Genomic DNA, 47,102 nt, shown 5'->3' on the forward strand with positions numbered 1-47,102 from the left:
CATCAAAGCCATGGAAGAGCACAACATTCAGCCCATCGATTTGCTGTGCGTGAACCTCTATCCGTTTGAAGCGACTTTGGCGGGGGGAGCCGAATATGACGATTGCGTCGAAAACATCGACATCGGCGGCCCGGCGATGATCCGCGCGGCGGCGAAAAATCATGGCGACGTAACGGTGGTGGTCGAACCCGAAGATTACCAGTTGGTGATGGACGAAATGAAAGCGCATTCCGGCTCAACCACGCTGAAGACCCGCAAATTCCTGGCCCAGCGCGCCTATGCCCGCACCGCCGCCTACGATGCCGCCATTTCCACCTGGCTGGCCGACGAAACCGATCAAATCTGGCCCAAACGTTTAACCTTTGCCGGTGAAATCAAACAGACCATGCGTTACGGCGAAAACCCCCACCAGGCGGCGGCGTTTTACGTCAACGGCGATCCCCGTCCGGGCGTCGCCAGCGCCACCCAATTGCAGGGCAAGGAACTCAGCTACAACAACCTGAACGACACCGATGCGGCGTTTGAACTGGTGGCGGAATTTTCCGACACGGCTTGCGCCATCATCAAGCACGCCAACCCGTGCGGTGTGGCGGTGGGCAAAACCTTGCTGGAAGCCTACAACAACGCCTACATCTGTGACACCGAAAGCGCGTTCGGCGGCATCGTCGCCTTGAATCGCACCTTGGACGGCGCCACGGCGGAAGAAATCGTCAAAATCTTCACCGAAGTCATCATTGCACCCGATATCGACGAAGACGCGCTGAAAATCCTGGCGGGCAAAAAAAATCTCCGTGTACTCACCACCGGGGCCATGCCCGATCCCACACTGGGCGGGCGCACCGTCAAAATGTTGGCCGGCGGCTTGCTGGTACAGGGCCGCGACAACGCACTTATAGAAGAGTTGAAAGTCGTCACCGACAAAGCCCCCACCGACGCCCAGATGGCCGACATGAAATTCGCCTACACGGTCGGCAAGCACATCAAATCCAACGCCATTGTGTATTGCAAAGACGGCCGCACGGTGGGCATCGGCGCGGGCCAGATGAGCCGCGTCAATTCATGTCGCATCGCTGCGTTCCGTGCTGAACAAGCCGCCAAGGCCCAAGGCGCGGATCAAAGCTGGGCCATTGGCTCGGTGGTCGCGTCGGACGCCTTTTTCCCGTTCGCCGACGGCTTGTTGGAAGCGGTCGAAGCAGGCGCCGTGGCCGCCATCCAACCGGGCGGCTCCATGCGCGACAACGAAGTCATCGAAGCCGCCAACAAAGCGGGCATCAGTATGGTGTTTACGGGCATGCGTCACTTCCGTCACTGATTTTGCGTTTTTAAAATCCCGTTTTGAATTTCTGTCACCCCCGGACTTGATCCGGGGGTCCACATCTTTGCGCGACCATAATGGGGTCAGGTCCGCACCCCAGAACCCAAAACTCCGAACGGCGAACGCCCTTCAGCGAAATTCAAACAACAGATTAAAAACCGCCGGATTGAGCGCGGAAGGCGGCGGCGGAAACGGTTGGGAGCGGCGCAGAACCTCGGCCGCCATACGGTCAAGCACGGGCACACCGCTGGAAACGGCGACCTCCGTTCCCAGCAAGGCGCCATTGGCTGCGATGGAGAAGCGCATTTTCACCGCGCCTGGTTTACGCGCCGTCGCGGGTTTGTGATGAAGGATATGTTTCCACACCAATTCGGCGTAGCGTTTCAATTCTGCATCTCGTGCCGCAAGGCGCGCCTGTTCAGCCTGCTGAACGTCCAAAACGGTAACAGAGTCCGCTGGGGCTGGTGCTTGAGCGATCGGCACGGGGCGTGGTTTAGGCGGCACCTGTTCTGGTTTCGGTTTAGGATCAGGTACCGGATCAGGTTTGGGTTCGGGTTCAGGTTCGGGTGTCGGTAACGGTTCGACGATAGGTTTTGGTGGTTCAGGTAACGGTAACGGTTCGACTGCCGGTTTTAGAGGCTCAGGCTCAGGCTCAGGCTCAGGCTCAGGCTCGGGCTCAGGCAAAGGCGCTGCCTGGGCTAGAGAGACGATTTCCATGAACATCACCGTGTCTTCGTCTCGCCCGCCCGTTTCCGGGGGCGTACCGAGCAGATAGGCAAAAATCAACCCATGCAATGCGAGTGAGGTGGCCATAGCCAGCCACCTCACTCCATCTCGCTGCCTGCTAAAGTGCGCCTCCAACATGGCACGTGCACCCGATCTAGAACTTCACCGATGCGCCGATGACGTACGAGCGCCCTTCTCCGAACACGTTGTAGCCCCAATTTTTACCACTATCGGCCAGATCCGCGCCGCCCAATGGCAGGTGGTAGAGCTTATCGAATACGTTCTCCACCCCGGCGTTGAGCGAGATGTTGTTCCACTCATAGCCCGTGCGGATGTGCATCAAACCGTAGGCTGGCGTTTCGATTTCATTGCGGTTGTAAGCAACCTTGGTCTTGGCCGCAACACCTTCAAACTCGACGGCATTGCTCCAACCACCCAAGGTGTGCTCCAAAGCCAAACGTCCGTGCAGGGGCATAATGTTGTAAAGATCGGCGTTGGTATCGGTATTGACGCCCTCCACAAAACCCACGGACGCTTTGATGACACCACGACCGTAACTGGAATCGTCCCAGGCCTCCATATCACCCGCGACATCTAAGCCATACAGACGGGCATCGTGATTGGCCAACTGCAACTTGATGAACGTGTTGGTCGCCGTTTGACCCGTACGGCGGTCGGCGTCGATATAGTCTTTCACCAAGGTGAAGTGCGGAGTAATTTTCACCGCCCAAGCTTTGCGGGCGGGATCGTGCCAATCGGCGCTGAAGCTGAAGGTATGAGCGACTTCCGGCTTGAGGTTAATATCGCCGATGTAACCGTTACCATCACCGAACCAGTTGTTCATATTCATGGCCATTGCCCCGGTGGACCACGTGTAGCGTTCGTGCAGGTTGGGCGAACGGGTCTTGCGGGCTACTCCGGCCTCATACGTGCTGGACGTGTCAGCTTCATAACGCACAAGCGCGCTCCAGTCGAAGTTGGCATCGGTTTTTTTGCGGTTCAGCGCGTTGAAGTTGGCCACATCGGTGGCATAGGTCACACCTGTGTTATAGCCTTGCACGTCGCCCGTATTCATCCACACCATGTCATTGCGCACGCCCACCAACGTCGTCAATTGCGGGTTCCACTCGGCTTCCCATTCGGCGAAGGTGCCCAAGCGGTCGCGCTGACCATCTTCAATGTTCCAGAAATCGTTGGGCGACATCATCCCCGAACCGACTGAAGGCCACCAATCATCCAGACGGAAATGGTTGAATTCGTTGCCGATGCGCAATGTGTCGCGATCAGAAAGCGGGATTTCCCCATTGACCGAATAGCCCCACTCGAGCGACTCCGTATTCATGGGCATACCCGAACCCTTGAGGCTGTCGATGAAGTTCATTTCGTGCGTGGTGCTGCGCACATAGGTGCGTCCTTTCAAGGTGCCCCAGCCGAATTCTCCCTCGTAACGACCATTGGCGAAATCCGATACGTTGCCGGTCAAATCCATGCGCTGATTGGGAAAGCCTTCGTAAGGAATGGACTGTCTTCCGCCCTCAACGATGAGCAGATGGCCGTTCTTCTCTACGGCGGCGGTGAGAGCATGATTTTTAACCATATACTCACTGGTCAACACCGGTTCGCCTGTGCCGCCACGGTGGTAATCACCCGCATGCGTCCAGGACCCGTTATACCCGATGCTGAAGTTTTCCGTCGCCACGGCCACATCGCCAGAAGCTGACAAGCTGTGGCTACTGCTGCGGTATGACGTCGACAAGCGCCCCTGGGTGTGTAGACCCTCGCCCATCGCCGCAAAGATGGGTTTGGCCTTTTCCACATTGATGGAACCGGCGATGCTGTCGCCACCCGCACTGACAGGGGTAACGCCTGCGAACACTTCGACCTTCGCCACATCGTTGGGATCGGCGTAAGACAAGGTTGGATTCATATGATTGGGACACGCCGATGCAGCCGGTATGCCGTCGATGGTCGTCTTGATGCGATCATCGGCCAAACCTCGAATCACAGGCAAACTGGATACGCCACCCGCAGAATAAAGGCTTACGCCCGCCACGTCCTTAAGCAATTTGGCGGTATCGCTTGTAGAAAGCCGCTTGGGCGCGATGTCCACTTCTTTGAGGGTGGTTTTGCTCCCCTGGACACTGTCGTTGTTCTCATCCGTCGCTTCAACATCGACCGTAACGGATGGCAGATCGGTAGCCGACTGGGCGACAGCGGTTCTTGCGCTGACGCCCGACAACATGGACGCGGCCAGCAACACCGGAACGAGCGCCGTGGTGGAAGCGAGCGCCCTGCGCCCGCTACCGTTAAACGATAACAATTTCATGATCTTCTCCAAAACATAACATGCATGCGAAACGGCACGGGCCGCAGCCCGTTGCGCGTTTTAAAGCGTTAAACTGTGTTATGAGGAGAAAGCAGGAGGGGCGCGCGGGCCATGGGTAACCAGGCGCGCAAAAGCGGGAAGGTTTTCATCCGCAAGCGAAAAAAATGATACAAGAAAAACACTACGGCCCATCTGCACGGCCGGAAGTTGCGGCGCCAGAGCCACACCGGACAAGGTGCAGTGGTATACACACAGGTCATGTGCGTTGGTGCCGCCGACAGGGTTTCCGTTGGAAGTCGTCGAAGATTGGAAAACAGTTGAGCAGGTATCGGCAGCGGTGAATAAACCGTTAGAAGCAATAGCTGCCGCTTCCAAAGCCGACACGCCGGAAGAAGCCGGGACAAACGCAGGCGCCGCCATCGCCACACCGTGGCCGAGCGACAAGACCAACGTCAGCAGCCATATGGCCGCCCGTCTGCCCCAATCCTTACGGATTGCTCCCAACATCCTAAACCCTCCGAACCCCATAAAATTCAGGACAAGCAATACCAGAGTATTGCATATCGTCAACTTAAAATGACTACATTCACATTTCACACATCCAATATATGACGCGTGAGGACGCGTGCTGCTGAGTCGGCACCCTCCCCTCTGTAATCCAGATGGCTGACTTAGCGCTCGCACGATTGGTAGGCATATCAACTCCAATGTCATTAATTATATTACCAAATCGCGAATGACCGGGTCTGACCCGGTCATATCATGTGGGGATATGAATTGGGATTTCGGCCCACCTCTCTCCTCCGTCCCCCCGGGCGTGAGTCGAGGGTCCACGTTTTTGCACAACCACAATGGGACTGAATTCCTTACCCCAAAACAAACATCTTTTCGCGGCGGAACCATTTGGCAGCGAGAGCGAAAATCAGGCCCGCGCTGATCACAGTGGACAAGGTCGCGATCACGACGTGGAGCGGGTCGAGCGCTTGCCCCGCCACCAGTTGGTTGATCAACAGCATTTGCCCCAGCACCGGAATACCCGCCGTCAAATCGGTCGGATTGAGCGGTGAAAACACCATCACCATGCCGGGCAAGGCCGGGATCAACGGCAACAGGCCCAAATAAATCTGCGCTTCTTTCATGGATTTGGTGATCACCGCCAAGGCCATTTGCAGGGCCACCGCAAACGCCATCAGCGGTATGGCGATCAAAAACACCTGGGCGAACACCTCCCACCCCGGCGGAGCCGCCAAGCGATCGGATGAGGCCACCGCCATGCCCATAAAAACCCGAAAGGCGGCCAAGTTCACGACTGTTGTGACCGCCGTGAACGCCAGCGCCGCCAAGGCTTTCGCCAACAGCAAACCGCCCCGCTCCATGGGCGCCAACAACAACGGTTCCAACGAGCCGCGTTCGCGCTCGCCCACCGTGGTGTCGATGGCCAAATGCACGCCGCCCAAAAAAATCATAAAGATCACCAGCGGCGGCATCATGTTGTAGAAAAACACCGCAATGTTGGCGTCTTGGGCGACGTTGGTTTGGGTGATTTTGATGGGCGCACCATAACCTTCGGCTAGGCCCGCTTTTTTCGCCAATTCATCGGCAATTTTTTCATTGTAGGCATTGATCAACGCGCGCAAACGCGACGTCACACGCAGGTTATCCACCCGGCCCAGGTTGGTTATAAGTTCAACGGAAAAACGCTCTTGGCCCTTGGCCGACAGCGGCACGATCATCACCACTGGAAGACGGCCTTGACGGACCGCGTCTTCACGTTCCGCCGGGGTAGCAGGGGCGGTGCGAAAGCGCACGTTTTTGTCTTGCAGATAGGCCGCCAAGGCGGGTGCGTTTTCCAGACCGATGACCGGAATTTCGATGTGCTGTTGACGAAAATCCCCTTGCAGGGTTTTGCTCGCCAAAAACAGGCCGCCCGCCACCAACAACGGTCCCAGCATGGGATAGATCAGCGCCAACAGCAACGAACGACGATCACGGCTGTGGTCCCGCACCTCTTTGCCAAACACGATGCCCACGCGGGTGAACCAGGTTGAGGTCATGACCCAGAGGCTCCTGAGCTGTCCAACACCCGCACAAACACCTCTTCCAAATCATCGGCCCCCGTTTGGGCGCGCAATTCATCAGGCGTGCCGCTGGCCACCGCCCGGCCCGCTTGGACAATCACCAAATGATCGCAGAGCAGTGAGACCTCGCTCATGATATGGCTGGAAATCAGAATGCAGTGACCCAAAGCCTTCATATCGGCGATCAAATGGCGCACCGCGCGGGAACTCATCACATCCAGACCGTTGGTGGGTTCGTCTAAAATCAGATTGCGCGGGCGATGCACCAGGGCCCGGCCCAGCGCCACTTTGAGCTCTTGGCCCCGCGAAAAGCCCTTGGCCAGACGGTCGGCAAACTCCGTCATGCCCAAACGCTGGATCAAATCATCAATGTCGGCTTCCAGCGCCGCCCCTTCGCCGCCGTGCAAGCGGCCAAAATAGCGGATGTGTTCGCGCGCGGTCAGACGCGGATACAAACCCCGCACGTCGGGCAACACGCCCAATTGGCGCTGCGCCGCCATGCGCTCAGAGGCCGCGTCGATGCCGTCCACCCGGGCGCCGCCCGAATCTGGGGACAGCAATCCATAAACGATGCGAAAGGCGGTGGTCTTGCCCGCCCCGTTTGGCCCGATCAAGCCCGTCACCCGACCGTCAGCCGCACAAAAGCTCAGATCGTTTAAGGCCTGGACATCGCCGAACCGTTTGCTCAGGTTTTCAATCTCAATCATAAGCCAAAGCTTATGGCATTTTGAGTTTCGATGCACGGATTGTGGGAGCGCTTTTTATCGGCGCTCCCAGCGGATTAAGTGCGTACATCGGTCAGCGATTTCAGCGCCCGACTGGCCACCGCGATCATTGACAGATCGTTGATGTCACCGGACCACAGTTCTTTCAAAAGCTGTTCGGTGCGATCAATCACCCCTTGGTATTTGTCGGCCCACATTTTGATCGCTTTGTCGGGATCAGAAATGGTTTTGGCGATGTCGATGACTTGAGCGGTCAAGTTGTACTGATGGGCAAACACTTCTTCGATCAGCGCCGCCACCGCCAGTTTCTGCCAATGGCTTTCGCTGTGCAGCGCTTCACAAGCCCCACGCAAGCGACCCAGACGGAACCGGGAGCCGACCGCAAAATACAGCGCCGCCACGTCACACACCTTCAGGCCGCGCTGTTCGGCCAACATCACAATATCGGTGCCGGGCGCCAAATTGACCAAGCCCGCAACGCGCCGAGCCAAATCTTTAGGAACGCCTTCTTGTTCGTAAACTTGAGCCCGCACCGTTAAATCTTCCCGGTAATGAGCGGGCAGCGCCGAAGCCAAGCCTGACGACAATTGTGAAATGCCAGCCTGAAAGCGTTCCACGCTCGCCGCCAACGGAACATCGCCCACGTCATTGCGCAAGAACCACACGGTGGCCCGGTCCAACAGCCTGTTGATGTCCAGAAACATGCCGATTTGGGCATGGGCGGGAACCGAGGCCCCCAGCGCTTCAATCGGGGTCCACATGTCGCGCACCGCAAACACTTCGCGCGCGACGATGAAGGCGCGGGCGATCTCATCGGCCATCATGCCGGTTTTTTCCATCAATTGGGTGACGAACGAGCCCCCCACCCGATTGATCATGGAATTGGTCACCCCGGTGGCGACAATTTCCCGGCGCAGCCGATGCTGGCTGATTTCAGCCGCGTATTTGGTTTGCAAGGCGGTCGGAAAATAGCGCCGCAAATCGTTCACCAAAAATGGATCGTCGGGCAACGTGCTGTCCAAGATTTCATCAAACAGCCAGATTTTCGAATACGACATCAACACCGCGATTTCCGGACGGGTGAGACCCTTGCCGCCCACGGCGCGTTCGTTCAGGGTTTCGTCGTCGGGCAAAAATTCCACGGTCCGGTTCAGCCGATCGGCCTTTTCCAACATCCGCATCAAGCGAATTTGATGATCCACCAATTCAAGACTGCGCGCTTGCAAGATGGAAATGGCTTGGGTTTGGGCAAAGTTATCGCGCAACACCAACGCGCCCACTTCATTGGTCATACGGGCCAACAAGGCATTGCGGCCTTTTTGCGTGAGCTTCTTTTGGTGCACCAATGCGTCCACCAAGATCTTGATGTTGACCTCATGGTCCGAACAATCGACCCCCGCCGAATTGTCGATGGCGTCGGTGTTCAAGCGTCCACCCGACAGGGCGTATTCAACCCGTGCGCGTTGGGTAACACCCAAGTTGGCGCCTTCGCCAATCACCCGAGCGCGCACGTCACGGCCATCGATGCGCACCGCGTCGTTGGAGCGATCACCCGCGTCCACGTTGCTTTCCGAACTGGCCTTCACATAGGTGCCGATGCCGCCAAACCACAGCAAATCCACATCCAACTTCAAGATCAGGCGGATCAGATCGTTGGGCGCGATTTTGTCGACGCTGAGACCAAACATCGCTTTGATTTCTTTGCTCAGCGTAACCGATTTGGCGCGCCGCTCAAAAATACCGCCGCCTTTTGAAATCAGCTTGGCGTTGTAATCGCTCCACGATGAACGCGGCAAATCAAACAGGCGCTGGCGCTCAGACAAGGTCTTTTTGGCGTCGGGATCGGGATCGATAAAAATGTGCATATGGTTGAACGCCGCCACCAAGCGGATGTGCGGGCTCAGCAACATGCCATTGCCGAACACATCGCCCGACATGTCGCCCACGCCGACCACGGTAAAGTCTTGGCTTTGTGTATCCAGACCCATTTCGCGGCAATGACGCATGACCGATTCCCAGCCCCCACGCGCGGTGATGCCCATTTTTTTGTGGTCGTAACCGACGCTGCCACCGGAGGCAAACGCATCGCCCAGCCAAAATTCATATTCCGCAGAAACCGAATTTGCGATGTCGGAAAAGGTCGCCGTACCTTTGTCGGCGGCGACCACCAAGTAAGGATCGTCGGGATCGTGACGCGCCACACGTTTGGGCGGCACGATCTTGCCATGGGCGTCCAGGTTATCGGTCAAATCCAGCAAACCGCGAATGAAGGTTTTGTAGCATTCAATGCCTTCTGCCAAAATCGCATCGCGGTCACCGTCCAAGGGCGGGTTTTTCACCACAAAGCCACCTTTGGACCCGACCGGAACAATGACCGCGTTTTTCACCTGTTGGGCTTTCACCAGACCCAAAACTTCGGTGCGGAAATCTTCCCGGCGATCCGACCAGCGCAAGCCGCCGCGGGCAACGTTGCCAAAGCGCAAATGAATGCCTTCCACCCGTGAAGCATAAACGAAGATTTCGAACTTTGGCCGGGGCAGCGGCAATTCTTCGATGTCGCGACTGGACATCTTAAACGATAGCCAGGTTTTCAATTCGCCGTCGGCGGTGACTTGGAAAAAATTGGTGCGCAAGGTCACATCGACCAAGTTGATGTAGCGGCGCAAAATCCGGTCTTGGTCGGCGCTGCTGACGTCTTCCAGCATATCGAACAGCTTCACCCTGAGACGCGCGGCTTTGCGATTTGACTTCACCACTTCGTCCGGGTCGTCCAAGGGTTCAAAGCGGGCCACGAACATATCGATCAGGGCGCGGGTGATCTCGGCATTTTCCACCAAGGTACGGGCCATATAGTCTTCGGAGAAGGTTATACCGGTTTGGCGCAAATACTTGGTGTAGGCGCGCAACACCGTGACTTCACGCCAATCCAAACCCGCCGACAGAATCAACGCATTGAGCGAGTCGCTTTCCATGTTGCCGGACCAGATTTGATCAAAGGCCGCGTGAAACCGCGAACGCACACTTTCGGCGCTGCCCATCAGTTTGCCGCGTGGTTCCAAACCAAAGTCGTGCAAAACGATTTTGTAGGTGGCCCCGATCGGCTGGGCGCTGTAGGGAATTTCTTCCATCACCCGAAGGCCTAAGTTTTCCAGCATCGGCAAAATGTCCGACAGGGCCACCGGACCTCTGGGATTGTAGATTTTAAAGCGCAGTGGCGGACCGGACGGCGCATCCAACTGATACAAATGCAAACCCAAACGGCCAAACACATAGGTCAGCTCGATGCGTTTGATGTCATCGACCGTTTCTGCTGTGGTGAAGCTGCCTTCATAATTCCTGTTAAAGGCTTCTTGATAGGCCCCCAGCAGACGCATGCCTTCCATTTCACCGTACTGTTCGATCAACACCCCGCCCAAGCGGTCCGCCCACGAGCGGGTCAAATCGGTGATGTGCGCTTCCAGGGCTTTGATATCGAATTTGGGGATCTGCCCCGGTGTCGTTTTGACCACCAGATGCAAACGGGTCAAGGCGTCGTCGCCCAGGTGGGCGTAGTGCGCCGACACTTGGCCAGCAAAGGCCTCCTGCAAGACGTTTTGAATTTTGTGGCGCAGATCGGTGCTGTAGCGGTCGCGCGGCAGATAAATCAAACAGCTCATAAAGCGTTCAAAATCGTCGCGGCGAATAAACAACGAAACCTTTTGCCGGTCTTGCAAACGCAAGATGCCCAAAGCCGTTTCCAACAATTGATCGGTGGAGATTTGAAACAACTCATCGCGGGGAAACGTTTCTAAAATATTCAACATCGTTTTGCCGTTGTGACTGTTTAACGGCAAACCCGCCCGATCAAACGTGCCTTGAATTTTGCGCCGCAACAACGGAATGGCGCGCGGGCTTCGGTTGTAGGCTCCCGCCGTAAACAGGCCGACAAAGACCCGAAACCCCACCACCTTACCCTTGGAATCCAATCGTTTGATGCCAACGGAATCCATTTGAACGGGCCGGTGCACACGCGAGCGCATATCGGTTTTGGTCACCATCAGCAAATCGGGTTTGTTGATGAAGCCGCGCACTTCGGCGGGCACCTTCGCCATGTCGCGAAATTCCTGAAACACCACCCGCGATGTGTCCGTCAACACCCCCATGCTGGATTTTTTGGCAATGCTGACGGTCGCCTTGGCACCGACACCGTGAAAAACATATTCGCGGTAACCCAAAAAGGTGAAATTGTCATCGTGCAGCCAACGCAAAAAATCGCGCACTTCACTGACGTCTTCCAGCGCCATGCTGACGGTCAGGGTTTCCAATTCATTGATCAAATCCGCCAGGGTCGAGCGCATATTGCGCCAATCGCGCACCGCCACGCCCACGTCGGCCAGCACCGCCTGCACACCGGCTTTGATTTCGTCATGGCGAATGAGGGGTTGCTCGTCAATTTGCAGGTGGACCAAACTTTCCGCCAACACGCCCTTGTCCACCCCCAACATGCCGGGCTCCAAGACTTCGCTGAGGGTCCCGGCCGGGGTGCGCCGCATGCGCATGACAGGGTGAACCGAAAGATGCACGCCAAAGCCTAAGTTGTTCATTTCGGCGGTGATGCTGTCGATCAAAAACGGCATATCGGCGTTGACGATTTCCACCACCGTGTGACTGCTTTGCCAACCATCCGTTTCGACGGTCGGATTAAAAACATTGACGATAGGCTGGCCTGTTTTATGGCGCATTGCCGCGCCTAAGTGATGCAGAGCCATCCCCGCCAAGGCGATAGGTTCCAAGGCTTCTAAGTCATCAATGGCCAACTGACTGAAATATTGTCTGACGAAGTTTTCGGTCCGCACGCGATCCGCTTTTTTAACCTGTTTCAACGCCAGCCCGGCGACCACGTCGATGGTTTTTTTGCGCCGCATAAACTCTGCATCAAACGACATGCGAAGACCCTCCCGCATTCAACTTATTTAGCCCCACTTCAAAAATGAGGCCTTTCTGGGCCAATTACAAACCAATTGTGCAATATCGTTCTTTTTTACCAGTGTGTTAATCCGAATAGACTGTGTCACTTATTGACCTCGGCGAATGCCTGTGAGACCCTTATTCAGCACTGCGATGAGGTGCGCACTTTGAGGAAATTCGATGCATACAAAAGCAACCACCGAACCCTCTCACGAATCCACCGCCTTAGGCGGTGAGGCATTGTCTGAAGCCGCCATGTCGCAGACACCTGAACAAACCCCAACTGCATGGGCCGGACACCCCATTAATCTCCGGTTTTCCGTGCCTTTTTTTCACACCCGATTTTATTTGACCGTCGTTGCGGGGCGCGAGCGCCGCCCCGAAGACCGCCGTCGTCAAGAACGCACAGCTCATCCCGTGGTCACGGTTGGAAATGCTTTGTTCGCCATTGGCGTCAGCACTCTGATCACCTTGATGGGTCTCAGCGTGCTGATTGCCAGCAGCGCAATTATCGAATATTGAGATCTGAAAAAGGACAAAAAAAGTCGGGCCTAAGCCCGGATTTTTTAACGCCGTGTTGGAAGATGGAGCGGGCGATGAGATTCGAACTCACGACTTCAACCTTGGCAAGGTTGCGCTCTACCCCTGAGCTACGCCCGCATTCCGCCTTCCAAAAGGCGTGGCGGATAATACCCACCCGCACCGCCATTGCAAGCCCTCTTTTACACTTTTTTTTCAACCGCTTCATTTCCCGGAAATCTGCCCCCATACCTGCGCCCATCGAACCTTGAGCACCGCCATGAATCATGTCCCAACCACTTCAGATGAACTCCTGCGTTTCTTAGACCATCTGGGCATTGCCAACAGCACCGTTCACCACCCCCAAGTCATGACCGTGGAAGAAAACAAACGCTTGGGCATTGAGACCCCTGGACTGCACAGCAAAAACCTTTTTTTGAAAGATAAAAAAGGCGGTTTATGGCTGGTGGTGGCACATCAAGACTGCCCCATAGATTTGAAGAGTTTGCGCAAACGTTTGAGTCTGGGCAATTTGTCTTTCGCCAGTTCTGATTTGCTGTTTGAAGTTTTGGGTGTACAGCCCGGTTCCGTCACGCCTTTTGCTGTCTTCAACGATAAGGCCGGGCGGGTCACCTTGGTCTTGGACAAAACCTTGGCGGATGGGGCCTTAGTGAGTTTTCATCCCCTCATCAACACCCAAACCACCACCATCAGTGGGTCCGATCTGTTGGTATTTTTACACGCCGTCGCGCATGAGCCCATCATCATCGATTTCACAACCGCACCTGAAATCTGATATATCTCATCACGCAACCCTTGCGGCAGCCTTCTTTTCCCGCCATTTATGGGGCACGATTATCTCAACACCCAAAAGACACCCGAGTACACGTCCCCGATCACACGTCATTGAGAGCCCGGACCATGAGCAACCTTATTTTAGACCCGTCCTCCGCTGCTGCAACTTCACCGCAGCGCCCAGCACCTGCGGATCTCATCAAAGATTCCGATACCGATTCTTTTGTCCAGGACGTCATTGACGTTTCCATGCAAATGCCGGTGATCGTCGATTTTTGGGCGCCTTGGTGCGGACCGTGCAAAACCTTGGGGCCCATGCTGGAAAAGCTGGTCAAACGCGCCGGCGGCTTGGTCAGAATGGTCAAAGTCAATGTCGACGACAACAAGAGTCTGGCTGCACAATTGCGGGTTCAGTCGGTGCCCACCGTTTTTGCGTTCAAGGACGGTCGCCCTGTAGACGCGTTTGCCGGTGCGCTTTCCGAAACGCAGATTCAAGCTTTTCTCGACAAATTGATCGGCGACGCCAAACCGCCCATCGAGGCGGCCCTGGAACAGGCGCAAGAAGCACTCAAAATCGGCGACGGTCTGGCGGCTGAAAAAATTTACACCGCCATTTTGGGCGAAGACCCCACCCTCATTCCCGCCTTTGCCGGGGTGATCCGCGCCATCGCCGTGCAAGGCGACTTTGCCCGTGCGCGCGAAATGCTGAGCCGCCTGGATGCCCCAACCTTGGCCAATTCCCAAGTCATGCAAGCCATTTCCGCCCTGGAACTGGCTGAAGAAGCCGCCGCCACATCGGGCACCGATTTGACGGAACTGCAAAATAAGGTCGATCAACAGCCCAAAGATATGGAAGCGCGCTTTGCCTTGGCCCAGGCCTTGTTTGCCGCAGGCGACACCGAATCCGCGATCAGCAATTTGCTGGAGATTGTGCGCGTCAATCGCACCTGGAATGACGACGCGGGACGCAAGCAGTTGATTAAAATTTTCGACACATTGGGTCCCACCGACCCCATCACGATGGACGCGCGCAAGCGTCTTTCCGCCGTTTTGTTTTCTTGAACCAAACAAAGGCCGTCATGTCTCGAGCTCGCAACGCCTTTCATTTGCCCCAACGCCTGGCGGTTTTTCCCTTACCCGGAACCGTGTTGATGCCCTATGGTCATTTGCCGCTCAATATCTTTGAGCCACGCTACATCCACATGATCGACGACGCTTTGGGCAAGGGACGCATCATCGGCATGATCCAGCCGCGCCAGGGGGGAAGCGATTTGGTCGCCGATGACGCCTTGCTGTACGATGTCGGCACGGCGGGGCGGATCATCCAGTTTCACGATTCCGGTGATGGCCGATACTTGATCACCTTGGAAGGCCTAAGCCGTTTTCGTTTTCAAGCGGACATTGCGTCCGATCCGGCGCGGGGATACCGCTGGGTTGAAGCCGATTACAGTCTTTACGAAGACGATCTCAACGTCGTTGATGTCGCCGATGAGCCAGGTCGGGAAAGACTTTTGGAATTGATGAGCCGTTATTTTGGTAAAAACGATATCGATGCCGACTGGAACGCCGTTTCCCAAGCGCCCTATGAGGCTTTGGTGGCATCTTTGTCCATGAGCTGTCCGTTTGCCCCGCAGGAAAAACAAGCTCTGTTGGAATGCCCTACGTTTCAAGATCGCGCCCGTATGCTCATCTCCTTGTTTGAAATGAGCGGGGATACCAACGCCAGCCCCGCCTTGCGCCATTGATATTTTTCCGCGTTAATGAGAACCGTCATGACCGAAAAACAAAACAAAGTTGACCGCAAACTTTTGGAAATTCTGGTGTGTCCGGTGTGCAAAGGACCCCTGACGTATGATTCGGACGCACAGGAATTGATCAGCAAGCAGGCGGGCCTGGCGTACCCCATTCGCGATGGAATCCCCATCATGCTTGAAAGTGAAGCCCGGGAACTCTAAGTATATCAGCAAATACGAATATGAGCCTCAGCGCCTTACCCTAGGAAATGCACATGATTGAAGCAACACGGACCTTCGGCCAAACCCATATGCCCACCGAACTGCGTCTGAAAAAAGAAGACAAACGCCTGGAAATCGATTTTGAAGACGGCAAATCGTTCTCTATTCCCGCCGAACTGCTGCGCGTCGAAAGCCCCTCGGCCGAAGTTCAGGGCCACAGCCCGGAACAAAAGAAAGTGGTCGGCCAACGCCGCCACGTTAACATTATGAAGATCACCCCCGTGGGTAATTACGCTGTGGCATTGAAATTTGATGACCTGCACGACAGCGGTATTTTCACCTGGGACTTCCTCTACAACATGGGGGCCAACCAAGACACCATCTGGGCCAATTATCTCAAAGAATTGGAAGCCGCCGGCCTCAGCCGCGATCCGGCGTAGCGCCAATACCGGACTCACAACAAAAACCGTTGCACCCTTGCAGCGGTTTTTTTGGCTCTACTGTGTGCGTCTGATGTACGTCCGCGCCACACCACCCACTGTGCCTGGACCCCCCCGGAACGCCCCATTATTTTTATTGCGTCCTGGCAATGATGTGGGCATAACGGGCTCGCTAATTCTTGACTATCTTATTGAAATGAAATGCTTTTTCTAAATTTGTCAGAATAGTGCAATCGATATGGCATAGTATGTATTACACGTCTTTTTGCGCTAATTCACTGTAAAATAACGGTTTATGTCATAAATGGCCTACATGTGTAGGCTACAAGGTTTCACCGCGCATCAAGCGCGGCAGATCTCCGACCGTGCCCATGGCATGACGCATAAAGAAGCGTTTAAGGTCGGGAAATTGGTTCACCGTGGCCATGCCCAAATCCCGCGCCAACTTCAGCGGTTCGATATCATTGGAAAACAGTTTCACCAAGACATCGGTCACGCCGAGCATTAAATCGTTATCGAAACGTCGCCATTGCTGGTATTTTTCCAGCACGTTCATTGCGCCGATGTCTTGGCCCAGGCGCCGCGCCTCGACCAAAACTTCCGCCAGCGCCGCCACATCACGCAAACCCATGTTGAGACCTTGGCCGGCGATGGGATGCATGCCATGGGCACTGTCGGCGACCAACGCCAAACGCTCCGCGATGTAAGTTTCGGCATATTGCAGCGACAGAGGATAGGCAAAACGAGGGCCAACCACTTCGATCGCGCCCAAAAAGTCGCCAAAGCGCAGTTCCAGCTCTTCCAAAAAGTCTTCGTCGTTCAATTTCATCATGATCGGCCACAAATCGGCCCGTTCGGTCCACACAATGGATGACCGGCAGGCGGGTTTTTCAGCCGTGCCCGGCAGCGGCAAGATGGCGAAAGGACCCGACGGCAAAAAATGTTCCTGGGCGCAAAAATCGTGGGGACGCTCATGTTCGACCGTGCACACGATGCCCGCTTGTTTGTAATCCCACGAAGTCAACTTGATGCCTGCCCCTTCACGGGTGGGCGAACGCCGCCCGTCGCAGGCCACCACCAAGTCGGCGCGAATTTCACGGCCATCGTTCAGCGTCGCAAACACGCCGTTTTTGGCGCGATCCAAGACTTGAACGGTATTGGGGGCAAAATAGCTGAGATTTTTGGTTTTCGGCACCAACGTGTTCAGGCCTTTGCGGATAGAACGATTTTCCACCATGTATCCAAACGGCTCATTGCCGAGCTCCGTATGATCATAATGCAAAAACAGCGGTGAATTTCCGTCTGCCACCCGGATGTCTTTGATCGGCGCGGTTTCATCTTTGATTTCAGCCCAAAGCCCCACCCCGTCCAACACGCGCTGCGACGACAAGGCAATCGCCGACGCCCGGCCATCAAAACCCCGATCGGTCCAGCCCTGGGTGTCTTCGATATCTACCGTGGCGACACGAAAGCCATTTTGCGCCAACGCCAGCGACAGGGTTCCCCCCGCCAGGCCCCCGCCGATCACCAAGATATCGACTTTAAGGGGCTGGGAAGCGCCGTTTTTTGAAATTTTTGCTGCCGTCATAGAGTTGATGTCCCAACTGTGTCCGCCGCTGTTGCAGCGTATTTTACCGCCCTAGAATTCACACACAGCGTCCGTTTGTCCAGTCCTCATTCATCTTCGCTAATATTGTGCTTATATTCTATGCAAACGTAAGTTTGTGCCTATTTTATATGCATATATTCAAGGGCACCTTGTCGGCGACCGGCGGGCTTTCATGATCTAAGACATTGTTATTTCAGCTTTAAATTGCACCTAAGTCGAATCTGGCACGGCCCTTGTATAGGAGGAAGGGCTAGACGATTGGTTCTGGCGTAAACCCATCCGAGACGCATGTGCGTCGTAAACAGGGGATTTAGAGCGATGAAATTTATCATGGCCATCATCAAGCCCTTTAAGCTCGATGACGTGCGTGAGGCCCTTACGGGTCTTGGCGTCGAGGGTATGACCGTCACTGAGGTCAAGGGCTACGGCCGCCAAAAAGGCCAAACGGAAATTTACCGTGGTGCCGAATACGAAATTCACTTCCTTCCCAAAGTCAAAGTCGAAGTCGCCGTTTCTGACGAACAGGCGGAACGGACTGTCGAAGCCATCAGCGCTGCGGCTGGCACCGGGAAGATCGGCGACGGCAAGGTCTTTGTCGTCGATTTGGAAAAAGCCATGCGAATCCGCACGGGCGAAACCGACGATCAAGCTCTGTAAGGAGATCGCAACATGAAAAGCAAACTGTTTACGCTTTCCGGCCTGTTGGCTGCGTTTGCCGCGATGATGATGGTGTCGCTCCCTGCGCACGCCGAAGTCTCCGCTGAAACAACCTATATCTTCAACACCTTGTCGTTCTTGATGCATGGCTTCTTGGTCATGTGGATGGCGGCTGGTTTCGCCATGCTTGAAGGCGGCCTGGTGCGCACCAAAAACACCTCCATGCAGATGCTCAAAAACATCGCCATCTACTCGACGGCAGGCATCATGTACTGGGCGGTTGGCTATAACCTGATGTATGACGGTGTCGATGGCGGCTTCATGGGTACGTTCTCCGTGTGGAGCGCCTCTGATCCCAGCATCACCGAAGCCGGTTTCGTCGCAGGCGATTCCACTTACTCGGCGGCATCGGATTGGTTCTTCCAGATGGTGTTCGTGGCAACCGCAGCTTCGATCGTGTCCGGCACCTTGGCTGAACGCATCAAACTGTGGCCGTTTATGATCTTCACGGTCGTTTTGACGGCTGTCATCTACCCGATCCAGGGTTCCTGGCAGTGGGGCGGCGGCTGGCTCAGCGAAATGGGCTTCTCCGACTTCGCGGGTTCCACGTTGGTTCACTCCGCTGGCGGCTGGGCGGCTTTGACGGGCGCCATCATCCTCGGCCCGCGCATCGGCAAATACACCAAAGAAGGCGGCGTTCGCCCGATCCCTGGTGCCAACCTGCCGCTCGCGACCCTGGGTACGTTTGTTCTGTGGTTGGGCTGGTTCGGCTTCAACGGCGGTTCACAACTCGCCATGGGTTCGGCTGCTGACGTTCGCGACATCTCCACCATCTATGTCAACACCAACTTGGCCGCTGCCGCCGGTGTTGTGGTCACGATGATCATGACCCAGCTGATCTACAAGAAGGTTGACTTGACCATGGCACTCAACGGTGCTTTGGCCGGTCTGGTGGCCATCACCGCCGAACCTTTGGCTCCGTCTCCGATGATCGCGGTCATCGTCGGCGCTGTTGGCGGTGTATTGGTGGTCTTCGCGGTCCCGTTCTTCGACAAGCTGAAGATCGATGACGTGGTTGGCGCTCTGTCCGTTCACTTGGTGTGCGGCATCTGGGGCACGATGGCTGTTCCCATCTCCAACTCAGGCACCAGCTTCATGACCCAGTTCGTTGGCGTTGCCTCCATCGGTGCCTTCGTTTTGATCACATCTGCCATCTTCTGGTTGGTGCTCAAGTTCACCATGGGCATCCGTGTCAGCCAGGAAGAAGAAATGATGGGCTTGGACAAAGCCGAACTCGGCATGGAAGCCTATCCGGAATTCGGTCGCGGATCACAGAACGTATGATCCTCGGTCGACAACAGGTTTGGACGGGGTGCCCATAGCATCTGATTCCCCAACAGCCCCGTTCAAATAGAGGGTCGGAGACGAATAAGTCTCCGACCCTCTTCTTTTTTGCTTATTATTTAATCAATTGCCCTTTCCCTGCTCAACCCCACTCCGCTTACACTTGCCTTATTTTTATGCAGTCCCAAGCTTCCTTTTGTAAAATCAAACCGTTGTCGGGTTTGCACCAAACAGGCACGATCCTTGCTTTGGGTTCTGCGGCCCAATTGGGGGGCCTTCGGATGCTGTGAAACAATTGTTGGGGATATATCGCCATGCAAGTCGGTATGGACGTCTTTTTTGTGCTGATGGGTTCGGCTATGGTTTTGGCCATGCACGCCGGGTTCGCATTTTTGGAAGTCGGCACGGTACGCAAAAAAAACCAAGTGAACGCCTTGGTCAAAATCATCACTGATTTCGCCATGTCGACCATGGCGTATTTTTTTATTGGCTACTCGGTCGCTTACGGGGTGAATTTTTTCTCGTCCGCGGCGGTGCTCACCGGGGCCACAGATGGCGACGGCGTCAGCTTTGCCAAAAACGGCTACGATTTGGTCAAATTCTTCTTTTTGCTGACCTTTGCCGCCGCCATTCCGGCGATCATTTCCGGCGGCATTGCCGAACGTGCGCGGTTTCGTCCGCAACTGCTTGCCACGGCGATCTTGGTGGCATTTGTCTATCCCAGTTTCGAAGGCATGGTGTGGGGGACGCGTCTTGGTTTTCAGGACTTTGTCACAAGCATCGCCGGAGCCCCCTTTCATGATTTTGCCGGTTCCATCGTTGTCCATGCCGTGGGCGGCTGGTTGGCGTTGGGTGCGGTCGTCATGTTGGGCGCGCGCATGGGGCGCTACCGCAAAGATGGTCACGTGGTGGGCATTCCGCCGTCCAACATTCCTTTTTTGGCCTTAGGGTCGTGGATTTTGGTGGTCGGCTGGTTCGGCTTTAACGTTATGAGCGCGCAATCGGTCGAAGGCATCACCGGTTTGGTGGCGATCAATTCGCTGATGGCCATGGCCGGGGGCATTCTCGCCTCCTTAGTCGTGGGCAAAAACGATCCTGGCTTTATCCACAACGGCGCGTTGGCGGGATTGGTTGCCGTATGCGCCGGGTCAGACATCATGCACCCGTTGGGTGCCCTGGTCGTGGGCAGCGTTGCTGGTGCCTTGTTCGTCTGGGGCTTTACCCAGTGCCAGGAAAAATGGAAGATCGACGATGTTTTGGGCGTCTGGCCGCTGCACGGCATGTGCGGTTTGTGGGGCGGTATCGCGTCCGGCATTTTTGGTCTCGAAGCCCTGGGCGGCTTGGGTGGCGTAACCTTCTTGGGCCAGCTCATCGGGTCCGTGTCGGGGGTCGTGTTTGCCCTGATTTGCGGATTTTTGGTCTATGGCGGTCTGAAATACACCTTAGGGCTTCGTTTGGACCCCGAAGATGAATACCGGGGCGCGGATCTCAGCCTCCATCACATTTCCGCCTACCCGGAAGAAGACACGCACGCTTAAGGCGTTTTTTACGCCATTTGTTCACGCGTCTCACCTTAACTTTCAAAGGGTCGAAGGTTTTTGCCTTCGGCCCTTTTTGCGCCCAAAGTCGCCCTTTCAAGGCCGTATTTGATGCCTATATTCACGCTACGAACTCGATGCACGTTAAGATCTTATAAAGCCTCACGGTGTAAAAAAAGATATGGCTTGGTTATCTGAAAAAATGGGATCGGGCCCTTTGTTGCCGGAAGGCAGCACGGCCTATTTTGCCCGGCGCGTTCGTGAACTCGCTGGCGTGAGCCTTATTGCGCTCTCGGCCGGCTACGGCGCGGCCTTGATCTCTTATGCACCGCAAGACCCGTCCCTGAACGCTGCCACCGATGGGCCGGTACGCAATTGGCTGGGCATCCATGGTGCCACCGTTTCCGATATGATGATCCAGACCTTTGGTTTGGCTGCACTCGCGCCCGCATTGGCGATTTTCGCTTGGGGCTTGTTGTTGGTGCGCAAGCGCAATATTCCCCAACTGTGGCTGCGGGTTACGGGCCTGTTATCGGCCACCGTTTTGTTGGCCATAGCCTTAGACGTGATCAAACCCTTTGCGGCGTGGCCCCTGGCGACGGGCCTCGGCGGTGTCACCGGTTCCGTGTTGCTCGATCGCATCGACCATCTTTTACAAGTTTTAGGTTCCATGCACCCCAGCTGGAACATGTTGGTGGCGTCTTCGGTGCTGGCCCTTCCGGGCATCGCCGCGCTGATTTGGTCGCTGGGCCTGCCCAAGTCCGATTGGCAGGTTCTGGGTCGAGGACTTATGGCCCTGAACCACGGTGTCGGGGCCGTTTTGTTGAAGACCTGGCGGTGGACCTTGGCGCAAACGCCGTTTGCCCGCCAAAATGCCCAAGACCCTGATATGTATGATGACCTAGTAGATCTTTCCCTCACCGATGAAGGCGAAAAGGCGGTTCGGAAATCCCGCCCGCGGCGCGCCAAAGACGCCGCACCAACGCCGCCCAAGCAAACCGCCAAGGGCCTGGTCGAAACCAGCGCCGGTCGGGTTAAACCGGGTCGCAAAGCCGAAGAATCACGCCAGCGCAGCTTGGATTTGGGGGCGAATTCCACCTACCAACTGCCCCCGCTGGACATTCTCGACGCACCTGAGCCCACCGATCACGGTCATCAGCATTCCAAAGAAGCCTTGGAACAAAACGCCCTGATGCTGGCCAGCGTTTTGGATGATTTTGGCATCAAAGGCGAAATCGTAAAGGTGCGCCCCGGCCCCGTGGTGACGCTGTATGAACTGGAGCCCGCACCCGGCACCAAGACCTCGCGGGTGATTGGCCTGTCAGACGATATTGCCCGGTCCATGAGTGCCGTTTCGGTGCGCGTCGCCACCGTACCGGGACGCAACGTCATCGGCATCGAAATGCCCAACCAAACCCGGGAAATGGTGCGTTTCCGCGAATTGATTGCGTCTCATGACTTTGAAAAGGCCAAAGGCGCGTTGAATTTGGCGCTGGGTAAAGACATTGGCGGCCTTCCGGTGATTGTCGATTTGGCGCGCATGCCCCACTTGTTGGTCGCGGGCACCACCGGTTCCGGTAAATCGGTCGGCATCAACGCGATGATTTGTTCGTTGCTGTATCAATACACCCCGCAACAGTGCCGCTTCATCATGGTTGATCCGAAAATGCTGGAACTCAGCGTTTACGACGGCATTCCACACTTGTTGAGCCCGGTGGTCACCGATCCGTCCAAAGCCGTAGTGGCGTTAAAATGGGCGGTGCGGGAAATGGAAGACCGCTACCGTCTGCTCAGCCAGATGGGCGTGCGCAACATTACCGGTTACAATCAACGCCTCGTCGAAGCGTCGAAACGTGGCGAAGTGTTGACCCGTCGGGTGCAAACCGGCTTCGACGAAGCTGGCAAACCGGTCCACGAAGATCTGCCCTTGGACATGGAGCCATTGCCTTACATTGTTGTAGTCGTTGACGAAATGGCGGATTTGATGCTGGTTGCGGGCAAGGATGTGGAAGCATCGATCCAGCGTCTGGCGCAAATGGCGCGCGCGGCGGGCATTCACCTGATTATGGCCACCCAACGCCCCAGTGTGGACGTCATCACCGGCACCATCAAAGCCAACTTCCCGACCCGCATCAGCTTCCAGGTCACCTCAAAAATCGATTCCCGCACCATTTTGGGCGAACAAGGTGCGGAACAGCTTCTCGGCCAGGGGGATTTGCTGTATATGGCAGGCGGCGGTCGCATCACCCGTGTGCATGCGCCGTTTGTTTCGGATGAAGAAGTTGAAGACGTGGTGTTGCATTTAAAAGACCAAGGCGCACCGGATTATATCGAATCCGTAACAGAAGAAGCCGAATACGCCCCCGGCGAAGTGCCCGCAGCCGGAGGCGGCAGCAAAGAAGACGAGCTTTACGATCAAGCCGTCGCCCTGGTGGCTCGGGAGGGCAAAGCCTCAACCAGCTTTGTTCAGCGCCATTTGCAAATCGGATACAACCGCGCGGCCCGCATTATTGAACGCATGGAAGCCGAAGGGGTGGTCAGCAGAGCCAACCGTGTCGGCCGACGAGAGGTCCTTATAGGCGATGTCAGTGCAGCATAAACCAGCTCAGCATAAGTCTGCTCCCTTCAATTCGGAACCGGAACTTGTTGGCATTCCCAATCGACCCTTCCCGCTCGGCCGAGTGGTCGGCATTTTGTTGGCCGTTGCCCTCACCGTTTTGGCTGCCGCTTTGTTTTTGCCCAAATCGGCCAACGCCAAAGACGTGATCGGCTTGCAAGCCGGTCAAAAAGACCAAGTCAAAAAGGTTCAGGACTACCTCAACGCCATTTCGACCCTGCGCGCGCGGTTTATGCAGATCACCAGCCAAGGCAACTATGCCCAAGGTGAATTTCAACTGTCCAAACCCGGGCGCATGCGCATCGACTATGACCCCCCAGTCCCGGTGTTGATCGTCTCCAACGGCACCATCGTCATGTACAAAGATGAAGAGCTGGACCAATTGAGCTACGTGCCGCTCAGCAGTTTGCCGGCATCCATGTTCATTGGCGATAATGTTGACTTTTTTGGTGAAGACTTGCTCATCACCGACTTCGAAAATGCTGCAAACGCTTTGCGTTTGACCCTTCAGCGCAGCGAAGACCTGATGGAAGGCAGCTTGACGCTGGTGTTTCAGACCCAGCCCTTAACGCTCAAGCAATGGGCCGTGGTGGACGCACAGGGCATCACCACGACCGTGTCTTTGATGGGGCCTGAGTTTGGTGAGCCCTTAGACGAGCAACTGTTTCATGTTGAAAACCGTAGCTTACCGCGCAATGACAACTGATTGAGCCTTTACGGCACCAATCGATAGCCACCCGGTTCCGTCACCAACATTTTAGCATGAGATGGGTCTGCCTCCATCTTTTGGCGCAGACGATAGACATGGGTTTCCAAGGTGTGGGTGGTAACGCCTGCGTTGTAGCCCCAAACTTCGTCCAGCAACTCATCGCGACCGACCACCCGATCACCGTGCAAGTACAGAAATTTTAGAATCTGCGCTTCTTTATCGGTCAGACGAATTTTTTCTTTGCGTGCCGAGGCCGTCGTTTCATCTTCGGCGATCAAAATCTTTGCGCCCGGCTGAAAACGATAACGTCCAATGCCCAACATGGCGTCATCGCTTTGTTCAAACTGACGAATGTGAGCGCGAATGCGCGCCATCAACACGCCCAGCTTAAACGGTTTGGTGACGTAATCGGTAGCCCCAGCGTTGAGCCCGCGAATGGTGTCGACCTCGCTGTCTGACACCGTCAGCATCACAATTGGCGCTACCAGTCCATTGGCGCGCAACAGTCGACAGACCTCACGCCCGCCCATACCGGGGAGTTCGACGTCCAGCAGAACCAAGTCAAAATAGCCGTTTTTGGCGTGTTCGAGACCTTCTTCGCCGGTTTGTGTACAGACGCACTGAAACCCTTCCGTGGTTGTCAGCTGTTCGCACAACAAGTCGGTTAAAATCTGATCATCGTCGATCACTAAGATGCGCTTACCGTCACTCATGTTGATCTTTCATTTTGTCGAAATTCACCTTACGTATTCTTATATCGTGATGCGAAGGCTTTTCGACAATCTTGCTCTTTGTCATATTCGTTCTTTTCTTGCCCGCCCGCCTTGGGGTAATGTCCCGCAAGTGCTCCGAGTAGACATAAAGTTCTGAAGTTACACCTGAGGTTACACCCTTCAATGCCCCATCGCCAAAATCTCAAGACCATGCCAGCAACCCGGGAACCCGCGTCCTTGCTGAGCGTTGATCGCGCCGTGTTTGAGCTGCGTCGGGGTCGTGCGGTGGCGGTGAGTGCGGCCAACGGGGATCGCGCCCTGGTTATGGCGGCAGAGGGCTCTAGCCCGCAAAGCCTAAAAGACTTGGCGACCATGGCAGGCGGCGCGCCCTATTTGGCCATCACGCGGCGTCGCGCCGAAGTTTTGGGGCTGAGCACCACCGCTGAAGTTAAGGAGGGTGGCGTTTTAGCGCTCACCTTGACGGGTGGTTTGGACGCCGAAGCCGCCCTGCACATGGCTGATCCCATGACCGACATGCCCAAAGAAAGCCTAGAGCGCGCCTGCGTCAGCGAAGTTGGCGCCCATGGGCCGGAAAGTGCCGCCATAGGCTTGGTGAAAATCGCCCGCTTGCTGCCCGCGGCCCTGGTTGCCCCCATCACCATGGCGGACAGTGCCGATTTGGCCGGGTGGACATCCCGGCGCAACTTAATGCTGGTGGATGCGGGAGACATTTTTCAATACGAACGCACCGCTGCCAGGACCTTGAAACGCGTTTCCGAGGCCCGCGTGCCCTTGGAAGATGCCGAACACACCCGCATCATCGCTTACCGCCCCCAAGATGGCGGTCTTGAACATCTCGCCATCGTTATCGGCGAGCCCCAAACCGACACGCCAGCGCTTATTCGCATTCATTCCGAATGTTTTACCGGTGATTTGCTGGGGTCTTTGCGCTGCGATTGCGGCGATCAATTGCGTGGCGCCATTGGTGCCATCAGCGCCAGCGGCAGCGGTGTGTTGCTGTATCTGGCTCAAGAAGGCCGCGGCATTGGCTTGGTCAACAAACTGCGCGCGTACACCTTGCAAGATCGTGGCCTGGATACGTTGGACGCCAATGAAATGCTGGGCTATGACGCGGACGAACGGGTTTATCTGCCGGCCGCCGAAATCCTGCGTGACTTGGGCTTGTTACAGGTGAAGCTGTTGACCAACAATCCCGACAAAGTCGCCGCGCTGTCGCGCTTTGGTATCGACGTGCGTGAACGCATTACCCACGCCTTTCCAACCAACAAACACAACGAACTTTATCTGCAAACCAAAAAAGCCAAAGGCGGCCACTTGTTCTAGGCATTTCGTGCACCCGCCGAACCCAATGCGGCACATTTTGCCGCCTATTGCTGTCATTGCTTTTCAGCAACAATCAACAACCATTTGATTTTACACTATTTTCAGTCTGGCATCCGCTTTGCAAGGTTATCTGCGAAGTTATGGGCGACATGCGTCTTTAACATAACGCGATGTGGATTTGAGATATGCAAGTATCACAATATCAAATGGACAATCTGGTTGGGCTGCGCGAATTGACGCAAGCGCAGGCGAAGCTTGCCGTTCAACCCGTCAGCGCCATATCCGGCGGACAATCGCAAACGGATCAGACCCCGGAGGACGACGGGTCTTCGGTCTTTGAAACGTTGCTCGATACCCTCAATCCGCTTCAACACATTCCCGGCGTTTCATCGGCGTATCAGGCCGTTACGGGCGATACATCCAGCGCCGTTGCTGAGATGGCCGGAGGCTTTTTGTTTGGCGGTCCCATGGGCTTGGCCGCCGGGGCGGCGAGTTCCTTTCTTGAAATGCTCACGGGCAAAAGCTTTTCCGAACACGCCATGGCCTTTTTTGGCGGTGCAGAGGATGCTGAAGACCCGGCAACCACGGCAGGTTTAAATGAGATTCAGACGGCGGATGGCAAATCCTTGGAATCTCTGATTCAACCCACCGCTGACCCCCTGGGCATCGAACAATACCAAGCCTTTGCCGCAGCTCACAGTGATCAACATTTAGGCATCGGAGCGGATGCCCGCGATGTCAGCTGGGCGTCCAATATGTGGACCGACAGCGCCCTGCAAAAGGCTGCGGGTCTTTATGAAACCAATCAAAGCTTAGGCGAGCAGCAGCGTAAGTCTGTCCAAACACTGGTGTAAGGTTTTTTAGGTGAGTGGACGCCGACCATGAATGTGCAGGTCGTAACCGATGGCTTTGTTATTTTTGCCGATCACCGTCTACGCTGCGCATGGGGGCGTGGCGGTTTCAAAATCCATAAGCTTGAAGGCGATGGCGCGACACCGGTGGGTGCGTTTGCTCTGGGTCGGGTTTTTTACCGGGCAGATCGTCTGACCCCCCCACCCCAAACGGGCCTTCAAACCATCCCCATCACCCCTCACATGGGCTGGTGCGATGATCCAAATCATACCGATTACAATCAGTTGATCACTTTGCCCCATCCCGCCCGTCATGAATGTTTGTGGCGAGATGACGAGGTTTATGACGTAATTGTGGATGTTTTGTACAATACCGATCCCATCATTGCGGGACGCGGCAGCGCCATTTTCATTCATGTCGCTAAACCCGATTACAGCCCGACTGAAGGCTGTATTGCCCTGAATTTACAGGGTCTTATGATTTTATTGTCCAAATGCAACAAAGGTGATTTGATCACCATCGGCTGATCTTAAACCAGCGGTGGACGGGCGCCGAAGATGGCTGTACCGACCCGCACGTGGGTTGCGCCGAATGCAATGGCGGTTTCAAAATCGCCGCTCATGCCCATGCTTAATTTTTCAACACCGCTCTGCGCGGCAATTTTGGCCAACAGAGCAAAGTGCAGCGCGGGCTCTTCATCCACCGGGGGGATGCACATCAAGCCTTGCACATCCAAATGCAATTCATCGCGGCACAATCGTACAAACGCATCGGCGTCTTGGGGCGCGACGCCGGCTTTTTGTGGCTCTTTCCCTGTGTTGATTTGCAAAAACACCTTTATTTTTTTCCCCTACCCGCTCGCTTTCAACGGCCAGAGCGCGGGCAAGCTTCTCCCGATCAACGCTTTCAATCACGTCAAACAGTGCAACGGCCAGCTTTACCTTATTGGTTTGCAGTGGGCCGATCAGGTGCAACGAGACATCGGCAAATTCTGTGCGCAAGGTGGGCCACTTTTCTTCTGCTTCCTGAACGCGATTTTCACCAAACACCCGCTGTCCTGCCTTTAAGACCGGGCGAATACGCTCAATACCGTGGGTTTTTGACACTGCCACCAAGGTTACGGCGTTTGCCGGGCGTCCCGCTTTGCGCGTTGCTTTTGCAATGGCGGCGCACACGTCAACCCATCCGGTTGGACCCTCTTGAGATTTGTTCGATGCATTCATGGACGTGACACTCCGGCTAGGCTAGGCGACGGGGGAATGATACAAGGTTTTCTATGGCGAAGTTAACAAAGCTCAACGGGCGATACAATAAACGGCTAACGCGATCTTGTGCATCTCGATCCCAGATCGTTGTGCCGCGTTTTTATCTGCTCAGCGATCCCATCCGTTTGCCGGACCCCGGGCTTTTGCTGGATCAGCTTCCCCGCGGAGCCTGTGTGATCTTGCGCCATCGCGACCCATCTGTGTTAAACACATTGGCCCGGCGGATTATTCCTCAAGCCCATCGTTTGGGTCTCAGCGTTTTGCTCAGTGAGCATGTTCGTTTGGCGCTCAAAACAGGGGCCGATGGTGTGCATGTCTCACAAAAAAGTACACAGCGCCAGCACATGCGAATCACCGTTGCTAAACCGGGCTTTATCGTGACCGCTGCGGCGCACGACCGACGGGCTTTATGGCGCGCAGGTGAAGCAGGAGCGGATGCGATTTTGCTGTCACCCGTTTTCCCCACCGCCAGCCATCCAGGGGCTCAGGCCTTGGGTCTTTTGCGTTTTATGGCTCTGGCCCGTTTGAGCCCCTTGCCCATTATCGCACTGGGCGGCGTTCGTTTTGCAAATGCCCGACGCATCAACATTTCTGCTGTGCACGGCTTCGCCGCCATCGAAAGCTGGCACACATAATAATATTTTTGGCTGTTGGATTTAAGCAAAAAGAAAGGGCGGCCGAAGCCACCCTTTCCATCATCTTTCGACCAAAGTCACTTCAGATTAGAAGTTCACTTCGATACCGGCGATCACACCACTGATGGTGCTGTTGGTGGTCGCGGCGGTGCCTTCTCCGTCACGTTTATTTTGGAAGTAGTTCGCCGTCAAAGCAACGCCAGCGCCCATATCATAGGTGCCTGCAATTTTCCACTTGGTGTCTTTATCGCTACCTGCAACCGCCACCGTGCCATCGTCTTTTGCGACCATGTAACCTGCGGAAACAGAGTACGGGCCGGTGACATAACCAACGCCCAATTCCCAAGCGTTACCATCGTTGCTGCCGTTTGCAACTTTGCCTGCGGCAGACTGGGTATCGTCAAAGTCAGAGTAACCACCACCAACAGTGAAGCCGGCCATGCCGACGTTCAAACCGACGTGGTTGATGCTCTGGTTCGTATCACCAAAGTTCATGTGGGTCACGTCAGCGGCAATGACTGCACCGCCGAGATCCCCGGAATAACGGATACCATAAGTGTAGCCATCGTGAAGTGCACCGGATACACGACGTGCGTCGGACGCATCTGCAGTTTCAGCAGCCGTATAGGATGCCCCAACGGTGATACCGCTGAAGGTCGGAGAGGTGTAAGACAATTTAGCGGAATCGCCACCAACGCCTGAAATGTCGGGAGCGGTCGTTGTGAAGGCAGCTGTTGCGGCCGTCGCGGAGGTCGCAATACCAGCCCAACTGTCCGTATCGGTCCAGTCAAAATTACCGCTCGCGTTTGGAACGCGAACCAAATTGCTGTCAGCGAAGTGCGGCGCAGAACCAACAACCAAGTTCCCAACAGCGTCGGAACTGATGGTCAGGTAGGAACGGTCAACGTTGCGACGCTCAGCGGTACCGCCGTCTTGATCAGCTTCCACTTCAATGGTAGCGGCAACTTTGATGCCGCTGTCGAGGGTGGTGGAACCCGTAAAGTGGATTTCCGTGTCGGTGTACTGAGAGATGTCTTTGTCACGAGCGAATGCACCAGTAGGAGCAACCTCATCAGAATTGGTGATGCCGAGGTATTCTTTCATGAAGCCGCCAACGCTCAATTTGATTTTATCAGCTGCGAAAGCTTCAGATGTCATGGCACTCAAAGCGATAACCGCTGTTGTACCGAGCAGAATTTTTTTCATGGAATTTCCTTTTTCATTTTTTTAGTGCACTCCGCTTTCCCGACGAACCCGCTCGTCACTTACTCACGTCGCATCATTTTACATCTGAATCCCTAATTTATATTGAATGCATCTCGCATTTTTTTCAACAACCGACAATTTAAAACTGTAATATTTCAAATATATGTGCTGTTTGTGCCACACTCAAACTTATGAATATTTGATTTTCACTTGGCAAAAAAGAAAGGGCGGCCGAAGCCGCCCTTTCCGTAGTCCGTGGACCAAAGTTCACTTCAAATTAGAAGCCAACTTCGATACCAGCAATCACGCCATTGATGGTGCGTGACGTCTGGGTCAGAGCCGTATTGCCTTCAGGATCTGCCTTCAAGTTGAAGTAGTTGGCCGTCAAAGCAACGCCTGCGCCCATGTCATAAGTCGCCGCAATTTTCCATGCGGTGTCTTTGTCATCACCAGCCGTTGCAATCGACTGAACCTGTTCAGCCTTCATGTAAGCAGCGGACACCGTGTAAGGACCGGTTGCATATGAAACACCCAATTCCCAGGTGTTGCCATCTTGGCTACCGTTGAGCGTGCGGCCAGCGACAGACTGCGTGTCGTTGACGTCGGAATAACCGCCACCAACGGTGAAGCCAGCCATGCCGACGGTCAAGCCAGCGTGGGTGATTTCGGTGTTGTTGGTGCCGTGGTTCGCACGGGTCACGTCAGCGTTAACAGCTGCGCCACCGAGATCGCCGGAATAATGGATACCGTAGGTGTAACCGTCATTCTGCGTACCTGCAACGCGACGAGCGTCGGAAGCGTTTGCAGCTTCTGCAGCCGTATAGGATGCACCAACGGAGACACCACTGAACGTCGGTGAGGTGTAGGACAATTTAGCCGAATCACCGCCGATCTGGTTGCCCATGATCGTCGCGCTGGCATTGGCAAATGCACCGGTTGCTCCAGTTGCGCTACGTGCAATCCCGCCCCAATCGTCAAGGTCGTCCCAGTCAAAGTTACCGGAAGCGTTCGGCACGCGCACCAAGTTACCTTCACCGAAGTGCGGTGCGGAACCAATAACCAAGCTACCAACGGCGTCGGAGCTGATGGTCAGGAAAGAGCGGTCAACGTTGCGGCGATCAGCGGTGCCGCCGTCTTGGTCAGCTTCCACTTCGATGGTGGCAGCAACTTTGATGCCGCTGTCCAGCGTGGTGGAACCCTTGAAGTGGATTTCGGTGTCCGTGTACTGAGAGATGTCTTTGTCGCGTGCAGAACCATTCGTCGTAGCTTCTTCATCAGAATTGGTAATACCGAGGTATTCTTTCATGAAGCCGCCAACGCTCAACTGAATTTTGTCAGCTGCGAAAGCTTCGGTGGTCATGGAGCCCAGGGCGATAACGGCCGTGGTGCCGAGCAGAATTTTTTTCATGTCTTCTCCTATTACGTTTTGATCGCTTACCGTTGTGTTTGGGTGTCTGATTTTTTCAAACCTTATGAACACCGCGCCCTGATAAGCACTTAACCCCAAATTGGATGATGCATGCTGAACCGACGCTGGTTCAAAATCAAGAAACTCTGTTTGTTTTTGCTTACAAAACCCGGATGGCGTGACATTATTGCAACAATATGAGCCCTGAGGCCTTTCGACATTGCCTTAAAATCTATATATTCGCCATTTTCCGCCATAAAAGTGAGTTTTAGCTTGTGACCCGTTTGTAACACTTGGGATATAGTCGGCGCAATTATTTCTTCTCTCACGCAGCACAACAAGCCAAATTCCGATGAAGCTATATTTTCATAAGCTCAATTCGCTAAATTGTTCTTGTCGATCACTTCGGGCGTTGCCCAAATCGGTAAGCCGCGTATTATGAGCCTGCTTTTCCAGCCTGCTTTTTTACCTTATATCTAAGATCGCAAATATTTTGAGCTGCAAAAGGAACCACAACGTGGAGTTTTTGACCAAATGAAAATCACTGCCTTTCCACTCACCGTTTTAACTGCAGGCCTTTTGTCACTGCTCCTCAGCGCTTGCGAAGGTGGAAAAGTGCTCACCCCGCGCAAATCTCAAGCTGGTGAAATCGGCCAACAGTATGAAGAAATCAACCCCCGTAAAACACTGTTCGGCGAAGGTGGCTTTCAACTTGGCGGGGACGGGAAAGGCAAATCCGGGGTCGATCAGGGCGGCGGCATTGGCGTTAACTCCTATCTATGGCGCGCAACGCTGGACACCATCGCCTTTATGCCCGTGACCAGCGCCGATCCGTTTGGCGGCGTCATCATCACCGATTGGTATTCGCCCAGCGAAACGCCTCTGGAACGTTTTAAGCTCAATGTTTATGTGTTGGGCCGCGCCCTGCGCGCCGACGGCATTCGTGTTTCGATGTTTCGCCAAACCTACGACAACGCCGGCAACTGGCGCGACGCGGCCGTTGAAGACGACGCCGGACGCAAACTCGAAGATGCCATCCTCACCCGGGCGCGGCAATTGCGCAACGAAACCCGGATGCAAGACAACTAACGTCTCAATACCCTCATCCCCCTGCACGAGGAACTCGCCCAACAATGTCGCGCTATAATTTTAAAGAGGCCGAAGCCAAATGGCAAAAGGTCTGGCAAGATAATGCCACGTTCGAAGTCACCGAAGACTCTGATCGCGCCAAGTATTATGTGTTGGAAATGTTCCCCTACCCGTCCGGACGTATTCATATGGGGCACGTGCGCAATTATACCTTAGGCGACGTGGTGGCACGGTTCAAACGCGCTCAGGGTTTCAACGTTTTGCACCCCATGGGCTGGGATGCTTTTGGTTTGCCTGCGGAAAACGCCGCCATCCAAAACAACACCCATCCCGCCACCTGGACGATGCAAAACATCGCCACCATGAAGGCGCAGCTTAAAACCATGGGTTTGTCTTACGACTGGACCCGCGAAGTCGCCACCTGCACGCCACAATATTACAAACACGAACAAAAAATGTTCTTGGATTTTTTGCAGGCCGGATTGGCTTACAAAAAGGAATCCTGGGTCAACTGGGACCCGGTCGAACACACGGTATTGGCCAACGAGCAAGTGATTGACGGCAAGGGTTGGCGGTCCGGCGCGGCGGTTGAGAAAAAACAACTGTCCCAGTGGTTCTTGAAAATCACTCAATACGGCGACGATTTGCTTGAAGGGTTGAAAACGCTGGAGCGTTGGCCTGAAAAAGTCCGCATCATGCAGGAAAACTGGATCGGCCGATCCGAAGGGGCGCGGGTGTTTTTTGAACACACCGACCGCGACGCCAGTCTGGAAATTTACACCACCCGCCCCGATACCCTTTATGGGGCGTCGTTCATGGCCGTCGCCGCCAATCACCCGTTGGCATTGGAACAGGCCAAAACGGATCCCGAACTTGCCGCTTTCATACAAGATTGCAACGCGTTGGGCACCTCCGAAGCGGCCATCGAAAGTGCCGAGAAAAAGGGCTACAAAACTCAACTTTCCGTCAAACATCCGTTTATCGAAGGGCACACGTTGCCCATTTACGTGGCCAACTTTGTGCTTATGGAATACGGCACCGGCGCGATTTTTGCCTGTCCTGCGCACGATCAACGCGATTTGGATTTTGCCCGCAAATATAACTTGCCTGTCATTCCGGTCGTCGCCCCCAAAGACATCGTTGGCACGGATGAAGAGGCCGCTTGGCTCGAACACCTAGCCAACACGGCGGCTGAGGCTTTTGCGGAAGACGGCATCGCCGTCAATTCGGACTTTCTCAATGGTCTGGCCATGGCGGACGCCAAATCCGCAGCCATCGCCAAGATCGAACAGATGGGTCGCGGCAAAGGCACGGTTCAATACCGTTTGCGCGACTGGGGCGTTTCACGTCAACGTTACTGGGGTTGTCCCATCCCCATCATCCACTGCACCGATTGCGGTCCGGTTCCGGTTCCTGAAGATCAATTGCCCGTCGAGCTGCCCCAAGACATTACGCTTGGCCAAGCAGGCAACCCGCTTGACGCCCACCCCACCTGGAAACACGTGCCCTGCCCCAGCTGTGGCAAGGCCGCCGTGCGCGAAACCGATACGTTTGATACGTTTTTTGAATCCTCTTGGTATTTTGCCCGCTTCACCGATGCCAAATCCAAACAAGCCTTTTCCAAAAGCGCCGCCGAATACTGGCTGCCCGTCGATCAATACATTGGCGGCATCGAACATGCGGTGCTGCATTTGCTCTATTCACGCTTTTTCACCCGTGCGCTGAACGATTGTGGCTATTTGGACGTCAAAGAACCCTTTGCCGGGCTTATGACCCAAGGCATGATTTGCCATGAAACCTATCAAGATTCAGGCGGAAAATGGCTGACCCCGCAAGAAGCCGAACGCTTGGGCGAAGGCCAGGTCAAAGTCGGCCGTTCAGAAAAAATGTCCAAGTCCAAGAAAAACGTTGTCGATCCGGAATTGATTATTGGAACCTACGGCGCCGACACGGCACGTTTGTTTATGTTGTCCGACAGCCCACCGGATCGGGACCTGGATTGGACCGATGCCGGCGTCGAAGGCGCTTGGCGCTATGTCAGTCGTGTTTGGCGCATGGTTCATGGGGCACTCGACAGCTTGCCCACTGTGGGAACGGCCCAGCCGGGGTCATTTTCGCCTGAAGCCATAGCCTTGCGGGCACAAACCCACAAGACGGTCGATGGCGTCACCCACGATCTCGGCCATTTTCACTTCAACAAAGCCGTGGCACGCATCCGTGAGCTGTCCAACAGCCTGGAAGCCTTTAACGCGGGTGATGACGCCAGCGCTTGGGTACGCCGGGAAGCCTTCGAATTTCTCGCTAAAATCATCAACCCAATGATGCCTCATTTGGCTGAAGAAGTGTGGCAGGCCTTAGGTCATAAAACGCTCATCGCCGATGAATCCTGGCCCAGCGTCGACCCGTCTCTGTTGGTCGACGACACGCTTACCATTGCCGTACAAGTGAACGGTAAAATGCGCGGGACCATTGAGTTGGCTAAAGATTGCCCGCAAGATGAAGCCCAAGCAGCCGCCCTGGCGCTGGACACAGTCATCGCCGCCATGGCGGGCAAACCACCGCGCAAAGTCATTGTTGTGCCCAATAGGATCGTCAATGTTGTTGTTTAAGCGTTTCTTTTTTTCACGGTTCATCCAAATCGGCGTGCTTTGTGCTGCCGTTGCGTTAAGCGCGTGCGGTTATCGTCCCCTTTATGGGCAAAATTCCGTTTCGACCCAATCTCAGGCGGATCTGGCCAGCATTTACATCACGCCCATTGATAACCGCGCCGGACAAATGCTGCGCAGCGCTTTAAGTCACCGCCTCATGCCCAAGGCCACAAACGTCAAGAAACTCTTCAAATTGAACGTGACCATCGAGGAATCCATTACGGAATTGGCTGTTGAGCGGGACGCCTCAGCCACCCGCGGCAACCTCACTTTAACGGCAAAATACAGCTTGGAGCGCGCAGCTAACGGGCAGACCATGACGTCCGGATCCACAAAAACCGTATCCAGTTACAACATCCTGACTTCTGACTTCGCCACTTTTTCAGCCGAAAACGATGCACGTTCGCGCGCAATCGACGATTTGGCCGAAACCATGCGTATGCGTCTGGCGATCTATTTTCAAGGACCCGGTTCTTCAGCGGGGCGCGTCCAGCCGTGAAACTGACGGGCGCAAAAATCGAAGGGTTTCTGCGGTCGCCTGATCCCAACATTCGCGCCGTATTGGTTTTTGGACCCGATGAAGGTTTGGTGCGTGAACGCGCTCAACGTCTTGCCAAAACGGCTGTTGAAGACCTAAATGATCCTTTTCGCGTGGTTGAAATCAACGGCTCAGACTTAAAAGCTGATCCTGCCCGTCTGGCCGATGAAGCGGCTTCGTTGTCGTTCGGCGGCGGCTCGCGGGTGGTCCGGGTCCGTCAAGCCAGTGATCAATGCACGCCCGCGTGCCAATCTTTTTTGGCTTTGGATACACCGTCTCCGGCGCTGGTGGTCATCGATGCGGGCGACTTGGCCGCCAGTTCGAAATTGCGCAAACTGTTTGAGACGGCCAAAAACGGTGCTTCCATGGCGTGTTACGGCGACGATCTCAAGTCCCTGCCCGACGTCATTCGTGAAACCCTCAATCGCTTTCAACTCAACCCCGATCGGGACGCCATGTCCCTGTTGGTGCAAAGTCTGGGCTCTGATCGGTCTGTGACCCGGGGCGAATTGGAAAAATTGGCGCTGTATATGGGCGGCCCCGGCCCGGTCAATGAAGCTGATGTGCGCGCTGCCATTGGCGACACGGCCGCCAGCGGTGTCGATGACGTGATTTACAGCGCCGCCAGTGGCGACACCGCCAAACTGGAAACCGCCATCAGCCGGGTTTTGGCCGACGGCACCAATCCGGTTCAGTTGGTCCGCGCCGCACAACGCCATTTTCAACGCCTGCACAGCGCACGCGGGCAAATGGCCCAAGGGATGAGCGCCGATCAGGCCACCAAATCCCTACGCCCGCCCATTATCTTTAAGCTGGCCGACGCCTTTCGCGCTCAACTTGGCGTTTGGCCAGAGCCCAAGCTCACCCGCGCTTTCGATATTTTGACCCAAGCGGAAATCGATTGCAAAACCACCGGCTACCCTGCGGAAGCTATATGTGGTCGCGCCATGCTCTCCATTGCCCAAGCGGCCAGAGCCGGACAGCGACGTCGCTAACCGCAAACGTCAATTAATCCTGAAATATCAATATATTATAAAATTATGCAGACCCGACTAGATCATTGCGATATCGTAATAACAGCGGACTTAAAGCTCTGCACCACTGGGGCCGTGGGTCAGCCGCGCTAATACGCCATCCAACTGCTCAAGGCTTTCATAATGGATGACGATTTGGCCGCGACCACGGTTGTCTTTGATCTCAACCTTTAGGCCCAGCATATTGGCCATATCGTGTTCCAAAGCCACCGTGTCACTGTCTTTGACCGCTTTGGTCGCTTTTGGCTTGGAACTGCCCACATGTCCGCCGGCTTTGACCAATTTTTCAGTTTGGCGAACGTTGAGACCTTTGTGGACAATTTCTTTCGCCAATTCCGCAGCACCCGTCACCCCCACCAAGCACCGGGCATGCCCTGCACTGAGTGCGCCGCTGGCCAACAAGTCCTTCACATCGCCCGGCAAAGTGAGCAAACGCAAAGTGTTGGCGACATGCGAACGGCTTTTGCCCAATGCCTGGGCCAATTGGTCTTGGGTGTGGCTGAATTCGTGCATCAGGCGGTGATAACCTTCGGCTTCTTCCAAAGACGACAAATCTTGGCGCTGGAGGTTTTCCACCAACGCCACTTCCAAGGTTTCTTTGTCGTCAAAGTCGCGGACGATGACCGGAACCTGGTGGACCTGCGCCAATTGCGCGGCACGCCAACGGCGTTCACCGGCGATGATTTCAAACATGCCGGGGCGATCCGGGTGTGGACGCACCAACAACGGCTGTAACACGCCCTTTTCACGGATGGATTCGGACAAATCGTGCAGCTGTTCGTCACCAAAGGTGTGCCGCGGCTGATATTTGCCGGGATGAAGTTGCGTCACCGGAACGGTTTTCGCGCCCTCACCGTCGTCCAGATTGGCAAAATCAGCCTTATCTTGTCCCAACAGCGCGGACAAACCCATGCCCAGTTTTTTGTCAGCCATCTTCACTTCCTTCAGCAAACCTTAGGTTCTTCTTCACTCACTTGGTTTCTTTGGCCGTTTCTATGCGGGCGTCAAACCGACACGTGCCCTTCACGGCGCAGAACTTCCCCCGCCAGATGCAAATAGGCCTGCGATCCGGCGCACTTCATATCGTACATCAACACCGGGCGGCCATAAGACGGCGCTTCAGAAACCCGCACGTTGCGGGGAATGACGGTTTTGTAGACCTTGTCGCCAAAGTATTCGCGCACATCCGCCGCCACTTGATCGGACAGTTTGTTGCGTTTGTCATACATGGTCAGCACGATGCCTTGAATTTCCAGGCCGGGGTTAAAAACGTTTTGCACCCGCTCCACGGTTTTCAGCAGATGGCTCAAACCTTCCAGGGCAAAAAACTCGCATTGCAACGGCACCAAAATGGCTTGCGCGGCAATCAAGGCGTTCAACGTCAACAGGCCCAAAGCCGGAGGACAATCGATCAGCACGTAATCATAGCCGTCGGCCCCATCGCCAATGGCTTTTTTCAGCTGATGTTCACGCTCTTCCATGTTCACCAGTTCCAGCTCGGCCCCGGACAAGTCCATGCCTGCAGGAACAATGTCCAGCCCCGGCACGCTGGTGGCCTGCACCGCGTCCTTCAGGCTGACCCCGCCGATGACCACCCGGTAAGTGTCCAGACGACGGTTGTTGCGGTCCACACCCAATCCGGTGGAGGCATTGCCTTGCGGATCCAGATCGATGATCAAGACCTTTTGCTTCACCGCCGCCAGGGCCGTCGCCAAATTGATGGTGGTGGTGGTTTTACCCACCCCGCCCTTTTGATTGGCCACCGCGATGATGCGTGGTCCTTTTACGGGTTCGGGCATGTTGATGATATCCCCTATGGTGTCGCCCACGGTTTTCTTGGGCACTTTATTCCAGATGCTCATGACGATGGATGCACTCACTTATTTCAAGGATCATGCCCGTCGGATCGGTCCGGCTGGGGTGATGAAGGAGGCGCATCTTCCAGTCTTTTTCTGCATTGGTCAATTCCTCTGACCACCGCTTACCCTTCAAAAACAGGTATATCCCTGTGGATAAGCTGTGCATCTCGGCAAACGCCAACAATTTGTCCAACGGCGCCAAGGCCCGCGAGGTCACCACATCGGCCCCCAAAGACGGCACCGCTTCGATGCGCGCGGTGTGCACCGTGGCGCTACAGCCCATGGCCCGGTTCACTTCGCGCAAAAAAACGCCCTTGCGTTGATCGCTTTCCAGCAGATGAACATTCAGCGTCGGGTTCAGTCCCGCCAGCACCAAACCGGGAAATCCCGCGCCGCTGCCGAAATCCACAACTTTTTTATGATCCCCGATAAAAGGAGCCAGTTGGGCACTGTCCAGAAAGTGACGCTGCCACAGCTCGGGGATCGTGTCCGGTCCCACCAAATTGATTTTGGCTTGCCACTTCACCAACAGGTCGGCATAGATTTGCAAGCGCGCCAGCACATCGTCAGAAACTTCCGTTTGCGCTTGAAAATCCGCCGCTGACATCATTCTTCGTCTCTTTCGATTTAACAATGTTTCACGTGAAACATTCCGCACGTGTTGAATTCACTTGATTTTGGCAGGCTTGTGCGAAGAAATCGTTAAGCGGATTTTTGCTGGCCACGTGATCCCGACTGCCGTCGCACATGGGTGAGCAGGATGGTCAACGCCGCCGGTGTCACACCAGAAATGCGCGCCGCTTGACCCAAGGTCGCCGGCTGCACCGCTTTCAGCTTGGCGCGGACCTCATTGGACAAGCCCGTTACCGTGTCATAATCCAGGTCTGTCGGCAGACTCAACTGTTCGTCTTTGCGAAAGGCGTGAATGTCGGCCAATTGACGATCCATATATCCGGCGTAACTGGCTTCAATTTCCGCCTGTTCACGCGCCGCCGGAGGAACGTCGGCCAACTGCGGCCAAATCTGCTGCAACTGATCCCAGGTGATTTCCGCGTAGGCCAGCAACTGCGCCACGCTGCGGTGCTGGCCGTCTTGATTGATTTTCAGTCCGTGTTTGGCCAGGTCGTTGGGGGTGGCGGTCAACGTCCGGGTCAGCTCCAGGGCTGAGGCCACCTGTTCCGCTTTGCTGCGATAAGCGTTCAACCGCCCTGCCCCGACACAGCCGATGGCCGCGCCCCGCTCCGTCAAACGGCGGTCCGCATTGTCGGCGCGCAATTGCAGACGATACTCGGCGCGCGACGTAAACATACGGTAAGGCTCTTGCGTGCCCAAAGTCACCAGGTCGTCGATCATCACGCCGATGTACGCTTCGGAGCGATCCAAAACGAAGGTTTCCCCGCTGTTTGAAGCTTTCAAGGCCGCATTGACCCCCGCCATCAGACCTTGTGCAGCCGCTTCTTCATATCCGGTGGTGCCGTTGATTTGCCCGGCCAAAAACAACCCCCGCACCTTGCGGGTTTCCAAGGTGGGATTGAGTTCACGCGGATCGACGAAATCATATTCAATGGCATACCCCGGCTGCAGCATGCGGGTTTGCTCAAGACCGGGAATGGTTTTCAACAACGCCAGCTGCACGTCGCGGGGCAAAGAGGTTGAAATGCCGTTCGGGTAGACGGTGTCGTCGTCATAGCCTTCCGGCTCCAAAAAGATCTGATGGCTGTTGCGCTCAGAAAAGCGCACCACTTTGTCTTCGATGGACGGACAATAGCGCGGCCCGGTGCTTTCGATTTGCCCCGAATACATGGGGCTACGGTCCAGGTTGGCACGAATGATATCGTGCCCGGCCTGGGTTGTGGTGGTGATGTAACAATCGATCTGCGGCTGGGTGATGCACGCTGTCATGAACGAAAAGGGCTCGGGCACGGCATCACCGGGCTGCGGCTGGAGGCTTTGCCAATCGATGGTCTTGCCATCCAGACGCGGCGGTGTGCCGGTTTTCAAGCGTCCGGTGGTCAAACCGACCCGGCGCAAGGTGAAGGCTAAGCCCAAGGCGCGCGGGTCGCCAATGCGTCCGGCGGGGAAAGTCTGCGGCCCCAAATGGATCAGCCCACGCAAAAACGTGCCCGTGGTCAACACGACGGAGGACACGGAGATCTGTCGACCATCGGCCAAGCGCACCGCTTCGACGCCACCGTCTGCGGCCAAAGTCAAATCATCGACAGCAACTTCCATAACCGTGAGGTTCTCTTGTGCGGCCAAAAGCCCCTGCACCGCTTGGCGGTACAGCTTGCGATCCGCCTGAGCACGAGGCCCCCGCACCGCCGGACCCTTGGAACGGTTGAGCATGCGAAACTGAATGCCGCCCTGATCCGCCGCTCGGCCCATAACGCCATCCAGCGCATCGACCTCGCGCACCAACTGCCCCTTCGCCAACCCGCCGATGGCCGGATTGCACGACATCTCCCCCACCGAACTCCACCGATGGGTCAGCAAAACCGTCCGGGCCCCCATGCGCGCCGCGGCGGCGGCGGCCTCGGCACCCGCATGACCGCCGCCGATTACGGCAACGTCAAAGGTCAGATGGTCAGAATTTGAAAGATCGTGGCTCATGGCCGGAAACTTAGGCATCCGCCCCAGCTAAGTCAAATAGACAGTGCAAAGCCCGCGTGAAATGTTTCACGTGAAACATTGCGCCCAAGCAACAGGGTAGAGGAATGGTGGGCTACACAAACAACACGGTGGGTCGTGCCCATCTACGGGGGCTCACTTGCCGATACAGAAATCGCGGAAAATTACATCCAGCAAATCTTCCACATTAACCCGTCCGGTGATGCGCCCCAGTTCCCGCGCCGCCAAACGCAGGTCTTCCGCTTCCAGTTCCGCACCCATGTGCTGACGGTTGTCGCGGGCCAAAAAACGCTCCAAAGCCTGAACGGTGCGGCTCAAAGATTGCCGATGACGCGCCCGGGTCGGTGCGGGAGCGTCGGCGCTGAGCCGACACTTGTCCCCCACCCGCTGGGCCAAATGGACCAGAAGGTCATCGAGGCCTGCACCGCTTTTCACACACAGTGGCCAGACCCGGTGACCGTCAATATCGGTCGGCAGAGGAACCGTACACAAATCGGATTTGTTCACCGCCACGATGGTCCGGGTGGCGGCCCCAACATGAAGCAAAGCCCGGGTGGACGCATCCAGGTACGGCAAATCTGAACCGTCGAACACCGCCAATTGCAGGTCTGCGGTTTCAGCCCAGTGGCGCGCCCGACGCACGCCTTCTTGTTCGATGACATCACCACTTTCGCGCAGTCCCGCCGTATCGGCCACCAAAAGCGGATAGCCGCCGAGGTTCAAATACACCTCAACCACATCGCGGGTGGTCCCCGCAATGTCGGAAACGATGGCCGCATCACGCTGGGCCAAGGCGTTCATCAAGGACGATTTACCGGCGTTGGGTGGACCGATGATGGCCAAACGCACCCCGCTGCGCAGGCGCTCCCCACGCCGCCCATCGCCCAAGTGCGCCTGGAGAGCGCTCAACAACGTCCGCACGTCTTCGACCACGGCGGTATGTAAATCTTCCGGCAGTTCTTCATCGCTGAAATCGAGCTCGGCTTCAAAATGCGCCAAGGCGCGGATCAGAGCGCTGCGCCAGGTTTCATACAAGCGACCCAGCTCCCCTTCGGATTGCCGCAAAGCTTGTTTTTTCTGCGCTTCGGTTTCCGCTTCGATCAAGTCTGCCAAGCCTTCAACCTGGGTCAGGTCAAGTTTGTCATTTTCAAATGCACGGCGGGTGAACTCCCCTGCCTCCGCCAGACGCAAACCCTCCAACCCACATAAAGCCGCCAGCACGCCATCAATCACCGCTGGGCCACCGTGCACATGCAGCTCCACCACGTCTTCGCCGGTAAAGCTGGCCGGGGCCTGAAACCACAGCACCAAAGCATCATCCAAAATGTCCTGGCTTTGCGGATGGCGCAAACGCATCAGTTGGGCGCGGCGCGGCTGAGGCAACGGCTTGGCCGTCAACGCCGCCAAAGCAACCCCGGCCTGAGGGCCGGAAATGCGCACGACAGCGACTCCGGCGCGACCGCTGCCACTGGCTAAGGCGTAAATGGTATCCGTAGAACTCATGGGGCCTGAATCCCTAACGCTTGAATCCGCAAACGCTCGACCGGTCGACCATGTTGGATATGCTCGCTCAAGATGGCTTCAATATCTTCAACGCTGGTGTAGGTATACCAAACCCCTTCGGGATAAATCACCATCACCGGGCCGTGCTCACAGCGATCCAGACAGCCTGCTGAATTGATACGCACGTCGCCCAGGCCCAGTTCCTTGGCCCGAACCTTTAAATAATTGCGCAGCTTCACCGAGCCCTTGGCCGCACAAGAGCCGCGCGGATGATTTTCGGGGCGCTCGTTGGTGCAGCAAAAAACGTGAAGACGAAAATATGGGTCCAAAAGAAAAACTCCTGTGCACAATCATGGGCGCTTAAACAGGCCAAAGAATGCAAACCACAGAATCTTTAGGGTTGTTTTCGGCCTCAAGCCACACAACGTAATCATCCATGAGGTAATGCGCAACGCGCCAAATATGACAAGCCTACGTGACAGACATTTTTGTTGGCAAAATTCATAAACCATAAGGCCCAAATGTATGCCCAAAAAACCGCGCCCGCCAGCAGGTAAAAACCGCTTGGCTCTGGAAACCAGCCCGTATCTGCTGCAGCACCAAGACAATCCGGTGGATTGGTATCCGTGGGGCGATGAGGCCTTAAAAGCCGCGAAAAAAAGCGGCAAACCCATCTTGCTGTCGATCGGCTATTCGGCCTGCCACTGGTGTCATGTGATGGCCCACGAAAGCTTTGAAAATCCGGAAATCGCCGCCCTGATGAATGCGCTGTTCATCAACGTCAAGGTCGACCGCGAAGAGCGCCCGGACCTGGATATCATTTATCAATCCGCACTGGCCTTGATGCGCCAACCCGGCGGTTGGCCATTGACGATGTTTTTAACGCCCACAGCCGAACCGTTCTGGGGCGGGACCTACTTCCCCCCGGAAGAGCGCTATGGCCGCCCCGGTTTTAAACAGGTCCTCAATGGTCTGGCTGGGGCTTGGGCCGATAATTCCGAACAGGTCCACAGCAACGTCGCCGTCATTCGCGAAGCCCTGGACGCCTTGTCCGCGCCACGTCCCGGCGACGGCTTTGATTTGGCGTTGGTCGATAAGGTCGCCAGCGCCACGTTGCGGGCCATCGATCCTGTTTCCGGTGGTTTTCGCGGGGCTCCGAAATTTCCCCAAGTGCCCATTTTAAACCTGCTGTGGCGAGCTTGGCAGCGCGGCGGCCTGGGACTGTATTTCGATGCCGTAACCAATACCCTCGATCACATGTGCCAAGGTGGTATTTTTGACCACATCGGCGGCGGTTTTGCCCGCTATTCAACCGATGACAAATGGTTGGTTCCCCATTTTGAAAAAATGCTGTCCGACAACGCGCAGCTGATCAGCTTGCTGTGTGAAGTCTACACGGAAACCAAATCTCCACTCTACGCCGCTCGGGTGCACGAAACCATTGACTGGGCGCTGAACGAAATGACCGTTTTTGACGACCAAGAGGGTTTTGCCTTCGCCAGCGCATTGGATGCCGACACACAGGACCATGAAGGTCACGGTCAAGAAGGCTTGTATTACGTCTGGAGCCTAGATGAAATCGACACCCTCCTCACCGACATGGCACCATTGTTCAAAAAAACCTACAGCATAACCGAACGCGGCAATTGGGCTGAGGGCGGTGCTGGCGTAAACGTTATATCGCGTGTAGAGTTTTACCCACAACAACCGGCAATTGAAGAAATGCTGCTTCAGGCCCGCCAGAAGCTCAAAACCGCCCGCGATCAACGCGCAACGCCGGGACGCGACGACAAGATCTTGGCAGACTTAAACGGCATGATGATCCAGGCCCTGGCCAAGGCCGGAGTGGTGTTTGATGAACCCGCCTGGCTAGAGGCCGCCATCACCGCTTTTACCTTTGTTTCCAACCACATGGTCACAAACGGTCGATTGGCGCGGAGCTGGGCCAAAGGCGAAGCTCGACACAACGCGGTGCTCGACGATTTGGCGCAAATGAGCCGGGCTGCGTTGTTTCTCTATGAAGCCACCGGCGATGAAACCTACTTGGGGCAGTGCGAGGCCTGGGTTAATCAGGCAGACGATTTATTCTGGTGTGCAGACGACGGTGGTTATTGCCTGAGTGCCCGCGACGTCACCGATGTCATCACCCGCACCCGCCAAAGCGCCGACAACGCCGCCCCCAGCGGCAACGGCACCATGACCGATGTGCTGGCGCGGCTGTACCTGATCACCAATGACGAAAAGTTCCGCCACCGCGCCGAAGACGTGCTGAAAGCCTTTCCCGCCGAAGACGCCGGGGCCGTCGCCAACATGCCAACCTTGCTCAACGCCTTTGAACTGCTGAGTGAAGGCGCACAAGTGGTGGTCGCGGGACACAATGGCAACTGCACCCACCTGGTCAACGCCGCGCTGAGCGCGCCGGGGGCCTTGCGGGTGCTGATTCGCACCGACGGGCAGACCCAGCAAAATCCCAACCACCCGGCTTTTGGTAAAAATCCCGTCAACGGCAAAGCCACAGCCTATATTTGTCGTGCCGGAACGTGCTCTGCGCCCGTATTTGACGGCGATACCTTGATTGAACGGTTAAAGGGGCTGTAGAGTTTGCCCATGCAAACCCTTTGTCTCAAAACCGTACTGGGCGATCTGACGTTGTTCGAGCACGACGGTAAAATCATGGCGCTCGACTGGGGTCACGGAATGGATGCGCCGCGCGTCACAGACTGCGCCCCCCTTTGCCAAGTCGCCGAGGCCTTGCGCAGGTATTTTAAAAGCGGACAAGAAGAATTCATCAAATTACCGCTTGAGGCCCACGGCACCGCCTTTCAACGCCAGGTGTGGGGCGAAATGCAAAAAATTCCCCCCGGCCAAGTCAAAACCTACGGCCAAATTGCCAAGATTTTAAACTCATCGCCCCGCGCCGTCGGCACCGCGTGCGGCGCAAACCCCCTGCCCATCTTGATCCCCTGTCACCGGGTCGTTGGTCAAAACGGTCTCGGCGGCTATTCCGGTGGCGATGGGCTGGACACCAAAACCAGTCTGTTGCGCCTCGAAGGTTATCTTTAGGAGAAACCGAAAATGACACAAACCTGCAAAGCCATCCGCGTTTACGCTTACGGTGGTCCTGAGGTTCTCAGCTATGAAGACGTTGACGTGGGCACGCCCCAAGACGGACAAATCCGTGTGCGCCACACCGCCATCGGGCTGAATTACATCGATATCTACATGCGCACCGGGCTTTATCCCCTGACCCTACCCAGCCCCATCGGCATGGAAGGCGCTGGTATCGTTGAAGAACTGGGGCCCAACGTCACGGATTTGAAAGTCGGCGACCGGGTTGCCTATGCGTCACAACCGCCCGGATCGTATGCCGAACAGCGCTTGATCGCGGCCGATCGGGTGGTGAAAATTCCCGATGCCATCCCTGACGAGACGGCCGCGACGATGATGCTCCAAGGCCTCACCGCGCAATACCTGCTGCGCCAAACCTACGTGGTTCAACCCGGTGACACCATTTTAATGCACGCCGCCGCTGGCGGCGTCGGCCTGATCGTGTGCCAGTGGGCCAAACATCTGGGCGCCACCGTCATCGGCACCGTCGGCAGCGCCAAAAAAGCGGAACTGGCCAAAGCTCACGGCTGTCACCACACCATTTTGTATCAGCAAGAAAACTTCAAAGACCGGGTCTTAGAGCTCACCAACGGCCAAGGTGTAAACGTGGTTTATGATTCCATCGGCAAAGACACCTTCATGAACAGTCTCGAGTGTCTGAAAAAGCGCGGCACCTTAGTGACATTCGGCAATTCGTCCGGTCCAGTGCCTGCTTTTGAGCCCGCGCTGTTGGGCAAAAAGGGATCGTTGTACCTCACCCGCCCAACCTTGTTTGATTACATCAACACGCGGGAAAACCTGTCGAAAATGGCCGCCGAGCTGTTTGACATCGTGGCAAGCGGCACCGTAAAAATCGAAGTCAATCAACGCTATGCGCTGAAGGACGTGGCCCAGGCGCACGTGGATTTGGAAGCGCGCAAAACCACCGGATCGACCGTTATCGTACCCTAAAACAAAAACCCCGGCATCTAC

The 47,102-nt window shown here is 55.6% G+C and carries 41 protein-coding genes and 1 tRNA gene (1 of these 42 cut by a window edge); 24 read left to right on the forward strand and 18 right to left on the reverse strand.

The window, feature by feature from the left end; all coding sequences use genetic code 11:
- Nucleotides 1–1,312: the 3' portion of a bifunctional phosphoribosylaminoimidazolecarboxamide formyltransferase/IMP cyclohydrolase gene (purH, locus tag BEN30_RS16745; RefSeq protein ID WP_069959443.1), read on the forward strand. 257 nt of this gene lie to the left of the window's left edge; only the last 1,312 of its 1,569 coding nucleotides appear in the window; its start codon lies off the left edge, out of view; it ends in the stop codon at nt 1,310–1,312.
- Nucleotides 1,313–1,444: 132 nt separating this feature from the next.
- On the opposite strand, the gene BEN30_RS16750 is transcribed toward purH, so the two are convergent.
- Together BEN30_RS16750 and BEN30_RS16755 are read right to left on the reverse strand one after the other, a co-directional pair.
- The gene (locus tag BEN30_RS16750; protein ID WP_069959444.1) at nt 1,445–2,128 is read right to left on the reverse strand and encodes an energy transducer TonB; all 684 of its coding nucleotides are present in this window, start codon (nt 2,126–2,128) and stop codon (nt 1,445–1,447) included.
- Between the two features lie 67 nt (nt 2,129–2,195).
- Nucleotides 2,196–4,367: a TonB-dependent receptor gene (locus tag BEN30_RS16755; RefSeq protein ID WP_084005670.1), complete on the reverse strand. Its 2,172-nt coding sequence runs from the start codon at nt 4,365–4,367 to the stop codon at nt 2,196–2,198.
- Between the two features lie 289 nt (nt 4,368–4,656).
- Between BEN30_RS16755 and BEN30_RS18470 the strand changes: the two genes are divergently transcribed.
- On the forward strand, nt 4,657–4,947 hold the full coding sequence (locus BEN30_RS18470) for a hypothetical protein (protein ID WP_139135105.1): 291 nt from the start codon (nt 4,657–4,659) through the stop codon (nt 4,945–4,947).
- 286 nt (nt 4,948–5,233) lie between these two features.
- Here BEN30_RS18470 and BEN30_RS16765 read toward each other — a convergent pair whose 3' ends face one another.
- From BEN30_RS16765 to BEN30_RS16775, 3 genes are all read right to left on the reverse strand, one after another.
- The gene (locus BEN30_RS16765) at nt 5,234–6,421 is read right to left on the reverse strand and encodes an ABC transporter permease (protein ID WP_069959446.1); all 1,188 of its coding nucleotides are present in this window, start codon (nt 6,419–6,421) and stop codon (nt 5,234–5,236) included.
- Nucleotides 6,418–7,152 carry an ABC transporter ATP-binding protein gene (locus BEN30_RS16770; protein ID WP_069959447.1) on the reverse strand — a complete coding sequence of 245 codons (735 nt, stop codon included), beginning with the start codon at nt 7,150–7,152 and terminating at the stop codon, nt 6,418–6,420. Before BEN30_RS16770 ends, BEN30_RS16765 begins: the two co-directional genes overlap by 4 nt.
- Before the next feature lie 74 nt (nt 7,153–7,226).
- Nucleotides 7,227–12,095 carry an NAD-glutamate dehydrogenase gene (locus BEN30_RS16775; protein ID WP_069959491.1) on the reverse strand — a complete coding sequence of 1,623 codons (4,869 nt, stop codon included), beginning with the start codon at nt 12,093–12,095 and terminating at the stop codon, nt 7,227–7,229.
- Nucleotides 12,096–12,297: 202 nt separating this feature from the next.
- Here BEN30_RS16775 and BEN30_RS16780 point away from each other — a divergent pair, with 202 nt between their 5' ends.
- Nucleotides 12,298–12,639 (forward strand): hypothetical protein, encoded by a 342-nt coding sequence (locus tag BEN30_RS16780; RefSeq protein ID WP_069959448.1) that lies wholly within the window; start codon nt 12,298–12,300, stop codon nt 12,637–12,639.
- Nucleotides 12,640–12,702: 63 nt separating this feature from the next.
- On the opposite strand, the gene BEN30_RS16785 is transcribed toward BEN30_RS16780, so the two are convergent.
- Nucleotides 12,703–12,777 (reverse strand) — tRNA-Gly (locus tag BEN30_RS16785).
- Between the two features lie 139 nt (nt 12,778–12,916).
- Between BEN30_RS16785 and BEN30_RS16790 the strand changes: the two genes are divergently transcribed.
- From BEN30_RS16790 to BEN30_RS16810, 5 genes are all read left to right on the forward strand, one after another.
- Nucleotides 12,917–13,432: a prolyl-tRNA synthetase associated domain-containing protein gene (locus tag BEN30_RS16790; RefSeq protein WP_069959449.1), complete on the forward strand. Its 516-nt coding sequence runs from the start codon at nt 12,917–12,919 to the stop codon at nt 13,430–13,432.
- 125 nt (nt 13,433–13,557) lie between these two features.
- The gene (gene trxA, locus BEN30_RS16795; RefSeq protein WP_069959450.1) at nt 13,558–14,493 is read left to right on the forward strand and encodes a thioredoxin; all 936 of its coding nucleotides are present in this window, start codon (nt 13,558–13,560) and stop codon (nt 14,491–14,493) included.
- Between the two features lie 17 nt (nt 14,494–14,510).
- Nucleotides 14,511–15,176 carry an LON peptidase substrate-binding domain-containing protein gene (locus tag BEN30_RS16800; protein ID WP_069959492.1) on the forward strand — a complete coding sequence of 222 codons (666 nt, stop codon included), beginning with the start codon at nt 14,511–14,513 and terminating at the stop codon, nt 15,174–15,176.
- A gap of 27 nt (nt 15,177–15,203) precedes the next feature.
- On the forward strand, nt 15,204–15,386 hold the full coding sequence (locus BEN30_RS16805) for a Trm112 family protein (RefSeq protein ID WP_069959451.1): 183 nt from the start codon (nt 15,204–15,206) through the stop codon (nt 15,384–15,386).
- A 53-nt stretch (nt 15,387–15,439) separates the two neighbouring features.
- Nucleotides 15,440–15,826 carry a gamma-butyrobetaine hydroxylase-like domain-containing protein gene (locus BEN30_RS16810; protein ID WP_069959493.1) on the forward strand — a complete coding sequence of 129 codons (387 nt, stop codon included), beginning with the start codon at nt 15,440–15,442 and terminating at the stop codon, nt 15,824–15,826.
- A gap of 322 nt (nt 15,827–16,148) precedes the next feature.
- On the opposite strand, the gene BEN30_RS16815 is transcribed toward BEN30_RS16810, so the two are convergent.
- Complete coding sequence (locus tag BEN30_RS16815) at nt 16,149–17,414, reverse strand: UbiH/UbiF/VisC/COQ6 family ubiquinone biosynthesis hydroxylase (RefSeq protein WP_069959452.1); 1,266 nt, start codon at nt 17,412–17,414, stop codon at nt 16,149–16,151.
- A 339-nt stretch (nt 17,415–17,753) separates the two neighbouring features.
- On the opposite strand from BEN30_RS16815, the gene BEN30_RS16820 reads away from it, so the two are divergent.
- From BEN30_RS16820 to BEN30_RS16840, 5 genes are all read left to right on the forward strand, one after another.
- On the forward strand, nt 17,754–18,092 hold the full coding sequence (locus BEN30_RS16820) for a P-II family nitrogen regulator (RefSeq protein WP_069959453.1): 339 nt from the start codon (nt 17,754–17,756) through the stop codon (nt 18,090–18,092).
- A 12-nt stretch (nt 18,093–18,104) separates the two neighbouring features.
- Entirely contained in the window at nt 18,105–19,436 is a 1,332-nt protein-coding gene (locus tag BEN30_RS16825; RefSeq protein ID WP_069959454.1) for an ammonium transporter, read from the forward strand.
- A 314-nt stretch (nt 19,437–19,750) separates the two neighbouring features.
- Complete coding sequence (locus tag BEN30_RS16830; protein ID WP_069959455.1) at nt 19,751–20,974, forward strand: ammonium transporter; 1,224 nt, start codon at nt 19,751–19,753, stop codon at nt 20,972–20,974.
- A 181-nt stretch (nt 20,975–21,155) separates the two neighbouring features.
- A complete protein-coding gene (locus BEN30_RS16835; protein WP_069959456.1) occupies nt 21,156–23,573 on the forward strand; it encodes a DNA translocase FtsK in 2,418 nt (805 codons plus the stop codon).
- Complete coding sequence (locus tag BEN30_RS16840; protein WP_170827105.1) at nt 23,563–24,297, forward strand: LolA family protein; 735 nt, start codon at nt 23,563–23,565, stop codon at nt 24,295–24,297. The genes BEN30_RS16835 and BEN30_RS16840 overlap by 11 nt, the downstream gene beginning before the upstream one ends.
- An 8-nt stretch (nt 24,298–24,305) precedes the next feature.
- Here BEN30_RS16840 and BEN30_RS16845 read toward each other — a convergent pair whose 3' ends face one another.
- Nucleotides 24,306–25,013 carry a response regulator transcription factor gene (locus BEN30_RS16845; RefSeq protein ID WP_069959458.1) on the reverse strand — a complete coding sequence of 236 codons (708 nt, stop codon included), beginning with the start codon at nt 25,011–25,013 and terminating at the stop codon, nt 24,306–24,308.
- Nucleotides 25,014–25,196: 183 nt separating this feature from the next.
- Between BEN30_RS16845 and ribA the strand changes: the two genes are divergently transcribed.
- From ribA to BEN30_RS16865, 3 genes are all read left to right on the forward strand, one after another.
- A complete protein-coding gene (gene ribA / locus BEN30_RS16855) occupies nt 25,197–26,357 on the forward strand; it encodes a GTP cyclohydrolase II (protein WP_069959460.1) in 1,161 nt (386 codons plus the stop codon).
- 185 nt (nt 26,358–26,542) lie between these two features.
- Nucleotides 26,543–27,211 (forward strand): hypothetical protein, encoded by a 669-nt coding sequence (locus BEN30_RS16860; RefSeq protein ID WP_139135106.1) that lies wholly within the window; start codon nt 26,543–26,545, stop codon nt 27,209–27,211.
- 27 nt (nt 27,212–27,238) lie between these two features.
- A complete protein-coding gene (locus BEN30_RS16865; protein WP_069959462.1) occupies nt 27,239–27,736 on the forward strand; it encodes a L,D-transpeptidase family protein in 498 nt (165 codons plus the stop codon).
- 2 nt (nt 27,737–27,738) lie between these two features.
- Here BEN30_RS16865 and BEN30_RS19280 read toward each other — a convergent pair whose 3' ends face one another.
- Both BEN30_RS19280 and BEN30_RS16870 read right to left on the reverse strand, forming a co-directional pair.
- The gene (locus tag BEN30_RS19280) at nt 27,739–28,038 is read right to left on the reverse strand and encodes an alanine racemase (RefSeq protein WP_407655978.1); all 300 of its coding nucleotides are present in this window, start codon (nt 28,036–28,038) and stop codon (nt 27,739–27,741) included.
- Complete coding sequence (locus BEN30_RS16870; RefSeq protein ID WP_407655979.1) at nt 27,953–28,432, reverse strand: alanine racemase; 480 nt, start codon at nt 28,430–28,432, stop codon at nt 27,953–27,955. Before BEN30_RS16870 ends, BEN30_RS19280 begins: the two co-directional genes overlap by 86 nt.
- A 53-nt stretch (nt 28,433–28,485) precedes the next feature.
- On the opposite strand from BEN30_RS16870, the gene BEN30_RS16875 reads away from it, so the two are divergent.
- On the forward strand, nt 28,486–29,109 hold the full coding sequence (locus tag BEN30_RS16875) for a thiamine phosphate synthase (RefSeq protein ID WP_084005673.1): 624 nt from the start codon (nt 28,486–28,488) through the stop codon (nt 29,107–29,109).
- A gap of 87 nt (nt 29,110–29,196) precedes the next feature.
- Here BEN30_RS16875 and BEN30_RS16880 read toward each other — a convergent pair whose 3' ends face one another.
- Both BEN30_RS16880 and BEN30_RS16885 read right to left on the reverse strand, forming a co-directional pair.
- Nucleotides 29,197–30,315, reverse strand: coding sequence for a porin (locus BEN30_RS16880; RefSeq protein WP_069959463.1), 1,119 nt, complete (start codon nt 30,313–30,315; stop codon nt 29,197–29,199).
- Between the two features lie 277 nt (nt 30,316–30,592).
- Nucleotides 30,593–31,723, reverse strand: a complete 1,131-nt coding sequence (locus BEN30_RS16885) for a porin (RefSeq protein ID WP_069959464.1) — start codon at nt 31,721–31,723, stop codon at nt 30,593–30,595.
- A 534-nt stretch (nt 31,724–32,257) separates the two neighbouring features.
- Here BEN30_RS16885 and BEN30_RS16895 point away from each other — a divergent pair.
- From BEN30_RS16895 to holA, 4 genes are read left to right on the forward strand one after another with little or no spacing between them, the layout of a single operon-like run.
- The gene (locus tag BEN30_RS16895; protein WP_069959466.1) at nt 32,258–32,812 is read left to right on the forward strand and encodes a DUF3576 domain-containing protein; all 555 of its coding nucleotides are present in this window, start codon (nt 32,258–32,260) and stop codon (nt 32,810–32,812) included.
- A 44-nt stretch (nt 32,813–32,856) separates the two neighbouring features.
- Complete coding sequence (leuS, locus tag BEN30_RS16900) at nt 32,857–35,421, forward strand: leucine--tRNA ligase (protein ID WP_069959467.1); 2,565 nt, start codon at nt 32,857–32,859, stop codon at nt 35,419–35,421.
- Nucleotides 35,408–35,959: an LPS assembly lipoprotein LptE gene (lptE, locus tag BEN30_RS16905; RefSeq protein WP_069959468.1), complete on the forward strand. Its 552-nt coding sequence runs from the start codon at nt 35,408–35,410 to the stop codon at nt 35,957–35,959. The genes leuS and lptE overlap by 14 nt, the downstream gene beginning before the upstream one ends.
- On the forward strand, nt 35,956–36,993 hold the full coding sequence (gene holA, locus BEN30_RS16910; protein WP_069959469.1) for a DNA polymerase III subunit delta: 1,038 nt from the start codon (nt 35,956–35,958) through the stop codon (nt 36,991–36,993). The genes lptE and holA overlap by 4 nt, the downstream gene beginning before the upstream one ends.
- A 90-nt stretch (nt 36,994–37,083) precedes the next feature.
- On the opposite strand, the gene BEN30_RS16915 is transcribed toward holA, so the two are convergent.
- From BEN30_RS16915 to BEN30_RS16940, 6 genes are all read right to left on the reverse strand, one after another.
- On the reverse strand, nt 37,084–37,965 hold the full coding sequence (locus BEN30_RS16915) for a ParB/RepB/Spo0J family partition protein (RefSeq protein ID WP_069959470.1): 882 nt from the start codon (nt 37,963–37,965) through the stop codon (nt 37,084–37,086).
- Between the two features lie 71 nt (nt 37,966–38,036).
- Entirely contained in the window at nt 38,037–38,831 is a 795-nt protein-coding gene (locus tag BEN30_RS16920) for a ParA family protein (RefSeq protein WP_069959495.1), read from the reverse strand.
- 46 nt (nt 38,832–38,877) lie between these two features.
- Nucleotides 38,878–39,501: a 16S rRNA (guanine(527)-N(7))-methyltransferase RsmG gene (rsmG, locus tag BEN30_RS16925; protein WP_322091079.1), complete on the reverse strand. Its 624-nt coding sequence runs from the start codon at nt 39,499–39,501 to the stop codon at nt 38,878–38,880.
- Between the two features lie 92 nt (nt 39,502–39,593).
- Nucleotides 39,594–41,501, reverse strand: coding sequence for a tRNA uridine-5-carboxymethylaminomethyl(34) synthesis enzyme MnmG (gene mnmG, locus BEN30_RS16930; protein ID WP_069959497.1), 1,908 nt, complete (start codon nt 41,499–41,501; stop codon nt 39,594–39,596).
- A 153-nt stretch (nt 41,502–41,654) separates the two neighbouring features.
- Nucleotides 41,655–43,022: a tRNA uridine-5-carboxymethylaminomethyl(34) synthesis GTPase MnmE gene (gene mnmE, locus BEN30_RS16935; RefSeq protein ID WP_069959471.1), complete on the reverse strand. Its 1,368-nt coding sequence runs from the start codon at nt 43,020–43,022 to the stop codon at nt 41,655–41,657.
- Nucleotides 43,019–43,351, reverse strand: a complete 333-nt coding sequence (locus BEN30_RS16940; RefSeq protein ID WP_069959472.1) for a (2Fe-2S) ferredoxin domain-containing protein — start codon at nt 43,349–43,351, stop codon at nt 43,019–43,021. The genes mnmE and BEN30_RS16940 overlap by 4 nt, the downstream gene beginning before the upstream one ends.
- Nucleotides 43,352–43,547: 196 nt before the next feature.
- Here BEN30_RS16940 and BEN30_RS16945 point away from each other — a divergent pair, with 196 nt between their 5' ends.
- Genes BEN30_RS16945 through BEN30_RS16955 form a run of 3 tightly spaced genes read left to right on the forward strand, consistent with a single transcriptional unit; the run spans nt 43,548 to nt 47,081 of the window.
- Nucleotides 43,548–45,620, forward strand: coding sequence for a thioredoxin domain-containing protein (locus BEN30_RS16945; RefSeq protein WP_069959473.1), 2,073 nt, complete (start codon nt 43,548–43,550; stop codon nt 45,618–45,620).
- 9 nt (nt 45,621–45,629) lie between these two features.
- Nucleotides 45,630–46,085, forward strand: coding sequence for a methylated-DNA--[protein]-cysteine S-methyltransferase (locus tag BEN30_RS16950; RefSeq protein WP_069959474.1), 456 nt, complete (start codon nt 45,630–45,632; stop codon nt 46,083–46,085).
- A 12-nt stretch (nt 46,086–46,097) separates the two neighbouring features.
- Nucleotides 46,098–47,081: a quinone oxidoreductase family protein gene (locus tag BEN30_RS16955; RefSeq protein ID WP_069959475.1), complete on the forward strand. Its 984-nt coding sequence runs from the start codon at nt 46,098–46,100 to the stop codon at nt 47,079–47,081.
- Nucleotides 47,082–47,102 lie beyond the last annotated feature (21 nt).

It is taken from the genome of Magnetovibrio blakemorei, assembly GCF_001746755.1.
Lineage (GTDB): Bacteria > Pseudomonadota > Alphaproteobacteria > Rhodospirillales > Magnetovibrionaceae > Magnetovibrio > Magnetovibrio blakemorei.

Bases quoted from the DNA above. Each gene is read 5' to 3' on its own strand.
- BEN30_RS16750 (WP_069959444.1), bottom strand. From the start codon at position 2,128: ATGGCCACCTCACTCGCATTGCATGGGTTGATTTTTGCCTATCTGCTC.
- BEN30_RS16755 (WP_084005670.1), bottom strand. From the start codon at position 4,367: ATGAAATTGTTATCGTTTAACGGTAGCGGGCGCAGGGCGCTCGCTTCC.
- BEN30_RS16765 (WP_069959446.1), bottom strand. From the start codon at position 6,421: ATGACCTCAACCTGGTTCACCCGCGTGGGCATCGTGTTTGGCAAAGAG.
- BEN30_RS16770 (WP_069959447.1), bottom strand. From the start codon at position 7,152: ATGATTGAGATTGAAAACCTGAGCAAACGGTTCGGCGATGTCCAGGCC.
- BEN30_RS16775 (WP_069959491.1), bottom strand. From the start codon at position 12,095: ATGTCGTTTGATGCAGAGTTTATGCGGCGCAAAAAAACCATCGACGTG.
- BEN30_RS16780 (WP_069959448.1), top strand. From the start codon at position 12,298: ATGCATACAAAAGCAACCACCGAACCCTCTCACGAATCCACCGCCTTA.
- BEN30_RS16790 (WP_069959449.1), top strand. From the start codon at position 12,917: ATGAATCATGTCCCAACCACTTCAGATGAACTCCTGCGTTTCTTAGAC.
- trxA (WP_069959450.1), top strand. From the start codon at position 13,558: ATGAGCAACCTTATTTTAGACCCGTCCTCCGCTGCTGCAACTTCACCG.
- BEN30_RS16800 (WP_069959492.1), top strand. From the start codon at position 14,511: ATGTCTCGAGCTCGCAACGCCTTTCATTTGCCCCAACGCCTGGCGGTT.
- BEN30_RS16805 (WP_069959451.1), top strand. From the start codon at position 15,204: ATGACCGAAAAACAAAACAAAGTTGACCGCAAACTTTTGGAAATTCTG.
- BEN30_RS16810 (WP_069959493.1), top strand. From the start codon at position 15,440: ATGATTGAAGCAACACGGACCTTCGGCCAAACCCATATGCCCACCGAA.
- BEN30_RS16815 (WP_069959452.1), bottom strand. From the start codon at position 17,414: ATGACGGCAGCAAAAATTTCAAAAAACGGCGCTTCCCAGCCCCTTAAA.
- BEN30_RS16820 (WP_069959453.1), top strand. From the start codon at position 17,754: ATGAAATTTATCATGGCCATCATCAAGCCCTTTAAGCTCGATGACGTG.
- BEN30_RS16825 (WP_069959454.1), top strand. From the start codon at position 18,105: ATGAAAAGCAAACTGTTTACGCTTTCCGGCCTGTTGGCTGCGTTTGCC.
- BEN30_RS16830 (WP_069959455.1), top strand. From the start codon at position 19,751: ATGCAAGTCGGTATGGACGTCTTTTTTGTGCTGATGGGTTCGGCTATG.
- BEN30_RS16835 (WP_069959456.1), top strand. From the start codon at position 21,156: ATGGCTTGGTTATCTGAAAAAATGGGATCGGGCCCTTTGTTGCCGGAA.
- BEN30_RS16845 (WP_069959458.1), bottom strand. From the start codon at position 25,013: ATGAGTGACGGTAAGCGCATCTTAGTGATCGACGATGATCAGATTTTA.
- ribA (WP_069959460.1), top strand. From the start codon at position 25,197: ATGCCCCATCGCCAAAATCTCAAGACCATGCCAGCAACCCGGGAACCC.
- BEN30_RS16860 (WP_139135106.1), top strand. From the start codon at position 26,543: ATGCAAGTATCACAATATCAAATGGACAATCTGGTTGGGCTGCGCGAA.
- BEN30_RS16865 (WP_069959462.1), top strand. From the start codon at position 27,239: ATGAATGTGCAGGTCGTAACCGATGGCTTTGTTATTTTTGCCGATCAC.
- BEN30_RS16870 (WP_407655979.1), bottom strand. From the start codon at position 28,432: ATGAATGCATCGAACAAATCTCAAGAGGGTCCAACCGGATGGGTTGAC.
- BEN30_RS16875 (WP_084005673.1), top strand. From the start codon at position 28,486: ATGGCGAAGTTAACAAAGCTCAACGGGCGATACAATAAACGGCTAACG.
- BEN30_RS16880 (WP_069959463.1), bottom strand. From the start codon at position 30,315: ATGAAAAAAATTCTGCTCGGTACAACAGCGGTTATCGCTTTGAGTGCC.
- BEN30_RS16885 (WP_069959464.1), bottom strand. From the start codon at position 31,723: ATGAAAAAAATTCTGCTCGGCACCACGGCCGTTATCGCCCTGGGCTCC.
- BEN30_RS16895 (WP_069959466.1), top strand. From the start codon at position 32,258: ATGAAAATCACTGCCTTTCCACTCACCGTTTTAACTGCAGGCCTTTTG.
- leuS (WP_069959467.1), top strand. From the start codon at position 32,857: ATGTCGCGCTATAATTTTAAAGAGGCCGAAGCCAAATGGCAAAAGGTC.
- lptE (WP_069959468.1), top strand. From the start codon at position 35,408: ATGTTGTTGTTTAAGCGTTTCTTTTTTTCACGGTTCATCCAAATCGGC.
- BEN30_RS16915 (WP_069959470.1), bottom strand. From the start codon at position 37,965: ATGGCTGACAAAAAACTGGGCATGGGTTTGTCCGCGCTGTTGGGACAA.
- BEN30_RS16920 (WP_069959495.1), bottom strand. From the start codon at position 38,831: ATGCCCGAACCCGTAAAAGGACCACGCATCATCGCGGTGGCCAATCAA.
- rsmG (WP_322091079.1), bottom strand. From the start codon at position 39,501: ATGATGTCAGCGGCGGATTTTCAAGCGCAAACGGAAGTTTCTGACGAT.
- mnmG (WP_069959497.1), bottom strand. From the start codon at position 41,501: ATGAGCCACGATCTTTCAAATTCTGACCATCTGACCTTTGACGTTGCC.
- mnmE (WP_069959471.1), bottom strand. From the start codon at position 43,022: ATGAGTTCTACGGATACCATTTACGCCTTAGCCAGTGGCAGCGGTCGC.
- BEN30_RS16945 (WP_069959473.1), top strand. From the start codon at position 43,548: ATGCCCAAAAAACCGCGCCCGCCAGCAGGTAAAAACCGCTTGGCTCTG.
- BEN30_RS16950 (WP_069959474.1), top strand. From the start codon at position 45,630: ATGCAAACCCTTTGTCTCAAAACCGTACTGGGCGATCTGACGTTGTTC.
- BEN30_RS16955 (WP_069959475.1), top strand. From the start codon at position 46,098: ATGACACAAACCTGCAAAGCCATCCGCGTTTACGCTTACGGTGGTCCT.